Source organism: Janthinobacterium sp. FW305-128 (genome assembly GCF_020858135.1).
Classification (GTDB): domain Bacteria; phylum Pseudomonadota; class Gammaproteobacteria; order Burkholderiales; family Burkholderiaceae_D; genus Janthinobacterium.
This window is the reverse complement of record NZ_JACYMK010000014.1, coordinates 186,796-233,128: the sequence shown is the minus strand read 5'-3', so window position 1 is coordinate 233,128 and position 46,333 is coordinate 186,796. Positions and strand designations below refer to the sequence as shown.

At 59.8% G+C, this 46,333-nt stretch carries 56 protein-coding genes and 1 pseudogene (1 of these 57 cut by a window edge); 52 read left to right on the top strand and 5 right to left on the bottom strand.

All coding sequences use genetic code 11. From position 1 onward, the window contains the following. The 3 genes from IGS60_RS26105 to IGS60_RS26095 form a co-directional block, all read left to right on the top strand. A partial coding sequence (locus IGS60_RS26105; RefSeq protein ID WP_230506608.1) for an elongation factor Tu occupies nucleotides 1–357 on the top strand: 357 nt, incomplete at its 5' end. Nucleotides 358–536: 179 nt separating this feature from the next. Next, nucleotides 537–854, top strand: coding sequence for a 30S ribosomal protein S10 (rpsJ, locus tag IGS60_RS26100; protein WP_010394389.1), 318 nt, complete (start codon nucleotides 537–539; stop codon nucleotides 852–854). A 143-nt stretch (nucleotides 855–997) separates the two neighbouring features. Continuing rightward, entirely contained in the window at nucleotides 998–1,843 is an 846-nt protein-coding gene (locus IGS60_RS26095) for a DUF817 domain-containing protein (protein WP_070221709.1), read from the top strand. Between the two features lie 17 nt (nucleotides 1,844–1,860). Here IGS60_RS26095 and IGS60_RS26090 read toward each other — a convergent pair whose 3' ends face one another. Beyond that, entirely contained in the window at nucleotides 1,861–2,406 is a 546-nt protein-coding gene (locus tag IGS60_RS26090; protein WP_070221708.1) for a tetratricopeptide repeat protein, read from the bottom strand. Between the two features lie 164 nt (nucleotides 2,407–2,570). Here IGS60_RS26090 and creB point away from each other — a divergent pair, with 164 nt between their 5' ends. The 33 genes from creB (at nucleotide 2,571) to dsbD (ending at nucleotide 23,209) form a co-directional block, all read left to right on the top strand. Then, nucleotides 2,571–3,302 carry a two-component system response regulator CreB gene (gene creB, locus IGS60_RS26085; RefSeq protein ID WP_070221724.1) on the top strand — a complete coding sequence of 244 codons (732 nt, stop codon included), beginning with the start codon at nucleotides 2,571–2,573 and terminating at the stop codon, nucleotides 3,300–3,302. After that, nucleotides 3,299–4,720: a two-component system sensor histidine kinase CreC gene (gene creC, locus IGS60_RS26080; RefSeq protein WP_230506607.1), complete on the top strand. Its 1,422-nt coding sequence runs from the start codon at nucleotides 3,299–3,301 to the stop codon at nucleotides 4,718–4,720. Before creB ends, creC begins: the two co-directional genes overlap by 4 nt. A gap of 97 nt (nucleotides 4,721–4,817) precedes the next feature. Continuing rightward, nucleotides 4,818–6,209, top strand: a complete 1,392-nt coding sequence (gene creD, locus IGS60_RS26075) for a cell envelope integrity protein CreD (protein WP_070221706.1) — start codon at nucleotides 4,818–4,820, stop codon at nucleotides 6,207–6,209. 243 nt (nucleotides 6,210–6,452) lie between these two features. Beyond that, entirely contained in the window at nucleotides 6,453–6,641 is a 189-nt protein-coding gene (locus IGS60_RS26070; protein ID WP_230506606.1) for a hypothetical protein, read from the top strand. A 325-nt stretch (nucleotides 6,642–6,966) separates the two neighbouring features. Then, nucleotides 6,967–7,623 (top strand): 50S ribosomal protein L3, encoded by a 657-nt coding sequence (gene rplC / locus IGS60_RS26065; protein ID WP_010394393.1) that lies wholly within the window; start codon nucleotides 6,967–6,969, stop codon nucleotides 7,621–7,623. 3 nt (nucleotides 7,624–7,626) lie between these two features. Further along, nucleotides 7,627–8,247 (top strand): 50S ribosomal protein L4, encoded by a 621-nt coding sequence (gene rplD / locus IGS60_RS26060; protein WP_034753197.1) that lies wholly within the window; start codon nucleotides 7,627–7,629, stop codon nucleotides 8,245–8,247. Next, the gene (gene rplW / locus IGS60_RS26055; protein WP_010394398.1) at nucleotides 8,244–8,561 is read left to right on the top strand and encodes a 50S ribosomal protein L23; all 318 of its coding nucleotides are present in this window, start codon (nucleotides 8,244–8,246) and stop codon (nucleotides 8,559–8,561) included. Before rplD ends, rplW begins: the two co-directional genes overlap by 4 nt. Continuing rightward, the gene (gene rplB / locus IGS60_RS26050; RefSeq protein ID WP_034753198.1) at nucleotides 8,561–9,388 is read left to right on the top strand and encodes a 50S ribosomal protein L2; all 828 of its coding nucleotides are present in this window, start codon (nucleotides 8,561–8,563) and stop codon (nucleotides 9,386–9,388) included. The genes rplW and rplB overlap by 1 nt, the downstream gene beginning before the upstream one ends. Before the next feature lie 10 nt (nucleotides 9,389–9,398). Beyond that, nucleotides 9,399–9,674 carry a 30S ribosomal protein S19 gene (gene rpsS / locus IGS60_RS26045; protein ID WP_008444295.1) on the top strand — a complete coding sequence of 92 codons (276 nt, stop codon included), beginning with the start codon at nucleotides 9,399–9,401 and terminating at the stop codon, nucleotides 9,672–9,674. Next, nucleotides 9,671–10,003 carry a 50S ribosomal protein L22 gene (gene rplV, locus IGS60_RS26040; RefSeq protein WP_170840583.1) on the top strand — a complete coding sequence of 111 codons (333 nt, stop codon included), beginning with the start codon at nucleotides 9,671–9,673 and terminating at the stop codon, nucleotides 10,001–10,003. The genes rpsS and rplV overlap by 4 nt, the downstream gene beginning before the upstream one ends. Before the next feature lie 9 nt (nucleotides 10,004–10,012). Beyond that, nucleotides 10,013–10,837, top strand: coding sequence for a 30S ribosomal protein S3 (gene rpsC / locus IGS60_RS26035; protein WP_034753199.1), 825 nt, complete (start codon nucleotides 10,013–10,015; stop codon nucleotides 10,835–10,837). 2 nt (nucleotides 10,838–10,839) lie between these two features. Further along, on the top strand, nucleotides 10,840–11,259 hold the full coding sequence (gene rplP, locus IGS60_RS26030; RefSeq protein WP_034753201.1) for a 50S ribosomal protein L16: 420 nt from the start codon (nucleotides 10,840–10,842) through the stop codon (nucleotides 11,257–11,259). 12 nt (nucleotides 11,260–11,271) lie between these two features. Further along, nucleotides 11,272–11,463 (top strand): 50S ribosomal protein L29, encoded by a 192-nt coding sequence (rpmC, locus tag IGS60_RS26025; protein ID WP_010394412.1) that lies wholly within the window; start codon nucleotides 11,272–11,274, stop codon nucleotides 11,461–11,463. After that, a complete protein-coding gene (rpsQ, locus tag IGS60_RS26020; protein WP_010394415.1) occupies nucleotides 11,460–11,732 on the top strand; it encodes a 30S ribosomal protein S17 in 273 nt (90 codons plus the stop codon). Before rpmC ends, rpsQ begins: the two co-directional genes overlap by 4 nt. 253 nt (nucleotides 11,733–11,985) lie before the next feature. Then, the gene (gene rplN / locus IGS60_RS26015; protein ID WP_008444317.1) at nucleotides 11,986–12,354 is read left to right on the top strand and encodes a 50S ribosomal protein L14; all 369 of its coding nucleotides are present in this window, start codon (nucleotides 11,986–11,988) and stop codon (nucleotides 12,352–12,354) included. A gap of 9 nt (nucleotides 12,355–12,363) precedes the next feature. Next, the gene (gene rplX, locus IGS60_RS26010; RefSeq protein ID WP_034753204.1) at nucleotides 12,364–12,678 is read left to right on the top strand and encodes a 50S ribosomal protein L24; all 315 of its coding nucleotides are present in this window, start codon (nucleotides 12,364–12,366) and stop codon (nucleotides 12,676–12,678) included. 6 nt (nucleotides 12,679–12,684) lie between these two features. Beyond that, nucleotides 12,685–13,224: a 50S ribosomal protein L5 gene (gene rplE, locus IGS60_RS26005; RefSeq protein WP_010394421.1), complete on the top strand. Its 540-nt coding sequence runs from the start codon at nucleotides 12,685–12,687 to the stop codon at nucleotides 13,222–13,224. A 2-nt stretch (nucleotides 13,225–13,226) separates the two neighbouring features. Beyond that, a complete protein-coding gene (gene rpsN / locus IGS60_RS26000; RefSeq protein ID WP_010394423.1) occupies nucleotides 13,227–13,532 on the top strand; it encodes a 30S ribosomal protein S14 in 306 nt (101 codons plus the stop codon). Nucleotides 13,533–13,546: 14 nt separating this feature from the next. Continuing rightward, nucleotides 13,547–13,942 (top strand): 30S ribosomal protein S8, encoded by a 396-nt coding sequence (gene rpsH, locus IGS60_RS25995; RefSeq protein WP_034753208.1) that lies wholly within the window; start codon nucleotides 13,547–13,549, stop codon nucleotides 13,940–13,942. Nucleotides 13,943–13,952: 10 nt separating this feature from the next. Then, nucleotides 13,953–14,486 carry a 50S ribosomal protein L6 gene (rplF, locus tag IGS60_RS25990; RefSeq protein WP_065310145.1) on the top strand — a complete coding sequence of 178 codons (534 nt, stop codon included), beginning with the start codon at nucleotides 13,953–13,955 and terminating at the stop codon, nucleotides 14,484–14,486. 13 nt (nucleotides 14,487–14,499) lie between these two features. Continuing rightward, the gene (gene rplR, locus IGS60_RS25985) at nucleotides 14,500–14,862 is read left to right on the top strand and encodes a 50S ribosomal protein L18 (RefSeq protein ID WP_010394431.1); all 363 of its coding nucleotides are present in this window, start codon (nucleotides 14,500–14,502) and stop codon (nucleotides 14,860–14,862) included. A 9-nt stretch (nucleotides 14,863–14,871) separates the two neighbouring features. Continuing rightward, a complete protein-coding gene (rpsE, locus tag IGS60_RS25980) occupies nucleotides 14,872–15,390 on the top strand; it encodes a 30S ribosomal protein S5 (protein ID WP_010394433.1) in 519 nt (172 codons plus the stop codon). A 10-nt stretch (nucleotides 15,391–15,400) separates the two neighbouring features. Next, nucleotides 15,401–15,580, top strand: coding sequence for a 50S ribosomal protein L30 (gene rpmD / locus IGS60_RS25975; protein WP_010394435.1), 180 nt, complete (start codon nucleotides 15,401–15,403; stop codon nucleotides 15,578–15,580). A gap of 30 nt (nucleotides 15,581–15,610) precedes the next feature. Beyond that, a complete protein-coding gene (gene rplO, locus IGS60_RS25970; RefSeq protein ID WP_034753211.1) occupies nucleotides 15,611–16,042 on the top strand; it encodes a 50S ribosomal protein L15 in 432 nt (143 codons plus the stop codon). Nucleotides 16,043–16,074: 32 nt separating this feature from the next. Next, nucleotides 16,075–17,409 (top strand): preprotein translocase subunit SecY, encoded by a 1,335-nt coding sequence (gene secY / locus IGS60_RS25965; protein WP_010394438.1) that lies wholly within the window; start codon nucleotides 16,075–16,077, stop codon nucleotides 17,407–17,409. An 18-nt stretch (nucleotides 17,410–17,427) separates the two neighbouring features. After that, entirely contained in the window at nucleotides 17,428–17,646 is a 219-nt protein-coding gene (infA, locus tag IGS60_RS25960) for a translation initiation factor IF-1 (protein ID WP_005663428.1), read from the top strand. A 42-nt stretch (nucleotides 17,647–17,688) separates the two neighbouring features. After that, a complete protein-coding gene (rpmJ, locus tag IGS60_RS25955) occupies nucleotides 17,689–17,802 on the top strand; it encodes a 50S ribosomal protein L36 (protein WP_010394471.1) in 114 nt (37 codons plus the stop codon). Nucleotides 17,803–17,816: 14 nt separating this feature from the next. Next, nucleotides 17,817–18,182, top strand: coding sequence for a 30S ribosomal protein S13 (rpsM, locus tag IGS60_RS25950; protein ID WP_046681666.1), 366 nt, complete (start codon nucleotides 17,817–17,819; stop codon nucleotides 18,180–18,182). Between the two features lie 17 nt (nucleotides 18,183–18,199). Then, nucleotides 18,200–18,604 carry a 30S ribosomal protein S11 gene (gene rpsK / locus IGS60_RS25945; RefSeq protein ID WP_010394475.1) on the top strand — a complete coding sequence of 135 codons (405 nt, stop codon included), beginning with the start codon at nucleotides 18,200–18,202 and terminating at the stop codon, nucleotides 18,602–18,604. Nucleotides 18,605–18,862: 258 nt separating this feature from the next. After that, entirely contained in the window at nucleotides 18,863–19,486 is a 624-nt protein-coding gene (gene rpsD, locus IGS60_RS25940) for a 30S ribosomal protein S4 (protein WP_010394478.1), read from the top strand. Nucleotides 19,487–19,597: 111 nt separating this feature from the next. After that, nucleotides 19,598–20,575 carry a DNA-directed RNA polymerase subunit alpha gene (gene rpoA / locus IGS60_RS25935; protein ID WP_008444343.1) on the top strand — a complete coding sequence of 326 codons (978 nt, stop codon included), beginning with the start codon at nucleotides 19,598–19,600 and terminating at the stop codon, nucleotides 20,573–20,575. 133 nt (nucleotides 20,576–20,708) lie between these two features. Continuing rightward, nucleotides 20,709–21,101, top strand: coding sequence for a 50S ribosomal protein L17 (rplQ, locus tag IGS60_RS25930; RefSeq protein ID WP_034753219.1), 393 nt, complete (start codon nucleotides 20,709–20,711; stop codon nucleotides 21,099–21,101). Nucleotides 21,102–21,259: 158 nt separating this feature from the next. Beyond that, nucleotides 21,260–23,209 (top strand): protein-disulfide reductase DsbD, encoded by a 1,950-nt coding sequence (gene dsbD, locus IGS60_RS25925; protein ID WP_268994203.1) that lies wholly within the window; start codon nucleotides 21,260–21,262, stop codon nucleotides 23,207–23,209. 112 nt (nucleotides 23,210–23,321) lie between these two features. Here the strand turns inward: dsbD and IGS60_RS25920 are convergent, their stop codons facing one another. After that, entirely contained in the window at nucleotides 23,322–23,855 is a 534-nt protein-coding gene (locus tag IGS60_RS25920; RefSeq protein WP_230506605.1) for a Spy/CpxP family protein refolding chaperone, read from the bottom strand. A gap of 186 nt (nucleotides 23,856–24,041) precedes the next feature. On the opposite strand from IGS60_RS25920, the gene IGS60_RS25915 reads away from it, so the two are divergent. The 5 genes from IGS60_RS25915 to IGS60_RS25895 all read left to right on the top strand — a co-directional run bounded on the left by IGS60_RS25915 (nucleotide 24,042) and on the right by IGS60_RS25895 (nucleotide 31,659). Beyond that, the gene (locus tag IGS60_RS25915) at nucleotides 24,042–24,770 is read left to right on the top strand and encodes a response regulator (RefSeq protein ID WP_034753223.1); all 729 of its coding nucleotides are present in this window, start codon (nucleotides 24,042–24,044) and stop codon (nucleotides 24,768–24,770) included. After that, on the top strand, nucleotides 24,767–26,125 hold the full coding sequence (locus IGS60_RS25910) for an ATP-binding protein (protein ID WP_070292329.1): 1,359 nt from the start codon (nucleotides 24,767–24,769) through the stop codon (nucleotides 26,123–26,125). Before IGS60_RS25915 ends, IGS60_RS25910 begins: the two co-directional genes overlap by 4 nt. A gap of 87 nt (nucleotides 26,126–26,212) precedes the next feature. Further along, a complete protein-coding gene (locus IGS60_RS25905; RefSeq protein WP_230506604.1) occupies nucleotides 26,213–27,385 on the top strand; it encodes an efflux RND transporter periplasmic adaptor subunit in 1,173 nt (390 codons plus the stop codon). Beyond that, nucleotides 27,382–30,492, top strand: a complete 3,111-nt coding sequence (locus IGS60_RS25900; protein WP_070292331.1) for an efflux RND transporter permease subunit — start codon at nucleotides 27,382–27,384, stop codon at nucleotides 30,490–30,492. Before IGS60_RS25905 ends, IGS60_RS25900 begins: the two co-directional genes overlap by 4 nt. Before the next feature lie 318 nt (nucleotides 30,493–30,810). After that, nucleotides 30,811–31,659 (top strand): hypothetical protein, encoded by an 849-nt coding sequence (locus IGS60_RS25895; protein WP_083287974.1) that lies wholly within the window; start codon nucleotides 30,811–30,813, stop codon nucleotides 31,657–31,659. A gap of 76 nt (nucleotides 31,660–31,735) precedes the next feature. On the opposite strand, the gene yihA is transcribed toward IGS60_RS25895, so the two are convergent. Next, nucleotides 31,736–32,473 carry a ribosome biogenesis GTP-binding protein YihA/YsxC gene (yihA, locus tag IGS60_RS25890; RefSeq protein WP_070221698.1) on the bottom strand — a complete coding sequence of 246 codons (738 nt, stop codon included), beginning with the start codon at nucleotides 32,471–32,473 and terminating at the stop codon, nucleotides 31,736–31,738. 186 nt (nucleotides 32,474–32,659) lie between these two features. On the opposite strand from yihA, the gene IGS60_RS25885 reads away from it, so the two are divergent. From IGS60_RS25885 to IGS60_RS25865, 5 genes are all read left to right on the top strand, one after another. After that, nucleotides 32,660–33,331, top strand: coding sequence for a cytochrome c (locus IGS60_RS25885; protein ID WP_230506603.1), 672 nt, complete (start codon nucleotides 32,660–32,662; stop codon nucleotides 33,329–33,331). Between the two features lie 185 nt (nucleotides 33,332–33,516). Further along, nucleotides 33,517–35,613 carry a cytochrome c biogenesis protein ResB gene (locus IGS60_RS25880; protein WP_070221696.1) on the top strand — a complete coding sequence of 699 codons (2,097 nt, stop codon included), beginning with the start codon at nucleotides 33,517–33,519 and terminating at the stop codon, nucleotides 35,611–35,613. Nucleotides 35,614–35,677: 64 nt separating this feature from the next. Further along, complete coding sequence (ccsB, locus tag IGS60_RS25875; RefSeq protein WP_230506609.1) at nucleotides 35,678–36,829, top strand: c-type cytochrome biogenesis protein CcsB; 1,152 nt, start codon at nucleotides 35,678–35,680, stop codon at nucleotides 36,827–36,829. 84 nt (nucleotides 36,830–36,913) lie between these two features. Next, entirely contained in the window at nucleotides 36,914–37,891 is a 978-nt protein-coding gene (gene msrP / locus IGS60_RS25870) for a protein-methionine-sulfoxide reductase catalytic subunit MsrP (RefSeq protein ID WP_070221694.1), read from the top strand. Between the two features lie 9 nt (nucleotides 37,892–37,900). Beyond that, nucleotides 37,901–38,554 (top strand): sulfite oxidase heme-binding subunit YedZ, encoded by a 654-nt coding sequence (locus IGS60_RS25865; RefSeq protein ID WP_121668329.1) that lies wholly within the window; start codon nucleotides 37,901–37,903, stop codon nucleotides 38,552–38,554. Here IGS60_RS25865 and IGS60_RS25860 read toward each other — a convergent pair. Then, entirely contained in the window at nucleotides 38,551–38,733 is a 183-nt protein-coding gene (locus IGS60_RS25860; protein ID WP_070221692.1) for a lipoprotein, read from the bottom strand. The genes IGS60_RS25865 and IGS60_RS25860 overlap by 4 nt on opposite strands. Nucleotides 38,734–38,773: 40 nt before the next feature. Here IGS60_RS25860 and cyaY point away from each other — a divergent pair, with 40 nt between their 5' ends. Further along, a complete protein-coding gene (gene cyaY, locus IGS60_RS25855; protein WP_070221691.1) occupies nucleotides 38,774–39,103 on the top strand; it encodes an iron donor protein CyaY in 330 nt (109 codons plus the stop codon). A 138-nt stretch (nucleotides 39,104–39,241) separates the two neighbouring features. On the opposite strand, the gene IGS60_RS25850 is transcribed toward cyaY, so the two are convergent. Further along, a complete protein-coding gene (locus IGS60_RS25850) occupies nucleotides 39,242–41,587 on the bottom strand; it encodes a penicillin-binding protein 1A (RefSeq protein ID WP_230506602.1) in 2,346 nt (781 codons plus the stop codon). A 300-nt stretch (nucleotides 41,588–41,887) separates the two neighbouring features. Between IGS60_RS25850 and pilM the strand changes: the two genes are divergently transcribed. From pilM to IGS60_RS25825, 5 genes and pseudogenes are all read left to right on the top strand, one after another. Then, a complete protein-coding gene (pilM, locus tag IGS60_RS25845; RefSeq protein ID WP_070292335.1) occupies nucleotides 41,888–42,520 on the top strand; it encodes a pilus assembly protein PilM in 633 nt (210 codons plus the stop codon). Further along, complete coding sequence (locus tag IGS60_RS25840; protein WP_230506601.1) at nucleotides 42,517–43,092, top strand: PilN domain-containing protein; 576 nt, start codon at nucleotides 42,517–42,519, stop codon at nucleotides 43,090–43,092. Before pilM ends, IGS60_RS25840 begins: the two co-directional genes overlap by 4 nt. A 150-nt stretch (nucleotides 43,093–43,242) precedes the next feature. Further along, nucleotides 43,243–44,256, top strand: a complete 1,014-nt coding sequence (locus IGS60_RS25835; RefSeq protein WP_230506600.1) for a pilus assembly protein PilP — start codon at nucleotides 43,243–43,245, stop codon at nucleotides 44,254–44,256. An 86-nt stretch (nucleotides 44,257–44,342) separates the two neighbouring features. Continuing rightward, nucleotides 44,343–45,674 (top strand): annotated as a pseudogene (locus tag IGS60_RS25830) (type IV pilus secretin PilQ); the annotation flags it as partial. A 112-nt stretch (nucleotides 45,675–45,786) separates the two neighbouring features. After that, a protein-coding gene (locus tag IGS60_RS25825) for a hypothetical protein (RefSeq protein WP_070312502.1) crosses the window boundary here: on the top strand, nucleotides 45,787–46,333 show its 5' portion. It continues 1,664 nt past the right edge of the window; only the first 547 of its 2,211 coding nucleotides appear in the window; it begins with the start codon at nucleotides 45,787–45,789; the stop codon falls past the right edge of the window.

Below are 46,333 nucleotides of genomic sequence, written 5' to 3'. Positions count from 1 at the left end.
CTGCTGCTGCGCGGCACCAAGCGTGAAGACGTGCAACGTGGTCAAGTGCTGGCCAAGCCAGGCTCGATCAAGCCGCACGCCCACTTCACCGGCGAGATCTATGTTCTGTCGAAAGACGAAGGCGGCCGTCATACGCCATTCTTCAACAACTATCGTCCACAGTTCTACTTCCGCACGACGGACGTAACCGGTTCGATCGAGTTGCCAGCAGACAAAGAAATGGTCATGCCAGGCGATAACGTGTCGATCACCGTCAAGCTGATCAACCCGATCGCGATGGAAGAAGGTCTGCGCTTCGCTATCCGCGAAGGCGGCCGTACCGTCGGCGCTGGTGTTGTTGCAAAAATCATCGCTTAATTATTAAGCGAATATAAAAGAAGACGCGTCGTCGCCCGGCGCCCTTCTTTTTATTCAACTGCCGGGGTTGGCAAGCATTTTGGTGCTATCATGTCGACCCTGACGGTTGTTGCGTCAGAAATTCCCGTATGACCTCATTGCCGTGCAAACCGCGCGGTTCGTTCTTTTAAGGAAATATCATGTCGGCACCAAACCAAAAAATCCGTATCCGCCTGAAGGCTTTCGATTACAAGCTGATCGACCAGTCCGCTCTGGAAATCGTTGAGACCGCGAAGCGCACCGGCGCTGTCGTCAAAGGCCCAGTACCACTGCCTACCCGTATTCAGCGTTTCGATGTGCTGCGTTCCCCGCACGTCAACAAAACTTCGCGCGATCAGTTCGAGATCCGTACGCACCAACGCCTGATGGACATCGTTGACCCAACGGACAAAACCGTTGACGCGCTGATGAAGCTGGACCTGCCAGCTGGTGTTGATGTCGAAATCAAACTGCAATAATCGTTTTTAAGAAGGCCGGCGGGGTATCCCGCCGCCTGAGATGGGGCCGGGCCTGCTCACGATCGTGAGTGCGCCCGGCCCCATTGCTTTTGTGCCGTGCAAAACCACTTTACAGTGCCGCGCCCGCCCGATAAAGTTGCCGCATGCTCAACGCCCTCGATACCCACCTGCTCAATGCAACTCCCCGTCAGCGCCTGCGCGGCTGGCCGCGCTTCCTGACCGAATTTTTGTATTTCGGCATCAAGGAAGCGAGGTCATGCCTGTTTGTGGGACTGTTTTTTGCTGCCGTGTTCCTGGTGCCGCGCGCCGGCCTGTTCGGCCTGCCGCGCTATGACGTGCTGCTGCTGGTAGCGCTGGCGATCCAGGGCGCGATGGTCTGGAGCGGGCTGGAAACGTGGGATGAATTGAAAGCCATCTGCCTGTTTCATGCGGTCGGCTTCGCGCTGGAGGTGTTCAAGGTGTCGGGGACGATACAGTCGTGGAGCTATCCCGACTTTGCCTACACCAAGGTGTTTGGCGTTCCCCTGTTTTCCGGTTTCATGTATGCGGCCGTGGGCAGCTACATCATCCAGACCTGGCGCCTGCTCGACATGCGGATCCGCCACCATCCGCCGTACTGGATGGCGGTGCTGATCGCGCTGCTGATCTACGCTAACTTCTTTACCCACCACTACATCGGCGACTATCGCTGGTACCTGGCCGCCTGTGCGCTGGGCTTGTATGCGCGCACCACCGTGGTGTTCCGCCCGCTCGACCGCGACCGCAGCATGCCCCTGCTGCTCGGTTTCGTGCTGGTCGGCTTCTTCATCTGGCTGGCCGAAAACATCAGCACCTTCTGGGGCGTGTGGCGCTATCCGAACCAGCTTGGCGCGTGGTCGGTGGTGCACGTCAGCAAATGGAGCTCATGGTCGCTGCTGGTGGTGATGACGTTCACCATCGTGGCCCACCTCAAGCACATCAAGGCCAGCATCCACGTGGCCCAGCCTTAGGCGCAGGCAGTCGCTTATTACAGGCTGGCCGCCACCGCCTCGAAGCGCGCGCCCAGCGCTGCTTGCGGGCCGCCCTGCAGCTGTTTGGCGTACTGGCGCAGCACTTCCGCCGAATACGTGCGCGAGCCGGGCGACAGCTTCGGCAGCAGCGGCAGCACGCGTTCCAGATAGCCCGTGCCTTCCTGCCATTTGCCTTGCGCGGCCAGGGCCGACGCCAGTTCCACCATGCGGCGGCCGACGCGCGCATCGCTGCGCGGCTGCGCCGTCTCCTCCGTGTCCAGGGCTTGCCGGTACAGTTGCTCCGCTTCGGCATTCTTGCCCTGCAAGCGCTTGATGCGGCCCAGGTTGGACTGGCGCTGCGAGACGATGTCCGCGCCGGCCCCGGCCTGCTCGGCGCTGCGCAGCGCCTGTACGCAAGCCAGTTCCGCTTCGCCAAACTGGCCCTTGCGTTCGGCCGCGTTACAGGCATCTTGTTGTGCGTTGGAGGTGGCGAGTGTCGCTGGCGCCGTGCAGGCGGCCAGCAGGCTGACAGCGCATAGCAGGCTGATGGTATGGGTCTTCATAGTCTCCTCGGACGGGTGTCAAACACGGTGTATCGGCGGAGTCATGCCGTAATAAATATACTCCAAGTTTTTTGGGGCGGGTGGCTTTTCGCCGGCCGCGCGATTGACGCAGCTTGCATGCTTCAGGGATACTCCGGGCTTGTCCACTAATGCGTGCCGCCGCCATGTCCAAGACTGTCCTGATCGTGGAAGATGAACAGGCGATTGCCGACAGCATCGCCTATGCCCTGCGCACGGACGGCTTTACGCCGCGCCATGTGATGTTGGGCGAGCACGCCCTGGCCGCGCTGCGCCCCATGTCCGGCGAAGACGCTCAGACGCCTGTTCTCGTGGTGCTCGACGTGGGCTTGCCTGACATGAGCGGGCTGGAAGTATGCCGCCGGCTGCGCCAGTTTTCCGAGGTGCCGGTGATCTTCCTGACGGCCCGCAGCGACGAGATCGACCGTATCGTCGGCCTGGAAATCGGCGCCGACGATTACGTCACCAAACCGTTTTCGCCGCGCGAACTGGTGGCGCGCATCCGCGTCATCCTGCGCCGCGCAGGCGTCGCCCAGGCGCCGCGCGAGGCGGGCATGACGATAGCTGCGCCTGCCGTCGCGACCGCGCCGGCGCGCTTCGAGTTGCGCGCGCTCGAGGCGCGGGTACTGTTTCACGGCCAGCCGCTGGACCTGACCCGCTATGAATACCTGTTGCTGAAAACCCTGCTCGAGCATCCGGGTCACGTGCTGTCGCGCGCGCAGCTGATGGAGCGCGTGTGGAGCGGGGCGCCCGACACGCTCGAGCGCACGGTCGATGCGCATGTCAAATCGCTGCGCGCCAAGCTGCGCGCCGTCGATGCGCAGGCCGATCCCATCCACACCCACCGTGGCCTCGGCTACAGCCTGGCCGGCGCATGAAGATCGGCCTGCGCATTCTGCTCGGCTACTTCCTGATCGTCGGACTGGCCGCGTGGTTCCTGCTGAATGTCTTCATGGAGCAGGTCAAGCCGGGCGTGCGCTCGACCCTGGAAGACACCCTGGTCGACACCTCGCAGCTGCTGGCCAGCCTGGTGGCGCCCGACGTGAAGGCGGGCACGCTGGCGCAGTCGCCCGTGGCCGCGCGCATGCAGGATTACGCGCGCCATGGCGTGGACGTCAATATCAATGGCGTGCGCAAGCGCACGCTCGATTACCGCATCACCATCACGGACCGGCACGGCATTGTGCTGTTCGATTCCAGCGGGCGCGACGTGGGGCGCGACTATTCGCGCTGGAATGACGTGTATCTGACCTTGCAGGGCAAGTATGGCGCGCGCAGCACGCGCAGCCGGCCCGACGACGAGATGTCGACCGTGATGCACGTGGCCGCGCCGATTCGCGACGGCAATGAGGTGATCGGCGTGCTGACGGTGGCCAAGCCGAACGCCAGCGTGCAAGCGTTTGTCGAGCGCAGCCAGCGCAAGATCCTGCAGCGCGGCGCCGTGCTGTTGCTGCTGTCGCTGCTGATCGGCCTGGCGTTCGCGTGGTGGCTGCACCATGCGCTGGGCAAGCTGATGACCTATATCGGCGATGTGGAAGCGGGGCGCAAGGTAGCGCTGCCGGCGCTGGGTACGAACGAGATCGGCACCCTGGGACGGGCGCTGGAGGCGATGCGCACGCGTCTGGAAGGCAAGGAATACGTGGAGCAGCTGATGCATACGCTGACGCATGAATTGAGAAGCCCGATCGCCGCCATCCAGGCCTCGGCCGAGCTGCTGCAGGAAGACATGCCGCCGGCCGAGCGGCGCCAGTTCCTTGCCAGTATCCTCGAGCAGAACGCGCGCCAGCGGCAATTGATCGACAAGCTGCTGGCCCTCGTGCGCGTGGAGAAGCAGCAGCGCCTCGACCACCCCGAGCGCATCGCGCTGGGGCCCCTGCTCGCGCAAGTGGCGCAGGATGCGGCCGCCACGCTGGCGGCGCGCGGCGTGCGCCTGCAGCTTCAGGCGGACGAGGCGATTGTGGCCGGGGACGCACTGCTGCTGCGCCAGGCGTTGGGCAATCTGCTCGACAACGCGGCCGGCTTTGCGCCGCCGGGCAGCTGCATCGATGTGACGGCGCATCGCCAGGGCACGCACGTGGAAATCGCCGTGCGCGACCGCGGCGCAGGCATCCCCGCGTATGCGCTGGAGCGCGTCTTCGAGCGTTTTTACTCCCTGCCGCGCCCGAGCGCCGGCAAGAGCACGGGCCTGGGCCTGCCCTTCGTGCGCGAGGTCGCTTCCTTGCATGGCAGCACGGTCGAGGTGCTCAATCATGCGGACGGTGGCGCCTGCGCGCGCCTGTGCCTGCCGCTGGCTTAGCACACTCTTAGCGCACTTTATTTGCCCGCTTCACACGGACTGCATCGTCAGCGCATACAGTTTTTTTACACTGGCCGCCTTACTTCAAGGATGCGCCATGCAAAAAACTCTGTTAGTCAAAGCGTTGATCGTGTTCGGCCTGATGCTGATAATCGGCCTGCCTTTGCTGATGATTCAGGAAACGATCAAGGAGCGGATGGAATTCCGCCAGGAAGCCGTCAACAGCATCGCCGCCGATTCGGTGCGCGAACAAACCATCATCGGCCCCATCCTGGTGATTCCCTACACGGAGCAGTATGAAGAGCGCGTGGAGGTGGCCAAGGGCGATGACAAGGAAGCGAAATCGGCGGTGCGCTCGGAGTTGTTGCGCCGCACGGTGCAGCGCCGTCTGCTTGTCTACCCGAACAATTTACTGCTCAACGGTAACATCGACACGGACCGCCGCTACCGCGGCATCCACCAGGTGCTGGTCTACAGCGGCCAGCACGCGTTCAAGGGCGACTTCACGGTGCCGGCCGGCAGCCAGCTGCCGCGCAAGTCGCCGGATTCGCGCGTGACCCTGGGTGCGCCGTTCGTGGCCCTGTCCATCGAGGACGTGCGCGGTATCCGTAATATTCCGAAAATCGACTGGGGCGGCCAGAAGATCGAGTTCGAGCAGGGCACCGACCTGTTTGCCTTCCGCAGCGGCCTGCATGCGCCGCTGGGCGCCATGCCTTTGACGGCACCGCAGCAGGTGCACTTCAGTTTTGATCTGGGCCTCGACGGCATCGAACGCCAGCACTTCGTGCCAGTGGCGAAAAACAGTCAGATCAGCATCAAGTCGAACTGGCCGCATCCGCAGTTTGGCGGGCGCTTCCTGCCGTCGCCGAAATTCCGCCAGATCAACGCCGATGGCTTTCAGGTCGAGTGGAGCATCTCCTCGCTGGCCACCAATGCGCAAACGCAGCTGAGCACGATCGAGGGCGAGTTCAAGGTGCCCGACAGTGCGCCGCTGGGCCAGATCGACCGCTTCAGCGTGGGCTTCATCGAGCCGGTGAACGTGTATTCGCAATCGGACCGGGCCACCAAATATGGCTTGCTGTTCGTGGCGCTGACCTTTGCCGCCTTCTTCATCTTTGAAATCCTGAAAAGCCTGCCGATCCACCCGGTGCAATATCTGCTGGTGGGCCTGTCGCTGGTGATCTTTTTCCTGCTGCTGGTGGGCCTGGCGGAGCACATCGCCTTCCTGACCGCCTATCTGATCGCCAGCGCCGCCTGTATCGTGCTGACCAGCTTTTATCTGGTGCACGTGCTGCACAACGCCTGGCGCGGGATCGGCTTCGGCGTGGGGCTGACCATGCTGTATGGCGCCCTGTATGGCTTGCTGAGCTCGGAAAACAATGCGCTGGTGATGGGCAGCATCCTGCTGTTTGCCGTGCTGGCCGCCATCATGGTGGCGACGCGCAAGGTGGACTGGTATCAGATTGGCAAAGGAGCGCCGCAAGAGTAAGACTTACCTGGGCGCCATGCGCCACCTTGCAGCCAGCCCGGACAGTGATATGCCCGGGTTGGCTTTTGCATTTTGCGCGGGGAAAGAACTGCAGCATTAATTGGTAGTTGGTTGGTATTGTTTACGGTATGCTATTGGCATTGCTTTTTAGGTAATGGCGGGCGCCGTGGCGTCTGCCCGGGGCGGTGCGAGGATGGCGTGGCGTCCTGGTTGTTTGTCCATCCGATAAAACGGAGATGCAATATGATCAAGAAGACGATGGTTTTTCTGTTTGCGTTGGGCCTGAGCGCCTCGTACGCGTTTGCCGCCGGCGACGTCACGCAGTGCTATAGCGAGTGCGGGCAAAAAGTGGCGAATTGCCGGGCGCACCTCGGCGGCAGCCCGATCTGCGTGGACCTGTACGAACATTGCCTGATCAACTGCCAGCAATAAGCTTTTCCGGGCGCCACGCCCAGGATGAGTGGAGCAGGGCGCGCATGCCATGGCGCGCCCTGTGTCTTTCTGCCATCGCCCGCAAGGGCGCATGTCGCCGTGCTTTGCGCCTGTTTAATTGCCTTGCGGCAGCGTTTTTCAGGGGCGCCGACAACTCCCGCAGGGGCGTCGCGCAACACTTTGACATACCTCGTGTTAACTTGTTGCGTCAAGGGTTTTTGTGCTATATACTAGCCGGCTTCGGTATGGATTCGTCTTTTTTGAGTCCTACGTTACTTTGTAGTTAAACAAGCCCCGCCCAATCGCAGGTGGGAATGGAGAAAAAATGAGCCTAGGCCTTCTCGGTCGCAAGGTTGGTATGATGCGCATTTTCACGGATGAAGGGGATTCGATCCCGGTCACCGTGTTGGACGTATCGAACAACCGTGTTGCGCAAATCAAAACCCCTGAAACAGATGGCTACTCCGCTGTTCAGGTCGCATTCGGTCAACGTCGCGCTTCCCGCGTGACCAAAGCTGTTGCTGGTCATCACGCTAAAGCTGGCGTTGAAGCCGGTACTCTGTTGAAAGAGTTCCGTGTCGACGCTGCCAAAGCCGCTGAACTGAAAGCTGGCGATGTTGTCGCTGCTTCCCTGTTCGAAGTCGGTCAAAAGATCGACGTGCAAGGCGTTACCATCGGTAAAGGCTATGCAGGCGTTATCAAACGTTACCACTTCGCTTCTGGCCGTGCAACGCACGGTAACTCGCGTTCGCACAACGTTCCAGGTTCCATCGGTATGGCACAAGATCCAGGTCGCGTTTTCCCTGGTAAGCGCATGACCGGTCATCTGGGTGACGTTAACCGTACGATCCAGAACCTCGTGATCGCCCGTATCGATGCCGACCGTCAGCTGCTGCTGGTCAAAGGCGCGATTCCAGGTGCGAAAAATGGCCAGGTAGTTGTCTCGCCAGCCATCAAAACCAAAGCCAAGAAGGGAGCTTAAACGATGGAACTCAAGCTTCTGAATGCGCAAGGTCAAGCCGCCTCGAACGTTGCTGCAGCCGATACGATTTTCGGCCGTGACTACAATGAAGCGCTGATCCACCAAGTCGTCATCGCTTATCAAGCGAATGCACGTAGTGGTAACCGCAAGCAAAAAGACCGTGAAGAAGTTCACCACACGACGAAAAAGCCATGGCGCCAAAAAGGTACCGGCCGCGCTCGTGCTGGTATGTCGTCGTCGCCACTGTGGCGCGGCGGTGGTCGGATTTTCCCGAACTCGCCTGACGAAAACTTCACCCACAAAGTGAACAAAAAGATGTATCGCGCAGGTATCTGCTCGATCCTGTCGCAGCTGGCTCGCGAAGAGCGCCTGATCGTCATCGACGATCTGACGATCGACGCGCCAAAAACCAAGCTGCTGTCGCAAAAATTGAACGGCCTGGGCTTTGATTCGGTTCTGATCATCACCGACGTTCTGAACGAAAACCTGGAACTGGCATCGCGCAACCTGCCTAACGTACTCGTCGTTGAGCCACGTCACGCAGACCCGATGTCCCTGGTGTTCTACAAGAAGATCCTGGTCACCAAAGCTGCATTGGCCAAGATTGAGGAGATGCTGGCATGAGCGCGATTTTGAAACATAGCGAAGAACGCTTGATGAAGGTGCTGTTGGCGCCCGTGATTTCCGAAAAGGCCACCATGGTCGCGGAAAAGAACGAGCAAATTGTATTCCGCGTACTGCCGGATGCAACCAAGCCTGAAATCAAGGCAGCGGTCGAACTGCTGTTCAAGGTTGAAGTTCTGTCCGTGCAAACTGCAAACCGCGAAGGTAAGCAAAAGCGCACCGGCAAGTTCAACGGTCGTCGTAACCATACCAAGCGTGCTTTCGTGTGCCTGAAGCCTGGCCAGGAAATCAACTTCTCCGAGGAGGCTGCATAATGGCACTCGTTAAGATGAAACCAACCTCGCCAGGCCGTCGCGGCATGGTGAAGGTGGTGAATGCCGACCTGTACAAAGGTCGTCCGTTCGCTGCCCTGGTTGAAAAGAAATCCAAGACCGCTGGTCGTAACAACAACGGTCACATCACCACCCGTCATATCGGTGGTGGTCATAAGCAACACTACCGCTTGATCGACTTCAAGCGCACCAAAGATGGTATTCCAGCGAAAGTGGAACGTATCGAATACGATCCAAACCGCACCGCGAATATCGCTCTGTTGTGCTACGCCGACGGCGAACGTCACTACATCATCGCAACCAAAGGCATGGCCGTTGGCGACAGCGTGATGAACGGTTCGGAAGCACCGATCAAATCGGGTAACTGCTTGCCAATCCGTAACATCCCAGTCGGTACCGTGATGCATTGCGTTGAAATGCTGCCAGGTAAAGGTGCCCAAATGGCACGTACCGCCGGCGCTGGCGTTGTGCTGATGGCACGTGAAGGTACCTACGCTCAAGTGCGTCTGCGCTCGGGTGAAGTACGTCGCGTGCACATCGAGTGCCGTGCAACGGTTGGTGAAGTCGGCAATGCCGAGCATAGCCTGCGTAAAATCGGTAAAGCTGGTGCGATGCGCTGGCGCGGTGTTCGTCCTACCGTTCGCGGTGTGGTCATGAACCCGGTCGATCACCCGCACGGTGGTGGTGAAGGTAAAACAGCAGCTGGTCGTCATCCAGTTTCGCCATGGGGCCAACAGACCAAGGGTAAGAAGACACGCAGCAACAAGCGTACTACTTCCATGATCGTCTCGCGCCGCGGCAAGAAATAAGGGGTAGCACATGACACGTTCATTGAAAAAAGGGCCGTTCTGTGACGCCCACCTGGTGAAAAAAGTTGAAGCCGCACAAGCAGCCAAAGACAAAAAGCCAATCAAAACCTGGTCGCGTCGTTCGACAATCATGCCTGACTTCATCGGCCTGACGATCGCGGTGCATAACGGCAAGCTGCACGTGCCGGTTTATGTTTCCGAAAACATGGTTGGTCACAAGCTCGGCGAATTCGCACTGACCCGTACGTTCAAGGGCCATGCAGCTGACAAAAAGGCTAAGAAATAATGGAAACTAAAGCTATCCTCAAAGGTGTGCGCCTGTCGGACCAAAAGGGCCGCCTGGTTGCTGACCTGATCCGTGGCAAGAAAGTTGACGCTGCACTCAACATCTTGCAATTCAGCCCGAAAAAAGGTGCTGCGATCATCAAACGCGTTCTGGAATCCGCTATTGCGAATGCCGAGCACAATGATGGCGCGGACATCGACGAATTGTTCGTGAAAACGATCTACGTCGAAAAGGGCCCGGTCCTGAAGCGCTTCACCGCGCGTGCAAAAGGCCGTGGCGACCGTATTTCGAAACAATCCTGTCACGTTTACGTGACTGTCGGTAACTAAGGAGCCACGATGGGTCAGAAAATTCATCCAACCGGTTTCCGTCTGGCGGTCACCCGTAACTGGGCTTCGCGCTGGTATGCAGGCAACGGTAATTTCGCTGCCATGCTGAACGAAGACTTGAAAGCACGTGCTTACCTGAAAAAGAAACTGAAGAACGCTTCCGTTGGCCGCATCGTTATCGAGCGCCCAGCCAAGAACGCGCGCTTCACGATCTACAGCTCGCGTCCAGGCGTGGTCATTGGTAAAAAAGGCGAAGACATCGAAGTACTGAAGTCCGCGCTGACCAAGATCATGGGCGTGCCTGTTCACGTGAACATCGAAGAAATTCGCAAGCCAGAAATCGACTCGCAACTGATCGCCGATTCGATCGCTCAGCAGCTGGAAAAACGGATCATGTTCCGCCGCGCCATGAAGCGTGCAATGCAAAATGCAATGCGCCTGGGTGCTCTCGGTATCAAGATCATGTCGTCCGGCCGTCTGAACGGTATCGAAATCGCGCGTAAAGAGTGGTACCGCGAAGGCCGCGTGCCTCTGCATACCCTGCGCGCCGATATCGACTACGGTACCAGCGAAGCGTCGACCACCTACGGCATCATCGGTGTCAAGGTGTGGGTATACAAAGGTGACCGCGCGCCTAACGGCGATGCACCAGTCATCGATACCCCAGCTGACGAGAAGAAAAGCCGCGGCCCACGCCGTGACGATGGCAAGCCAGCTGGCCGTCCACGTCCAGCCGGTGCCGGTGCGAAACCATCCACAGCACCAGGTGCACGTGTGCGTACCGCCGCTAAACCGGCCGCCGCAGCAGCACCAGCTGAGAAAGCAGGAGAATAATCATGCTGCAACCAGCACGCAGAAAGTATCGTAAAGAGCAGAAAGGCCGTAACACCGGTATTTCGCACAGCCGCGGCACCGCCGTGTCGTTTGGCGAATTCGGTCTGAAGGCAGTTGCGCGCGGTCGTATCACTGCGCGTCAAATTGAAGCGGCGCGTCGTGCAATGACGCGTCACATCAAGCGCGGTGGCCGTATCTGGATCCGTATTTTCCCGGACAAACCGATTTCGAACAAACCGGCTGAAGTCCGTATGGGTAACGGTAAAGGTAATCCTGAGTACTACGTCGCTGAAATTCAGCCAGGCAAAGTACTGTACGAAATGGATGGCGTTGATGAAGCGCTGGCACGGGAAGCATTCCGTCTTGCCGCCGCTAAACTGCCACTGGCGACGACGTTTGTCATCCGCCAAGTCGGCCAATAATTGGAGTTGTATATGAAAGCATCTGAACTCCGCGGCAAGGACCAGCCAGCTCTGCAAAAAGAGCTGAATGACCTGTTGAAGGCACAGTTCGGCCTGCGCATGCAAATCGCTACGCAGCAGCTGAGCAACACTTCGCAGCTCAAGAAGGTACGCCGCGATATCGCGCGTGTGAAGACGGTAATGAATCTGAAGGAAGCCAAATGAACGAACCAGTGAAACAGTCGCTCAAGCGCACGCTGATCGGTAAAGTGGTTTCGGACAAGATGGACAAGACCGTTACCGTTCTGATCGAGCGCCACGTAAAACATCCTTTGTATGGCAAGATCATCATGCGCTCGAACAAGTATCACGCGCATGACGAGACCAACCAAGTCAAGGCCGGTGACACGGTCGAGATCCAGGAAGGTCGCCCGATCTCCAAAACGAAGGCATGGACGGTGACACGTGTGGTTCAAGCCGCACCAACCGTTTAAATAAAAACCACCGTTTCGGCGGTGGCTTTTAATTAGTACTTGCAGGCCCGCAAATTGTATGTAATACTTGCGGGCTTCGTTCATGTAACGCCGCAAAGTGTCTGGCCACAGACAGTAGCATTCGCGGTCAGTTGATGTATGAAGGTCATGCACCCAAACAGTGAAGCCCAGCAGGGCGGCTCTGGCGGGACCAAGACTGACCGTGGGTCTACATTGTGTGGATTCTTCGGCTTAAGTTGGGAAAGAGAATACTATGATTCAAACTGAAAGCCGGCTCGAAGTGGCTGACAATACCGGTGCCAAAGAAGTAATGTGCATCAAGGTATTGGGCGGCTCCAAGCGCCGTTATGCTGGCATTGGCGATGTGATCAAGGTAACCGTTAAGGTTGCTGCGCCACGTGGCCGTGTCAAAAAAGGTGAAATTTATAACGCCGTGGTTGTGCGCACCGCTAAAGGTGTTCGCCGCCAAGACGGTTCCCTGGTGAAGTTCGACGGCAATGCCGCCGTTCTGTTGAACGCCAAGCTGGAACCGATCGGTACCCGTATTTTTGGACCTGTCACGCGCGAACTGCGCACTGAGAAGTTCATGAAAATCGTGTCCCTGGCACCGGAAGTCCTGTAAGGAGTCGTAATGGATAAGATTCGTAAAAACGACGAAGTCATCGTTCTGACCGGGAAAGACAAGGGCAAACGTGGTGTGGTACAGCAGCGTATCGATGCTGAACATATCGTGGTTGACGGCATTAACATCGCTAAAAAAGCGACTAAGCCAAACCCGATGACTGGCGTAACTGGTGGTATCGTCGATAAGACCATGCCAATTCACGTGTCCAACGTTGCATTGTTTAATGCAGCGACTGGCAAGGCAGATCGCGTGGGTTTCAAAGAAGTGGACGGCAAGAAAGTTCGCATCTTTAAATCCTCCGGCGAAGTAGTGAAGGCTTAAGAAATCATGGCACGTCTCCAAGAATTCTATAAAGAAAAAGTCGTTGCCGACCTGACCAGCAAGTTTGGTTACAAGTCGGTAATGGAAGTTCCACGCCTGACCAAGATCACCCTGAACATGGGTGTTGGTGAGGCTATCGCGGATAAAAAAGTTCTCGAGCACGCAGTTGCTGACTTGACCAAGATCGCCGGCCAGAAGCCAGTGACCACCAAGTCCCGCAAAGCGATCGCAGGCTTCAAAATCCGTGAAGGTTACCCGATCGGTACGATGGTCACCCTGCGCGGCGCTCGCATGTACGAGTTCCTGGATCGCTTCATTACCGTGGCTCTGCCGCGCGTACGCGATTTCCGTGGTGTGAACGGCCGTGCATTTGATGGTCGTGGCAACTACAACATCGGTGTCAAGGAACAGATCATTTTCCCTGAAATCGAATACGACAAGATTGACGCGTTGCGCGGTATGAATATCAGCATCACGACAACCGCTAAGACCGATGACGAAGCCAAAGCTTTGCTCGCCGCCTTTAAATTCCCTTTCAGGAACTGATCATGGCCAAACTGTCACTGATTAATCGTGAGATCAAGCGTGCTGACCTGGTGGCGAAATTCGCCCCTAAGCGCGAAGCTCTCAAGGCCATCGTCGATGACCAATCGAAATCGGAAGAAGAGCGCTACGAAGCTCGCCTGAAATTGCAGGCGCTGCCACGTAACTCGAACCCGACGCGTCAACGTAACCGTTGCGCCATCACTGGTCGTCCGCGCGGCACATTCCGTAAATTCGGTCTGGGTCGTATCAAGCTCCGTGAATTCGCCATGCGTGGTGAAATTCCGGGTATGACAAAAGCAAGCTGGTAATAGGAGAATATGCAATGAGTATGAGCGATCCTATCGCCGATATGCTGACCCGCATTCGCAATGCACAAGGCGTGCAAAAGACGACCGTGGCCATGCCATCGTCGAAAGTCAAAATTGCGATTGCCAGCGTCCTGAAGGACGAGGGTTACATTGAAGATTTCGCTGTTGCCGAAGCTGGTGGCAAAGCGGAACTGAAAATCGGTTTGAAGTATTATGTTGGCCGTCCCGTCATTGAGCGCTTGGAGCGCGTGTCCCGTCCGGGTCTGCGCGTCTACAAGGGTAAAGACGAGATCCCTGTTGTGATGAATGGCTTGGGTGTGGCGATCGTGTCGACTCCGCAAGGCGTCATGACTGACCGCAAAGCACGCGCTACCGGTGTCGGCGGCGAAGTTATTTGCTACGTGGCTTAAGGAGTTACACATGTCTCGAGTAGCTAAAATGCCTATCGTAGTGCCAGCTGGCGCCGAAGTCGCCATCTCCGCACAAGCGATCACCGTAAAAGGCCCGCTGGGCGTACTTTCCCAGGCCCTCACCGGCCAGGTCAAAGTGGAAAACAATGCAGGAACCCTGAGTTTCGACGTGGCGAACGACAGCCGCGAAGCCAATGCCATGTCCGGCACGCTGCGCGCACTGGTCAACAACATGGTTGTTGGCGTCACCAAGGGTTTCGAGAAAAAGCTGAACCTGGTAGGCGTGGGTTACAAGGCGCAAGCTCAAGGCGACAAGTTGAATCTGTCCCTGGGTTTCTCGCACCCTGTAGTGCATGACATGCCAGCTGGCGTTACCTGCGCAACACCAACCCCGACCGAGATCCTGATTAAAGGTATCGACCGTCAACAGGTTGGCCAGGTAGCCGCTGAAGTTCGTGCTTACCGCTCCCCTGAGCCTTACAAGGGCAAGGGCGTTCGCTATGCGGACGAAGTGGTTAAGCTTAAAGAAACCAAGAAGAAGTAATTAGGGGCTGACGATGGATAAGAAAGAATCACGGCTTCGCCGCGGACGCCAAACCCGCATCAAGATTGCGGAATTGAAAGTAAATCGCTTGTCGGTGCACCGCACCAACCTGCACATTTACGCCAACCTGATCAGCCCGGACGCTAAAGTCCTGGTTTCGGCCTCGACGGCTGAAGCGGAAGTTCGCGCTGAACTGGCAGGCCAATCCGGCAAAGGCGGCAATGCCGCTGCTGCAGCCTTGATCGGCAAGCGCGTCGCTGAAAAAGCGTTGAAAGCAGGGATTACCGAAGTTGCGTTTGACCGCTCCGGTTTCCGTTACCACGGCCGTGTGAAAGCGTTGGCAGAAGCCGCACGCGAAGCCGGTCTGAAGTTCTAAGGATCAATCATGGCAAAAATGCAAGCAAAAATGCAAAGCGACAAGCCGGATGATGGCATGCGCGAAAAAATGATCGCGATCAACCGCGTGACCAAAGTGGTCAAGGGTGGTCGTATCATGGGTTTCGCCGCGCTGACCGTAGTTGGTGATGGCGATGGCCGCGTCGGCATGGGCAAGGGCAAATCGAAAGAAGTGCCAGTTGGCGTGCAGAAGGCGATGGAAGAAGCCCGTCGCAACCTGATCAAAGTACCGCTCAAAAACGGCACCTTGCATCACACGGTTGTTGGTCGTCACGGCGCCTCCAAGGTCCTGATGAACCCGGCTAAGCCTGGTACTGGCGTTATCGCTGGTGGCGCAATGCGCGCTATCTTCGAAGTGATGGGCGTGACGGACGTGGTGGCGAAATCCACCGGTTCGAACAACCCATACAACCTGGTACGCGCTACGCTGGACGGCCTGTCGAAAATGAGCACTGCTTCCGATATCGCTGCCAAACGCGGCAAGTCGGTCGAAGACATTCTGGCTTAAGGTGGACAAAATGACAAACACAGTCAAAGTGCAATTGGTCAAGGGCTTGATCGGTACGCGCGAATCGCATCGCGCTACCGTGCGCGGTCTGGGTCTGCGTCGTGTAAATTCGGTTTCCGAATTGCAAGACACCCCATCCGTACGCGGCATGATCAATAAAGTATCGTATCTCGTTAAAGTTGTCGGGTAAGCCTTCGGGCTTACACGAACGGAGCAAATCATGGAATTGAATACTATTGCACCAGCCGAAGGCGCTAAGCACTACAAGCGTCGCGTCGGTCGCGGTATCGGCTCCGGCCTGGGTAAAACCTCGGGTCGTGGTCACAAAGGTCAGAAATCGCGTTCGGGCGGCTTTCATAAAGTCGGTTTCGAAGGCGGTCAGATGCCTCTGCAACGCCGTCTGCCTAAGCGCGGTTTCAAATCGATGCACGCAACCTTCAAAGCTGAAGTGCGCCTGTCCGATCTGAACAACCTGGCTGTTGGCGATGTCGACATTCTGGTCTTGAAGCAAGCTGGCGTTCTGGGCGTGTTGGCCCGTGACGTGCGCGTGATCTTGTCCGGCGAAATCACCAAAGCGGTGAATTTGAAGGGCTTGAAAGTGTCCGCTGGCGCGAAAGCCGCCATCGAAGCAGCCGGCGGCTCGGTAGCCTGAGTTGACCGCTAACAGCTTGATCGGAGCGAAAATTGGCGACTAATCCACAACTTGCTAAAAGTGCAGCGGCCGGTTTCCCTTGGGGACGGCTCTGGTTTTTGCTTGGCGCATTGGTGGTTTATCGTATCGGTGCTCACGTCCCGGTTCCCGGGATTGACCCGACACAATTAGCCTCGCTGTTCAAGGAGCACGAAGGCGGCGTCCTGGGCATGTTCAACATGTTCTCGGGCGGTGCCTTGTCTCGTTTTACAGTGTTTGCGCTGGGTATCATGCCTTATATCTCGGCCTCGATCATCATGCAATTGCTGTCGATCGTGTCACCGCAGATGGAAGCGTTGAAAAAAGAAGGCGAAGCAGGTCGTCGCAAGATCACCCAGTACACCCGGTATTTCACGGTTGCCCTGGCACTGTTCCAAGCGTTAGGCATTGCAGTCGCACTGGAGTCGCAAGCTGGTCTGGTGTTGGAACCTGGTCTTGCATTCCGCTTCGTGACGGTCGTCACTTTGTTGACCGGAACAATGTTTTTGATGTGGTTGGGTGAGCAAATTACCGAGCGTGGCTTGGGGAATGGCATCTCGATCATCATTTTTGCCGGGATTGCAGCAGGTCTGCCGTCGGCGTTGGGTGGCTTGTTCACTCAGGTGTCGAATGGTTCGATCGGCAGCTTCAGCGCGATTTTCATCGTGATTCTGGTAGCACTGGTAACGTACTTCGTTGTATTCGTCGAACGTGGTCAGCGCAAAATATTGGTCAATTACGCGAAGCGCCAGGTAGGCAACAAGATTTATGGCGGTCAAACCAGCCATTTGCCGTTGAAGCTGAACATGGCCGGCGTGATCCCGCCGATCTTTGCTTCTTCGATCATCTTGTTCCCGGCCACTATCGTGGACTGGTTTTCAAAGGGCGCCGACAACGCTAACCCTGCGGTGCGGTTCTTGAAAGATTTGGCAGCATCGATGGGGCCTGGTGAGCCTATCCATGCGCTGTTGTACGCAGTGGCGATCGTGTTTTTCTGTTTCTTCTATACAGCGCTGGTATTTAACAGCAAGGAAACAGCGGATAACTTGAAGAAAAGCGGTGCGTTCATTCCCGGGATCCGTCCAGGCGAGCAGACAGCCCGTTACATCGACAAGATCCTGACACGCTTGACACTTGCCGGCGCAGTCTACATCACCCTGGTGTGTTTATTGCCGGAATTTATGCAAGCCCAGTGGAAAGTACCATTCTATTTCGGCGGTACTTCTTTATTGATTATTGTAGTTGTCACCATGGATTTCATGGCGCAAGTACAGAACTACGTGATGTCGCAGCAATATGATTCGCTGCTGCGCAAAGCAAATTTCAAGGGCGGAATTCCGACGCGTTAAGCGCGGTAAACATACCGAATGGCAAAAGACGACGTCATACAGATGCAGGGCGAGATTCTTGAGAATCTCCCAAATGCAACATTTCGAGTGAAGCTGGAGAACGGACACGTGGTGCTCGGGCATATTTCAGGTAAAATGCGGATGAACTATATTCGCATTCTCCCTGGAGACAAGGTGACGGTGGAGTTAACGCCGTACGACCTGAGCCGAGCCCGCATTGTGTTCCGTACCAAGTAACACACTGAATCAAACCAAAGAAGCGAAAGAAAGAGCCCCAAAATGAAAGTTCTCGCATCAGTCAAGCGGATCTGCCGCAACTGCAAGATCATCAAGCGCAAAGGCGTAGTCCGCGTAATCTGCGTGGAACCACGTCACAAGCAGCGTCAAGGTTAATCGAGGAATAACAAATGGCACGTATTGCAGGGGTTAATATCCCAAATCATCAGCATACCGTTATCGGCCTGACGGCCATCTACGGTGTGGGCCGTCCACGCGCAGAGAAAATCTGTGCATCGACCGGTGTAGCAACCAACAAAAAGATCAAAGATCTGGATGACAGCGAACTGGAAAAGCTGCGCGATGAAGTAGGTAAATTCATCGTCGAAGGCGATCTGCGTCGTGAACTGTCCATGAACATCAAGCGTTTGATGGATCTGGGTTGCTACCGCGGCATGCGTCATCGTAAGGGTCTGCCTTGCCGTGGCCAGCGTACGCGTACGAACGCACGTACCCGCAAGGGACCGCGTAAAGCCGCTCAATCGCTGAAAAAATAATCCGCTAGGGAATAATTATGGCTAAGTCGCAAAATAACGCCGCATCAGCACGCGTGCGTAAAAAAGTTAAAAAGAACGTCGCTGAAGGCATCGCACATGTCCACGCATCGTTCAATAACACCATCATTACCATCACCGATCGTCAAGGCAATGCCTTGTCGTGGGCTACCTCCGGCGGTGCAGGCTTCAAGGGTTCGCGTAAATCGACCCCGTTCGCAGCGCAGGTCGCGGCGGAAGCCGCTGGTAAAGTGGCTGTTGAGTGTGGCGTCAAGAACCTGGAAGTACGTATCAAGGGCCCAGGTCCTGGTCGTGAATCCGCCGTTCGCGCGCTGAACAACCTGGGCATCAAGATCACCGAGATCCAGGACGTGACGCCGGTACCGCACAACGGTTGCCGTCCACCGAAACGTCGTCGTATCTAAGATAGTGTTGCAGAGGGCGCTTCGGCGCCAGCTGCTTTGCTGTCTGTTGTAACTCAGTACAGTTGTGTGAAAACGCTGGAGCAGGGAGCCGGAAACGGTTATACTGCCCGGCTGTTCTTGCCTGTCAAATTCTGTTTGACGGGTTTTTCGTTTTCAGCCACCGTCTGATTGAAACCAAATCAGACTAGCGCCTAACCGCATCAGTGTGTTTGATCATGCATGTGGCTGGGGCGTTATCATTTAAAAAAAGGAAGTATCGTGGCACGTTATATCGGACCTAAAGCAAAACTTTCCCGCCGTGAAGGTACAGACCTGTTCCTGAAGAGCGCCCGTCGCTCGCTGGACAGCAAGTGCAAACTGGACGTCAAGCCAGGCCAGCACGGTGTCAAATCCGGCGCCCGCACCTCGGACTACGGTAACCAACTGCGCGAAAAGCAAAAAGTCAAGCGCATGTACGGCGTGCTGGAACGTCAATTCCGCCGCTACTTCGCTGAAGCAGACCGTCGTAAAGGCAACACCGGCGAAACGCTGTTGAAGTTGCTGGAAACGCGTCTGGACAACGTTTGCTACCGCATGGGCTTTGGCTCGACCCGCGCTGAAGCGCGTCAATTGGTCAGCCACAAAGCGTTCACCGTGAACGGTATCGTTGTGAACATCGCTTCGTACGCAGTCAAAGTTGGCGACATCGTTGCTGTTCGTGAAAAATCGAAAAAGCAAGTGCGTATCGTTGAAGCACTGTCGCTGGCTGAACAAGTTGGTATGCCTAGCTGGGTTTCGGTTGATGCCAAGAAAATGGAAGGTACCTTCAAGTCCCTGCCAGAGCGTAACGAAATCGCTAACGACGTCAACGAATCGCTGATCGTCGAGCTGTACTCGCGTTAATAGTAGTCAGTAGCAAGATCTCCGCCCACTTTGCTTTTGTAAAGTGGGCGTTTCACTAATGCCATCAGCCTTATCGGTGTAATGAGCCGAGGGTATTGAAAAGGACATTTCATGCAAAACAGTTTGTTGAAGCCACGTATTATCGATGTTGAAGCTCTCGGTGCAGGTCACGCCAAGGTCGTGATGGAACCGTTCGAGCGCGGCTATGGCCACACATTGGGTAACGCGTTGCGCCGCGTTCTGCTGTCGTCGATGGTGGGCTACGCGCCGACCGAAGTGACGATCGCTGGCGTCGTCCACGAATATTCCTCCCTCGATGGCGTGCAAGAAGACGTCGTCGATCTGTTGCTGAACTTGAAGGGTGTGGTTTTCAAAGTCCACAACCGCGATTCGGTAACCCTGACCCTGAAAAAAGAAGGCGAAGGCGCGATCCTGGCCTCCGACATCGACCTGCCGCATGACGTCGAACTGATCAACCCTGACCACGTGATCGCCCACCTGACCGCTGGTGGCAAGCTGGACATGCAGATCAAGGTTGAAAAAGGCCGCGGCTACGTTCCTGGTAACGTGCGTCGCCTGTCGGAAGACACGAACAAGACCATCGGCCGCATCATTCTCGATGCATCGTTCTCGCCAGTGCGCCGCGTATCGTACTTCGTTGAATCGGCCCGCGTTGAACAGCGTACCGACCTGGACAAGCTGATCATCAACATCGAAACCAACGGCGTGATCTCGCCGGAAGAAGCGATCCGCCAGTCGGCCCGCGTCCTGGTGGACCAGTTGAATGTGTTCGCTGCCCTGGAAGGCACGGAAGCTGCCGCCGAAGCGCCATCGCGCGCTCCGCTGGTCGATCCTATCCTGTTGCGTCCAGTCGACGACCTGGAGTTGACCGTGCGTTCGGCAAACTGCCTGAAAGCGGAAAACATCTACTACATCGGCGACCTGATCCAACGTTCGGAAAACGAACTGCTGAAAACGCCAAATCTGGGCCGCAAGTCCCTGAACGAAATCAAGGAAGTGCTGGCATCGCGCGGCTTGACCTTGGGCATGAAGCTGGAAAACTGGCCGCCTGCCGGCCTGGAAAAGTAATTCGTAGTTGTAGCAAACTGCCTGGGACAGGTGTCCCAGGCTTTTATTTTGTAGTACCAAACCGGCCCGCGATGAAGCTTCTGCCTCATTGATCGAAGAGCTGGAATTTAAACACTCACCGAAAGGATTTATCATGCGTCACGGTCACGGCCTCCGTAAACTGAATCGTACCTCGTCCCACCGTCTGGCAATGCTGCGCAACATGACAGTATCGCTGCTGCGTCACGAAGCGATCAAAACCACCCTGCCAAAAGCAAAAGAACTGCGCCGCGTTGTCGAGCCAATTCTGACCCTGGGCAAAACCGACTCCCTGGCAAACAAGCGTCTGGCCTTCAACCGCCTGCGCGACCGTGAAATGGTCGTCAAACTGTTCGCTGAACTGGGCCCACGTTTCGCCAACCGTAACGGTGGTTATGTGCGTATCCTGAAAATGGGTTTCCGCGTCGGCGATAACGCTCCTATGGCGTTCGTTGAACTGATGGATCGTCCAGATACGACCGAAGCAGTTGAAGTTGCTGGCGAGTAATCCCAGTAATTGCATCTGAGAAAGCCAGGCCTAGCCTGGCTTTTTTGTTTTCTGCTGCAGCTATCCTTTCAGCGGTGTACTATTCTTCTTTCGCGCCGGCCCGGCACAAGCGCTGCCTGCTCCGCGCGTCCTCTGTCGAATGGTCGAAAAGGTAGTTCATGTCCCGTTTCCCCTCCAGCGCCTCCGCGCGCGCCGCTCCATTACATCAATTGCTGATCTGGCTTGCCGCCTGTTTACTGCTGGCCATGGCCGTCTTCGGCGCCAGTCATGCCCGCGCTGACGATGAGTTCCTCGATCCGGTACTGGCGTTCAAGTTTTCCGCCCGCATGCAGGATCCGTCCACCATCGCCGTCACCTACGTGATCGCCGACGGCTACTATATGTACCACGAGCGCTTCAAGTTCGAGGCCGTGGGCGCCAAGCTGGGCACGCCCGTGTATCCGGCTGGCAAGGTCAAGTTTGACGACACCTTCCAGAAGAATGTGGAAACCTTCCGCAAGACCCTGACCATCACCATTCCCGTTGCGGCGGCCGGGGCGTTCACCCTGAAGGCGACGGGACAGGGCTGCTCCGACAAGGGCCTGTGCTATGCGCCGCAGGATGCGACAGCCCAGCTGGTGGGCGGGGGCGGCGGCCAGAGCGTGGCGCCCGGCGCCGGCCTGCCGTCGAAATTCGCGTTGCCCGCCGCGCCCGCAGTCGACACGGCGGCCGTCAACGGTCCGCAGGCGCAGGCGTCGCCCGGCGTGTCCGTGCTGAGCATTCCCCAGGCCGATATTATCAGCACGCCAGAGCCGGTAGCGGCGGCGCCCGTGGCGGCAAGCGCCGCGCCCGCGCAAAGCGAGATGGGCAAGATCGAGGCGGCCCTGAAGGGCGGCAAGCTGCTCGTCATCGTGCCCCTGTTCATGCTGCTGGGCCTGGGGCTGGCGTTTACGCCGTGCGTGCTGCCGATGGTGCCGATTTTGTCGTCGATCATCATCGGCGATGGCGCCAAGGTCAGCCGCTCACGCGGCTTGCTGCTGTCGCTGACCTACGCGCTGGGCATGGCCATCGTCTACACGGCGCTGGGCGTGGCGGCTGGCCTGGCGGGTGAAGGCCTGGCGGCGCAACTGCAAAACCCGTGGGTGCTGGGCTTCTTTGCCTTGCTGATGGCGGGCCTGGCCTTGTCGATGTTCGGTTTTTATGAGCTGCAAGTGCCGGCTTTCCTGCAAGGCAAGCTGACGAGCGTATCGAACCAGCAATCGTCGGGCCGCCTGGCGGGCGTGTTCGTCATGGGCGCCATTTCCGCGCTGATCGTGGGGCCCTGCGTGGCCGCGCCGCTGGCCGGCGCCTTGCTGTACATCAGCCAGACGCGCGACGTCGTCATCGGCGGCAGCGCCCTGTTTGCCATGGCCGTGGGCATGAGCGTGCCGCTGCTGCTGGTGGGTGTGTCGGCCGGCACCTTGCTGCCGCGCGCCGGCGCGTGGATGGATGCCGTCAAACGCTTCTTTGGCGTGCTGCAGCTGGGCGTGGCCTGGTGGCTGGTCTCGCCCGTGCTGCCGGGTGCCGTGCAAATGCTGGGATGGACGGTCTTGTTCGTCGGCTACGGCATGTATCTGCTGGTGGGCAAGAGCGGCGCGCAACACGCCTGGGTGGCCAAGGCCTTCGGCCTCGTGTTTGCCGTGCTGGGCGCGATGCAGCTGGTCGGCGTGGCCAGCGGTGGCCGCGATCCGCTGGCGCCGCTGGCACACCTCGGCGGTGGCCAGGTGCACGCACAACCGTTTACGCGGGTAAAGACCGTGGCGCAGCTCGATGCGGCACTGGCGCAGCTGGGTGGCAAGCCGGCCTTGCTGGACTTTTATGCGGACTGGTGCGTGTCGTGCATCGAGATGGAAAAGCTGACCTTCGTCGACCCCGCCGTGCGCGCGAAGATGGGGCAAGCCGTGCTGCTGCAGGTGGACGTGACGGCCAATGACGCGGACGACAAGGCCATGCTGAAACGTTTTCAGCTGTTCGGCCCGCCGGGCATCATCATGTTCAACCCGCAGGGGCAGGAAATCGCCCAGTCGCGCGTGATCGGCTTCCAGAACGCTGCCACCTTCCTGACTTCGTTGCGCAAGCTCGAGCAGTAGGAGGGGCAGGTCGGGTAGGTCGGGTTAGCCCGTCAGGGCGTAACCCGACGCCACCGCATACGTCAACCATGTTGTCGGATGACGCGGCGTTGCCGCTAATCCGACCTACGATTTACCCTGCTTTCGGATGCTGCTGCATGCCATGATGACCACCGCGATGGCCACCATGCTTGCCGCCAGGCACGCTGTCATCAAACACTTTCTTTTGCTCCGGCGTCAGCACGGCATAAAAGGTTTTCAACGAGGCCAGGCGGCTTTCCTGGTCTGCGATGCGTTCCTTCGACATGGCGATCCATTGTTCCATGCGCTCCGGCGCCGACAGCTTGGCCATCGCTTCGTGCCTGGCTTTCCAGTCGCCCATCGGCTTTTTCGGCGCATTGGCGGCCGTGAAGGTGGCCCAGGCCGGTTCCTGCGCGGCCGTCAGCTTCAGCTTGTCATGCAGGCGGGCCTGGTACTTGGCCATGCGTTCGGCCGGGTTGCCGTCGCGGTGCTGGCCGCGCTGGCCTTCATGTTGCATCTTGGTGCTGGCCGCAGGCGCGCTGGCGGCCGCTTCCTGGGCGTGGACGGTCAGCGATGCCGCACCCATGCCGAGTACGCTCATGGCGATGATCAAATTCTTGCGCAAGGTTGTCATTGAGGCGTTCATCTGGATTCCTTTGTAAAAGTGAGGGATGTACATGTTGCTGCACATGAAGCCATGTTGGACGCGCCATGTTTCCCCGAAGTGTCCGCTGCCAGACAGTTTGTATCTATATGTTTCTTCGGGTCTTCTATATACAAGACGATACAAATGCGTTGTGCAAGGGCGGGGGAAGTGGGGATAATTCGTACCATGGAACCCACTTCTACAATTCTCATCGTTGACGACGACCGCGATATCCGCAGCTTGCTGGCGGACTACCTGGAAACGAACGCCTACCGCACCCTGGGCGCGGCGGATGGCACGGCCATGTGGAAAATCCTCGATGAAACGCGGCCCGATCTGATCGTGCTCGACTTGAACCTGCCCGGCGACGACGGCCTGACCCTGTGCCGCAAGCTGCGCGCCCAATCGACGGTGCCGGTGATCATGTTGACGGCGCGCAATGAGCCGCTGGACCGTATCCTGGGCCTGGAGATGGGCGCCGACGATTATTTGCCGAAACCGTTCGAGCCGCGCGAATTGCTGGCGCGCATACGCAGTGTCTTGCGCCGCAGCCATGCCATGCCGTCGAACGTCCCGTCGGACAAGGCGCAGCAAATCCGCTTTTCCGGCTGGACCCTCGACTTGACGGCGCGCCACCTGCTCAATCCCAGCGGCCTGGTGATCATGCTGTCGGGCGCGGAATTTCGCTTGCTGCGCGTGTTCCTCGAGCACCCGAACCGCGTGCTCAACCGCGACCAGCTGCTGAACCTGACGCAGGGGCGCGACGCGGACCCGTTCGACCGCTCGATCGATATCCAGATCAGCCGCCTGCGGCAAAAGCTCGGTGAAGATGCCCGCTTGCCGCAAATCATCAAGACCGTGCGCAACGGCGGCTACGTGCTGGCCGGCCAGGTCAATGTGGAGCCGCACGCGTGAAGGCCTTCCTGGGATCGATGACGGGCCGTGTCTTTATGTTTTTGCTGATCGGCATCGTCGCTTCGGCCGCGCTGACGCAGTGGCTGGCCGTGGGCGAACGCCAGCGCGCCATCGAGCAATACCGCGACTACCACGCCGTCGAGCGGGCCGAGCAGCTGGTGATGGCGGCCGACGTGGTGCCGCTGGCCTCGCGCGCCGCGTACCTGAAGGTGGCCAACAAGGGCAGCGTACGCCTGGAATTGCGTCCCGACGTCGAGCATGTGCCGGGCAAGCCGACGGAATTTTCCTCCGCCCTGCAAGCCAAATTGGGCGAAGGCTTCAAGGTCAGCGCGCTGGCCGAACGCCCGGAAGCCTGTGTCAAGCCGCGCCAGTCGCCGGGCATGTTTTCCGCCAAGCCATGGGGCGGTACCTGCGAAAACCTCGACGTGCGCATGCAGGATGGCCACGTGTTGCGCCTGATGGTCTTGCCGCCGCGCCAGCAGCCGCCGTTCAATGAACATAACGACTGGATGACCCTGCTGCCTTTCCTGATCAGCATCGCCATCCTCGCCTACCTGGTCACGCGCATGACCATGCGCCCGCTCAAGCAACTGGCGCAGGCGGCAAAAGACCTCGGTAACGACATCAACCATCCGCCGCTGACCCTGTCGGGCGCCAGCGAGATCCGCCAGGCCAGCGCCGCTTTCAATGCCATGCAGGCGCGTATCCGTCAGCATATTTCCCAGCGTACACAGATGCTCGCTGCCATCACGCACGACTTGCAGACGCCGCTGACGCGCTTGCGCCTGCGCCTGGAAAAAGTGGCCGATACGGAATTGTATGACCGCCTGGTGGGCGACCTGTCGGCCATGCAGAGCATGGTCAAGGAGGGGCTGGACCTGGCCCGTTCGATGGATAGCACGGAAGCGATGCAGGCGCTCGATCTCGATTCGCTGTTGGATAGCGTTTGCTCCGACGCGGCCGATGCGGGCCAGAATGTGACCCTGGCCGGGCAGGCCGGCATGGCCTTGATGGCGCGCCCGATCGCCATGCGGCGCTGCCTGGTGAACCTGATCGACAATGCCGTCAAATATGGCCAGTACGCGCAGGTGACCGTCGAGCGCATCGCCGGCGCGGCGCGCATCCGCATCCGCGATGGCGGGCCGGGGATTGCGCCAGATCAGCTGGCCAAGGTGTTCGAACCGTTTTATCGCATCGAGACCTCGCGTTCGCGCGAATCGGGCGGTACGGGCCTGGGCCTGACCATCGCGCGCAATATCGCCGAGCAGCACGGCGCCACCGTTTTGCTGGCCAATCACGTCGACGGTGGACTGGAAGTCACCCTCATCGTGCCAGAGTATTACGCAGGAAAGTGAGCATTTCCGTGCGACAATATTGTGCTTTAGGCTCCCTGGCACCTACATTCAACCTGCAGCCCCGCGCTGCGACAGCATGACAGAACAATGAAAAAGACTAGTCTGGCAATCCTCGTGGGTGCGGCCCTGTGTATCGGTGGCGGCATCTGGTATTTCAATCATCAGCCAGGCAAAGCGGCCGCTGGGCAGGATGGCAAAGGGGGCAAGGGCGGGCAGGCGCCGACGACGGTGAGCGTGGTCGCGCCGGTGCGCCAGGATGTGCCGATGCTGCTGCAAGCCAATGGCAGCGTGACGCCGATCAGCAGCGTCGATTTGCATCCGCAGACGACCAGCACGATTACCAAGGTGCACATCCGCGAAGGCCAGTTCGTCAAGCAGGGCGAGCTGATGTTTACGCTGGACGCGCGCAGCGAGCATGCGAACGTCGACAAGGCGCAGGCGCAGGTCTTGCGCGACCGCGCCTCGGTAGCCGATCTCGAACGCCAGCTCAAGCGCAACCAGGATTTGTTGAGCAAGAATTTCATCGCCCAGGGCGCCGTGGACACGCTGCAAAGCCAGCTCGACGCGGCACGCGCCTTGCTGGCCGCCGACCAGGCCGCCTTGCGCGCCGCCCAGGTCGATTCCAGCTACACGGTCCTGCGCGCGCCGCAGGCGGGCCGGGTGGGCGCCATCAATGTCTACGCGGGCAGCCTGGTGCAGCCGGCCACATCGCTCACCAGTATCACCCAGCTCGACCCGATCGACGTGGTCTTCACCTTGCCGGAAAGCAGCCTGTCGGGCTTGCTGGCGGCGCAAAAGGCGGGCGAGGTACCCGTCACGGCCCTGTTGTCGGACGCGGGCGGCAAGCAGCTCGATGGCAAACTGAACTTTATCGACAATGCCGTCGACCCCGCCACGGGCGTCATCAAGGTCAAGGCGCGCTTCAACAATGGCGGCACCGACCTGTGGCCTGGCCAGTACGTGAATACGCAGCTGACCGTGCGCACGCTCAAGGATGCGCTGGTGATCCCGCAAAACGCCATCATCACGAGTACCGCCGGCACCTTCGTGTACTCGATGGAAGCGGACAACACGGCCAAGATGCGCAAGATTACCCGCGTGTATGCATTCGGACCGAGCGCCGTCGTCACCGGCCTGGCGGGCGATGAAAAAGTCATCGTCGACGGCAAGCAGAACTTGCGCCCGGGTAGCAAGGTGCGCCTGGCGGAAAAACACAAGGCTGCCGACGGCGCCGCCGCAGCGCAGGGCAAGCCAGCATGAACCTGTCCGAACTGAGCATCCGCCGCCCCGTCATGGTGGTGTTGCTATCCCTCTCCATCATCCTGGCCGGCGTGCTGGCCTACCTGCAAATTCCCGTGGCGGCCTTGCCGAGCTACAACACGCCCGTCATCAACGTCAGCGCCGACCTGGCCGGCGCCAGCCCGGAAACCATGGCCTCGTCGGTGGCCTTGCCGCTGGAAAAACAGTTTTCCACCATTTCAGGCCTCAGTCTGATCACGTCCACGAGCACGCTGGGCAATACCTCGCTGACCCTGGAGTTTGACGCCAGCATCAATGTCAACGAGGCGGCCGTCGACGTGCAGGCGGCCCTGCTGCGCGCACAGCGCCAGTTGCCGACGGAAATGACGGACTTGCCGTCTTACCGCAAGGTCAATCCGGCCGATGCGCCGGTGCTGTTCATCCAGATGACGTCGCCATCGCTGAACTTGTCGGACCTTAACGATTACGCGGAAAACCTGATCGCGCCCAGCCTGTCGACCCTGCCTGGCGTCGCCCAGGTCATCGTCAATGGCCAGAAACGCTTCGCCGTGCGCGTGCGCGCCCGTGCCGACCTGATGAATGCGCGCAACCTGACGATGGACGAGCTGGCTGTTGCCTTGCGCACCTCGAACACGAATTCCCCGCTGGGCATCCTTGACGGTCCGAGCCAGACCCTGACTATCCAGGGTAATCCGCAAATGATGAAAGCGGCTGATTTTGCCGAACTGATCATCGCCAGCCGCAACGGCCAGCCCGTGCGCCTGAAAGACGTGGCCGAGGTGGAAGACAGCTTTCAATCGATCAAGTCCGTCGGCAGTTTCAACGGCGAGCGCTCGATCAGCCTGATGGTGCAGCGCCAGCCGGACGCCAACACCGTGCAAGTGGTCGATGGCGTGCGCCGTTTGCTGCCGGGCTTCAAGGAGCAATTGCCGCAGTCGATACAAATCAGCCTGGTCAACGACCGTTCGCTGTCGATCCGCGAAGCCATCCACGACGTCAATCTGACCCTGGCGCTGACGGTGGTGCTGGTGGTGCTGGTGATCTTTTTGTTCCTGCACCGCGCGGCCGCGACCTTCATTCCGGCCGTCACCATGCCGATCTCGCTGCTCGGTGCGCTGGCCCTGCTGTACTGGCTCGGCTACAGCCTCGACAACGTGTCCCTGCTGGGCATTACCCTGGCCGTGGGTCTCGTCGTCGACGATGCCATCGTGGTGCTGGAAAACATCGTGCGCCATATCGAGATGGGCAAGAAACCGATACGCGCGGCCCTGGAAGGGGCGAAAGAGATGGGCTTTACCATCATCTCGATTTCCGTCTCGCTGGTGGCCGTGTTCATCCCCATCTTCTTCATGCCGGGCGTGATCGGTTTGCTGTTCCACGAGTTCGCCGTCGTCGTTTCGCTGGCCGTGCTGGTGTCCGCCGTCGTGTCGCTGACCCTGGTGCCGATGCTGGCCAGCCGCTTCCTGCCGGCCGACTCGCGCGAGCACAATGACAGCGACCCCAGTCATGGCGAGAAAACCTTTATCGGCCGCCATTTCGAAGCCGGCTTTACGAAATTGCGCAACGGCTATGTGCATCTGCTCGACAAGGCTCTGGCGCACCGCAATGTGGTGCTGTTCGTTGCCGTGTGCACCTTTGCGCTGACGGTGCTGCTGTACGCGACCATTCCCAAAGGTTTCTTCCCCGAGGAAGATCTGGGCCAGATCCAGGTGAATACGGAAGCGTCGGAAGATATTTCGTCCGCGGCATTGCAGGACTTGCAAGCCCGCGTGGCGGCCGTGCTCAAGGCGGACCCAAGCGTGCAGGACGTGACATCGTTCGTCGGCGGCGGCAACACGGGCCGCATGTTCATGGTCTTGAAACCGCGCAGCGAGCGCCCGAAAATGCCCGTGGTGCTGGAAAACCTGCGCCGCGCGGCGGGCACCGTGCCCGGCATGGCCGTGTATTTCCGGCCCGTGCAAAACTTGCAGCTGGGCGGGCGCCAGAGCAAGAGCCGCTACCAGTACACCTTGCAAAGCGTCAGTCCCGACGCCCTGAATGACTGGGCGGAAAAGTTCATTGCAGGCATGCGCACCGATCCCGCCTTCCGCGACGTCACCAGCGATTCGCAGATCAAGGGCTTGCAGGCATCGCTCCGGATCGACCGCGACAAGGCCAACCTGCTGGGCGTGCAGATGTCCGATATCCGCACGGCACTGTACAGCGCCTTTGGCGAGCGGCAAGTGTCGACCATCTATTCGTCGGCGGCCAGTTATTACGTGATCCTGGAAGCGGCCACGGCGGACCGCCAGTATGACGATGCGCTCACGCGCGTGTCCGTGCGCAGCAAGTCGGGCGAACTGGTGAAATTGTCGAGCATTGCCTACGTGGAACGCACGATCGGCCCCACCTCCGTCAACCACCAGGGGCAGTTGCAGGCCGTCACCATCGCCTTCAATCTGGCGCCGGACGTGCCGCTGGGGATCGCCACGGGCAAGATCGACGCAATGGCCAAGGACATGAGCTTGCCGGCCTCCATCATCACGCGCTACGGCGGCGACGCGGCCGTGTTCCAGAGCTCGCAATCGAGTCAGATCATCCTCATCATTGCCGCGCTGGGCGTGATCTATGTGCTGCTCGGCGTGCTGTATGAAAGCTATATCCACCCGCTCACCATCCTGGCCGGCTTGCCGTCGGCGGCCGTGGGCGCGCTGTTGACCTTGCGCCTGTTCGGCATGGACCTGACCATGATCGCCATCATCGGCATTTTGATGCTGATCGGTATCGTCAAGAAAAACGCCATCATGATGATCGACTTCGCCCTGCATGCGCAGCGCAACGAGGGGCTGGCGCCGGCAGAGGCCATCCGCCAGGCCTGCATCCTGCGTTTTCGTCCCATCATGATGACGACGGCGGCGGCCCTGATGGGCGCCTTGCCGATCGCTCTGGGCCTGGGCGCCGGCGCCGAGCTGCGCCAGCCGCTGGGGCTGGCCGTGGTCGGCGGATTGCTGTTTTCACAAGTGATTACTCTGTTCATCACCCCCGTCATCTATTTATTCCTGGACAAGTACAGCGGCACGGGGCCGATGACGGACGAGCAACTGGTGGCGCTCGACAACAAGGCTTGAGCGCATGTGTGACTGATGACCCGTGACCGGCGTCCCATTTCTGCGTGAATGGGGCGCCGGTTTTGTATGGGCAGTGATACATACGGTAACAACCGTCAAGGGATGGCTCGGGTACTCTGGTCAGCGCTGCAAGGAATGTCGCTATCCTGTACGCTGCGGGTTGGAAAGGCCGAGGAAGTGTTCCCAAAAGCAAGGGACTCTGGCACTATGGCTGCCCTGTAATGTTATTTCTTCGCTACACAGAAAGCACGATTCATTTTGCATGACACGACCCATTTGTTGGCTGCCGATTCCGATGTTTGCCCCACCTGCGGGCAAGTGATCCAGCCACCTCCGGCCTACGGGTCCAAGACCAGCACCACGCGCAAGGTTGCGCTTGGCGTGTCCGTCTTGCTGCACGTGCTGCTGGCGGCCTATGTCCTGTTGCGCAGCGACACCATCGAAAAGATTCCGCCGCCGAAGAAGGAAAGCGCGATGGTCTACATCGCGCCGCTGAAGGACAAGCCGCAACCGAAGCCGCAGCCCAAGCCCACGCCCAAGCCGAAGGACACGAAAGTGGCCAAGGTGAAACCGCCGCCGGCGCCGAGCAAGCGCGTGGTCACAAAAGACGTGCCGCGCGATAAACCGAAACTGGAAACCTACACGCCGCCGCTGGTATCGAAAGTGCCGTTGCCGCCGCCGCCCGCTGAAGACATGAGTTCGATGATCGAGCAGCGCCGCAAGCAGCGCGAGGCGCAGAACCCCGCGCCGCCGGCCGAGGAAAGCGAAAACGACCGCGCCATGCGCGTGGCCAAGGCGAATATCGCCGGTGCGCAGGGACGCAATTCCGGCAGCGACCGCGAGGATTCGGGCGGCGTGTTTTCCATCGTCAACCAGACCTCGTTCAGCGCCGAAGTCAAGTTCAAGGGCTGGAACGGCAACTTCAAGCGCAACTGGCTGAAGCAGGAAAAAGTGGAACTGGGCAATGAGCCCGATATCGAAACGGCCATCATCAAGAAGATGATCCAGCTGATCCGTGCCGAAAAGCCCGGCGATTTCGTCTGGGAATCGCGGCGCCTGGGGCGCAACGTCAACCTCAGCGCCCGCGTGGAAGATACGGCCGAGCTGAGCGCCTTCCTGCGCCAGGAATTCTTTTCCGAGAAGCGGCCTGGGCCGGGACGGCGCTAGGCGCCCGGCGCCCGCGCAATAAAAAAGGCTGCACCGTGTGAACGGGCAGCCTTTTTTTACGCAGCGTTGATGTCGATCAAGCCGGCTTGTCCGACTCCGGCTCGACGTCGTCTTCCATGTCGATCAGGTCGACCATCTGGGCCGCGCCGTCTTCGCTGATGCCGGCCAGTTCCATGATCTTGTCGTTGGCTTCGTCGATGCCGACTCTTTTCAGGGCCGAGAACAGTTGCACGGTGAACGGGAAGCCGACGCCGTCTTCATCCACGTAGCTGTCTAGCTTGGCTTTCGCCTGGCGCAAGGCATTCACCGATTCATTGCGGTTCAGTTTATCGACTTTCGTCAGGATGCAGTGAATCGGTTTGCCCGTCGGGGCGAACCATTCCAGCATCTGGATGTCCAGGTCGGTGAACGGGCGGCGCGAATCCATGATCAGGATCAAACCGGCCAATTGTTCGCGGCGCTGCACGTAGTCGCCCAGCAGGCGCTGCCAGTGCAATTTCGCCGAGCCCGATACTTCCGCGTAGCCGTAGCCCGGCAAGTCGACCAGCAGGCATTCGATCTCTTCGACGATGGTGGCATCCTTGCGGTGCTGCGCCACGTGGGCGCCGCCGATGGAGAAGTAGTTGATGTGCTGGGTACGGCCAGGTGTCTTGGAGGCGAACGCCAAGCCTTTCTGATTACACAAGATGTTGATGGCGGTCGATTTACCGGCATTGGAGCGGCCGGCAAAGGCGATTTCCGGCACCGTGGTATCGGGCAGGTCACGCAATTGGTTGACGGTCGTAAAGAAGCGGGCTTGCCAGAGTTTTGACATGGGAGTAGTAAAGCAACAAAAGGGAGCGATAAGGGAGCGATAACGCCAAGAAGCTATTGTACAATAAGGGGTTGTTTATTGTTGCCGGCGTAGCAGCGATGCGGCTTGCGGCCCTGAAAATAAAGCAAAAATCCACAGGGCGCGGCAATGTCCACCACTAATTTCTCACTGTCTCAGGGTGCCTGAATGAATCGTGCGTTTTCACCGTTGTTCAAATCCATGCTGCTCGCTTTGCTGGCTGTATCGGCAACTGCCTCCGCGGTCGAAGCACCAAAACCGGCCGTCAAGGCCGACGCTGCCAAGGGCGCTACCCTGTACGCCGATGGCGATGCGGCGCGCGGCTTGCCTGCCTGCGTCTCCTGCCATGGCGCGGCCGGCAATTCGACCATCACGGTCAATCCGAAGCTGGCCGGCCAGCACGAAAGCTATATCTACAAGCAACTGGTCGACTTCACCACGCCGGAACGCAACCAGCCCGTCATGACGACGTACGCGAAGATGCTCAGCGACGCCGACAAGAAGAATATCGCCGCCTACCTGGGCGCGCAGCTGTCCAAGCCGGGTGCCGCGAAAAACAAGGATACTATCGACCTGGGCAAGAGAATCTACCGTGGTGGCATTGCTTCCAAGCAAGTTGCCGCCTGCGCCAGCTGTCATGGCGCGACGGGCAATGGCATTCCCGTCCAGTATCCGCGCATCGCCGGCCAGCACCAGGATTACACGGTGGCCCAGCTGACGATGTTCCGCAGCACCAAGGCGGACGCCCGCAAGAACAGCGCGCAAATGCACACCATCGCCGCCCGCATGTCGGATGACGAAATCGCCGCCGTGGCCGATTATATCGCCGGCCTGAAGTAAGTTTTCATAGTGGCAAGAGATTGCCAGGCGCAGCAGCGCGCGTGAACAAGGGCGGCCGTTTCCACAGGCTGCCCTTTTTCATGGCAGGGGCCAAACAGGAGTATGCTGCCGCCTTGCGCGGAGAAACACTCTGCTCCATGCCTACATTTCCTTGAAGATTGCATATCCCGTATGAGTATCCACGTATGAGCACAGGCACGACCGGAATCGAGTTAAAGACCCAACGCCGCAGCCTGGCTGAATTCGTCGAGCTGGTCTCGTCGATGCGCTTTGCCATCAGCTTGCTGACCCTGATCGCCGTCGCCTCCATCATCGGCACCGTGCTCAAGCAAAACGAGCCCATGCCCAATTATGTGAACCAGTTCGGTCCGTTCTGGTTTGCCGTCTTCGACAAGCTGAGCCTGTATTCCGTGTATTCGGCCTGGTGGTTCCTCGTCATCATGGGTTTTCTGGTCGCCTCGACCTCGCTGTGCATCGTGCGCAATGCGCCGAAGATGCTCAAGGACATGCGCAGCTGGCGCGAAACCGTGCGCGAGCAATCCTTGCGCAATTTCCACCACAAGCTGGAATGGCAGGCGCCGTTGCCGCGCGCCGTGCTGGCGCAGCAGATGGTCATGCGCCTGAAAGACGCCGGCTACGGGGCCAAGGTGGTCGAGAAGGATAACGCCACCCTGGTGGCGGCCAAGCGGGGCGCGGCGAATAAATGGGGCTATATCTTTGCCCATGGCGCCATCGTCATCATCTGCGTGGGCGGCTTGCTCGATTCGGAAATGCCGATACGCGTACAGCAATGGTTCTTTGGCAAGACGCCGTTTTCCGGCAGTGGCGTGATCGCCGACATTCCCGCCCAGCACCGCTTGAGCCTGTCGAATCCTACTTTCCGCGGCAACACCATGATCCCGGAAGGCTCGTCGAGCAACACGGCCATCATTCCGCAGGCCGATGGCGTGCTGATCCAGGATCTGCCCATCACCATCCTGCTGAAGAAATTCCACATCGATTTTTACAGCACGGGCATGCCCAAGCTGTTCGCCAGCGATGTCGTCATCACCGACCATGCAACGGGAGAAAGTTTTCCTGCAACCATCAAGGTCAACCAGCCGCTGCTGTACAAGGGCCTGGCCCTGTACCAGTCCAGCTTTGAGGATGGCGGCAGCAAGCTCAAGTTGACCGGTTTTCCCATGACGGGCAAGACGACGAAACGCTTCGATATCGGCGGCGAAGTGGGCGGCAGCACGCCGCTCGAGCGCAGCGACGGCAATTCCTACACGGTGGAATGGTCAGGTTTCCGTCCCTTCAACGTGGAAAACCTCAGCGCCGGCCAGGACGTGCGCGCCGTCAACAAGGCGGAAAGCTTTAACGATAAATTCGCCGTCGGCCTCGATAAGCGCCTCGGGTCGGCCGCGAAAAACGCCAACAACAAGGATCTCAAGAACGTGGGGCCGTCGGTGCAATACAAATTGCGCGACAAGACGGGCCAAGCGCGCGAGTACCAGAACTATATGCAGCCCGTCACGGTCGATGGCACGACGGTGTTCCTGGCCGGCATGCGCGTCAACCCCAGCGACCCGTTCAGCTATCTGCGCATTCCCGCCGACGACAATGTCAGCGTGAATGAGTGGATGCGTTTGCGTGCCGCGCTGCAAGATCCAGCGCTGCGCCAGCAGGCCGCCGCCCGCTATGCGGCGCGCGCCATGCCGCAGGCGAACGCGGAAGCCTTGCGCGGCCAGTTGCAGGAATCGGCGGCGAAAAGCCTGGGCATTTTTGCCGGCAACGGGCAAGAGGGCGGTTTCCTCGCCATTTCTCGTTTCCTGGAGAAAATCCCTGCCGCCGAGCAAGAAAAAGCGGCCGATATCTTCATGAAAATCCTCAATGGCAGCCTGTGGGACTTGTGGCAGGCGGCACGCGCCCAGGATGGCTTGAAAGCCGTCGAGGCCGATGACAAGCACGGCCGCTTCCTGCAGCTGGCCACGAATGCGCTGTCCGACAGCTTCTTCTATGGCGCGCCCGTGTACCTGCAACTCGACGACTTTACGGAAATCAAGGCCTCCGTGCTGCAGGTGACGCGTTCGCCGGGCAAGAGCGTGGTCTACCTCGGTTGCCTGTTCCTCGTGATCGGCGTATTTTCCATGTTTTATATCCGCGAGCGCCGCCTGTGGGTGTGGATCAAGGATGGCGAGGGCGGCAGCGAGGCCCTGATGGCCATGAGCACGCAACGCAAGACGCTGGATTTTGAAAAAGAATTTGAGAACTTGAAGGCAAAGCTGCCGCAATCGGCGTAAGCTGCGCTGAGTTGGATTGGCTGAGTTTCGGGACGCTTGCGCGTCGCCGGGAATGGAGAAAATGATGGAATTGGCAAACAAGCAAATATATACGCAGGAAGCAGGATTTTTCAAGCGCCTGAGCCTGATCGATTGGCTGTACGGCGCCGGCTTGCTGGCGGCTTCACTGTTCGGCCTGATGCGCTTTGGCGCCTTCATGGATATCTATGAAAAGGCCATCCTGCTGGCCGCGGCACCCACGTTCGCGTGGCTGGGCTGGTACTGGAAGCCCGTGCGCTGGCTGATCCCGCTGGCTGCCGTGCTGTCGCTGTTCGCCATCGAACTGTATAGCGGCCACCTGGAGATGGCGAACCAGAAATTCTTCCTGAAATACATCTTGTCGAGCCAATCGGCCATCTTGTGGATGGGCACCCTGTTCGTGCTGTCGACCCTGTTCTACTGGATCGGCCTGGTGGCGCGTTCGGAATTCGGTTCGTCCGTCGGCTCCCTGCTGTGCTGGGTCGGCGTGGTGCTGGGTCTGACGGGCATGCTGGTGCGCTGGTACGAGTCTTACCTGATCGGCGCCGACGTGGGCCACATTCCCGTGTCGAACCTGTATGAAGTGTTCATCCTGTTTTCCCTGATCACGGCCATGTTCTACCTGTATTACGAGCAGCATTATGCGACGCGCCAGCTGGGCGCCTTCGTCATGCTCGTCATTTCGGCGGCCGTCGTGTTCCTGATGTGGTACACGGTCACGCGCGACGCGGCGGAAATCCAGCCGCTGGTGCCGGCCCTGCAAAGCTGGTGGATGAAGATCCACGTACCGGCCAACTTCATCGGCTACGGCACGTTTGCCCTGTCGGCCATGGTGGCGGCGGCCTACCTGCTCAAGTCGAGCGGCTACCTGGTCGACCGGCTGCCGTCGCTGGAAGTGCTCGACGACGTCATGTACAAGGCCATTTCCGTCGGCTTCGCTTTCTTCACGGTAGCGACCATCCTGGGCGCCCTGTGGGCGGCCGAAGCGTGGGGCGGCTACTGGTCGTGGGACCCGAAGGAAACGTGGGCGCTGATCGTCTGGCTCAACTATGCAGCCTGGCTGCACATGCGATTGATGACGGGCTTGCGCGGCCGCGTCGCCTCGTGGTGGGCGCTGGTGGGCTTGCTGGTGACCACGTTTGCCTTCCTGGGCGTGAATATGTTCCTTTCAGGTTTGCACTCTTACGGCAAGCTGTAATTCATTTTTGCATGACAGAAGCGTCATGAACGGCCCGGAAAAACTGGTGTAAGGTATATCCAATCACCTTTTTCCGGAGCCGCCATGTTGATCAAGCGCAGTCCCAACGGCATTGAGTTGCCGTACTCTTCCGAAATCACGCCGCGCGCCGTGTTTGAATCGCGCCGCAGCTTCATTAAGCAAGTGGCGCTGGGCTCGATGTCCAGCGCGGCCTTGCTGGAAATGGCCAGCCGCGAAGCGTTCGCGCAAGGCACGAATCCCAAGCTGGCAGCGAAGCTCAATCCCGCCTATTCGGCGCTGGACAAGCAGACGGCCTATAAAGACGCCACCAGCTACAACAATTTCTACGAATTCGGCACGGACAAGAGCGACCCTGCGCAAAACGCGGGCACCCTGCGCACGCGGCCGTGGACGGTCAGCATCGAAGGCGAAGTGAAAAAGCCGATGACCCTGGACCTCGATGCGCTGCTCAAGCTGGCGCCGCTGGAAGAGCGCGTCTACCGGCTGCGCTGCGTGGAAGGCTGGTCGATGGTGATTCCGTGGGTCGGTTATTCCTTTTCGGAAATCATCAAGAAGGTCGAGCCGACGGGCAATGCCAAGTACGTGGAATTCATCACCCTGGCCGACAAGAAGCAGATGCCGGGCGTGGGCAGCCGCGTGCTGCAGTGGCCCTATACGGAAGGCTTGCGCATTGACGAAGCGAACCATCCGCTGGCGCTGCTGACCCTGGGCATGTACGGCGAAACCTTGCCGAACCAGAACGGCGCGCCCGTGCGCATGGTCTTGCCGTGGAAATATGGCTTTAAATCGGCCAAATCCATCGTCAAGATCCGTTTCGTCAAGGAACAGCCGCGCACGTCCTGGAACCTGTCGGCGCCGTCCGAATACGGTTTTTATTCGAACGTGAACCCGAACGTCGATCATCCGCGCTGGTCGCAGGCGTCCGAACGGCGCATCGGCGAAGACGGTTTTCTTGCGCGCAAGCGCAAGACCCTGATGTTCAATGGCTACAACGATGTTGCTTCCTTGTACGCGGGCATGGATCTGAAGAAGTTCTTTTAAGGAAAGACCATGGCCCTCAATCCCTCGACCAGGCAGTTGTCGCTGCTGAAAAGCCTGATCTTTTTGCTGGCGCTGCTGCCGTTCGCACGCATGGTCTGGCTGACGTACACGGGGCAACTGGTGGAGCCGCTGGAATTCATCACGCGCGGCACGGGCGACTGGACCCTGTATTTCCTGTGCATCAGCCTGGCGGTGACGCCCTTGCGGCGCCTCACCCAATGGAATTGGCTGATCAAGCTGCGGCGCATGCTGGGCCTGTTTGCGTTTTTCTACGCGGCGCTGCACTTCACCACGTTTTTATGGTTCGATCACTTTTTCGATCTGCAGGAAATGTGGAAGGATGTGCTCAAGCGGCCGTTCATCACGGTGGGCTTTATTGCCTTTGTGTTGCTGATTCCGCTGGCCGTGACGAGCACGAACGGCATGGTCAAGCGCCTGGGCGGCAAGCGCTGGCAGTGGCTGCACCGGTTGATCTATGTGATCGCGCCGCTCGGCATCCTGCACTTCTGGTGGATGAAGGCGGGCAAGCACAATTTCGCGCAACCGATCCTGTTCGGCAGCATCGTCGCGCTACTGCTGTTAATTCGCGTGGTTTTCGCCTGGAGCAAGCGCGTCAAGAACGCCAGGGCGGCGCATGCCGCCGCCCCGGTGCGCTCCGTTTAGGTCGCCGGCACGATGACGGGCGGCGGCGGCACGGGGGCCGGTTCGACGGGGCCTTTGGCCGGTGCGCCCTTGGCCGCTGGCGGCTTGGGCAGATACAGGGGGCCGGGCTGGCCGCAGCCGGCCAGGACGCTAGAAACCACAATGGCGATGCCGATATAAAACGCTGAGGATGACTTCACGATTAGAATCACGGTTTGATTAAGATCTTTGGAGTGTAGCATGAGCGAATCGGAATTCCTGGCCCTGGCCGAAGCCACCCTGACCCAGATCGAGGCGGCATTGGACCGGCTGAACGATGAAGACGTGCTCGACGTCGAATGCAGCCGCAGCGGCAATGTGCTGGAAATCGAATTCATCGACAACGGCACGAAAATCATCGTCAACAGCCAGGCTCCCATGCGCGAAATGTGGGTGGCCGCCCGTTCCGGCGGTTTCCACTACAAGCGCGTGGGCGACGAGTGGATCAACACGCGCGACGGCTCGGAACTGTTTGCGGCCTTGTCCGGCATGGCCAGCGAGCAGGCGGGCGCACCGGTGGTATTGAAGTAATTGTTTTAGCCGCGCGCAATAAAAAAGGGCAGCCTGCATGGGCTGCCCTTTTTGCTTGCGTAATCCGACAACATCTGGCGCCGGCGTGGTGTCGGGTGACGGCCTGCGGCCTAACCCGACCTACTCCATGCGCTGCCGTCAGAACAACTCGTTCTTCACGGCTTCTTTCGCCTTTTCTTCTTCCGGCGTACCGCGCGCCGCGCCTTCCAGGCTGCCGACGCCCGTGCCCGGCGGATTTTCCGCATAGTAGTACTCATCGCCCACGCGGATCAGGCCTTCCGGCACGGCGCGCTCCTCGACGGGAATGCTTTTCAGGGCTTTCGCCATGTAGCTGATCCAGATCGGCAAGGCCAGGCCGCCGCCCGTTTCGCGGTTGCCCAGGTTGCGCGGCTGGTCGTAGCCGATCCAGGCGATGCCCACCAGCTTGGCCTGGTAGCCGGCGAACCACGCGTCGATGGAATCGTTGGTCGTACCCGTCTTGCCGGCCAGGTCAGGGCGTTTCAGGGCCATGGCCTTGTTTGCCGTGCCGAAGCGCACGACGTCGTTGAGCATGCTGTTCATCATGAAGGCATTGCGCTCGTCGATAACGCGGTTGGCTTCCTCGCCCGCCAGGTCCGGCTTGGCTTGCGACAGGACATTGCCGTCGCTGTCGGTCACCTTGGCGATCAGGTACGGGTTGATCTTGTAGCCGCCGTTGGCGAACACGGCGTAGGCGCCGGCCATCTGCAGGGGCGTCACGTTGCCGGCGCCCAGTGCCAGGGTCAGGTACGGCGGGTTCTTGTCCGCGTCAAAGCCGAAGCGCGTCGCGTATTCCTGGCCATACTTGGCGCCGATCTTGTGCAGGATGCGGATGGAAATCATGTTCTTCGATTTCATCAAGCCCTTGCGCATGGTCATCGGGCCATCGTATTTGCTGTCGTAGTTCTTCGGTTCCCACGCCTGGCCGCCCGTCTGGCCCGCGTCGAACGAGATCGGCGCATCGTTGATGATGGTGGCCGGCGACAGGCCCCGTTCCAGCGAAGCGGAATAGATGAAAGGCTTGAAGGCCGAACCGGGCTGGCGCCACGCCTGCGTGACGTGGTTGAACTTGTTGCGGTTGTAATCGAAGCCGCCCACCATGGCGCGGATGGCGCCGTCCGTGGTGCTGGCCGAGATGAACGCCGATTGCACTTCCGGCATCTGCGTCAAGACCCAGGCGTTGTTTTCCTGCATGACACGGATCACGGCGCCACGCTTGATGCGGCGGTTCGGTGCCGCTTTTTCCGACAGCCAGGCCGCACCGAAGGTCAGGCCGGGGCCGGTAATGGTGATTTCCTCGCCGGCCGAGGTGACAGCCTGGATGGACTTGGGCGAAGCTTGCAGCACCATGGCGGCGATGATGTCGTCGCTGTCCGGGTGGTCGGCCAGCTCCGTCTCGATCGCGTCATCGGCTTCGGCCTTGGTCTTCGGAATCTCGATATACGCTTCCGGGCCGCGGTAGCCGTGGCGTTTTTCGTAATCCATGACGCCCTTGCGCAAGGCGATGTAGGCGGCGTCCTGGTCGGCCTTGGTGATGGTGGTGTAGACGTTCAGGCCGCGCGTATAGGTGTCTTCCTTGAATTGCTCGTAGACCAGCTGGCGCGCCATTTCCGACACATATTCCGCGTGTACGCCGAAGGCGCTGCTGTCGGTTTTCACTTTCAGCTCTTCATTTTTCGCTTCTTCGTACTGCGCCGGCGTGATGTAGCCCAGTTGCGCCATGCGCTGCAGAATGTATTGCTGGCGCATGCGCGCGCGTTTCGGATTGACGACGGGATTGTAGGCCGACGGCGCTTTCGGCAAGCCGGCCAGCATGGCCGCTTCGGCCACGGTGAGGTCCTGGATATTCTTGCCGAAATAGATTTGCGCGGCCGAGGCGAAGCCGTAGGCACGCTGTCCCAGATAAATCTGGTTCATATACACTTCGAGGATCTGGTCCTTGCTGAGGTTTTTCTCGATCTTCCATGCCAGCAAGACTTCATACGCCTTGCGTTTCAAGGTCTGTTCGCTGGACAGGAAGAAATTGCGCGCCACCTGCTGCGTGATGGTCGAGGCGCCTTGCTTGGCGCCGCCCGTCAGGTTGTGCAGGGCCGCACGGGTGATGCCCAGGTAATCGACGCCGCCATGCTCATAAAAGCGGTCATCTTCGATGGCCAGCACGGCTTTCTTCATGACATCGGGAATATCCTTGATGTGCACCATGTTGCGCCGTTCCTCGCCGAACTCGCCGATCAGCACACTGTCGGACGTGAACACGCGCAGCGGCATCTTGGGCTTGTAATCGGTCAAGGTATCGAGCGCCGGCAGGTTCGGATAGGCCATGGCCAGGCCGAAGACCACCAGCAACACGCCGACGATGCCCAGGCCCAGCAGCGATGCCAGGGCCATCAGCAGGAAACGTTTGGGTTTGCTGCCCTTGGTGGGCGGCTTCGAGCCAGCGGGGCCAGCGGATTTTGAAGATGTCATGCGTCGTATGTCTTTCGGTTAATTATGCCGGCCAATTATAAGCGAGCTTGCCGGGGTGGCAGCGCGCCGTGGCGCTTGCCGGGGGAGTGTTGAAACTTGCCGATACTCTATATAAGCGTGTATTGGCCCGCTGGCAACCAGGATTTGGTAACAATTATCCTGCGCCAGATCACGGCCCCGCCAGATAGGCGCCGCGCGCCGCAGACACCAGCGTGAAATCCGTTTACAAGCCAGCGCTGCCGGGACTAGGCTTGCGGATGGCAGGACTTCCTTCCACGCTGACGTTTCTCTATGAAAAACATGTCCATCAGCAGTCTTCTTGGCACCGGCTTGCTGGGCGTCGACATCGCGGACGACGCCGTGCGCGTGGTCGAGTTGATACGCCGGCGGGGAACACTGGCGTGCCGGCATTGCGGCAGCGCCGCGCTGGCGGCAGGAGTAATGCGTGAAGGCATGATCGAAGATCTGCAGGGCCTGGCTGCCGCCGTGCGCCTGGCATGCCGCGACAGTGGCAGCGGCTGCACGCGCGTGGCGCTGGCCATGCCGGCCACGGCCCTGATCACGCATGCGATCCGCCTGCCTGCCGGATTGCCGGAGGAACAACTGGAAATCCTCGTGGAACTGGAAGCGGGACAATACATGCCGTTTGCGCTGGAAGACGCCAACCTGGATTTTTTCATTCTCGGCCCTGCGCCGCCGCTTGCCGGCCAGACCGGCAGCGAGATCGACGTGCTGCTGGTGGCGGCGCGGCGCGCCAGCGTGCAGCGCCGTCTCGATGCGGCCAAGGCGGCCGGCTTGACGCCCGTCATTATGGATAGCGAGGCGCTTGCCTTGCAGGCGGCGCTCGCGCAGGGCGGCTGGCAAGCCTTGCCCGGCGGCGGCCTGAACTATCAACTGGCCTGGGGCCTGGCCATGCACCGGTACGCCCGATGAAGGCCGTGGCGGAAGTGCCATGCATCAATCTTTTGCCGTATCGCCAGGCGGCACGCCGCAGGCGTATTCAGCGGCTGCTGTGGCAACTGGCCGGTGGGGCGCTGTTGGGATTGCTGACGGCCTTGGCGGCGGGCGCCTGGCTGCAGCACCAGCTCGACGTGCAGTTGCACCGCCAGGAGGGCTGGCGCCATGCAATGCAGCAAGTCAATACGGTCCTTGTCACAGGCAAGCGCGTGCAGGGCGAGACGGCGGCCCTGCTGCTGCGCCAGCAAGCCATTGCTAGTCTGCAAGCGCAGCGCAACGTCTGGGTACGCATGCTGGCGGTTCTGGCCCAAGCGATGCCGGCTGGCGTCGCCCTGCACAGTGTGCGCCAGGAAACGGCGATGGTGCGCCTGCAAGGGCAGGCCGTTTCGCAGGAAAAGGTCGCGGCACTATTATTGGCGCTGGAGCAGGCCGCGCCCTGGTCCCGGCCGGAAGTGATGGAAGTGCGCGGCGCGGCAGATGGCGCCGTGGAATGGACGATACGGCTGGCTTTGGCACCCGCTGGACAATCTTGGAGCCTATCCCAGTAGGGAGCGTCTTTTGCAGGCAGCACATCAGGAGCGCGGACAAGGCCCGAGGAGGACGCGTGGCGAGCCATGCGACGACTCCCCGCTTCTGAGGGGCGCTTGCAAGAGATGTATTCATCTACTGGGATAGGCTCTTAGTCGTGGAGGTTGATCATGCTGAGCTTGAAGACCGCGTCACTGTGGCCGCTGCCGGCGCGCCTTGCTTGCGCTGCGCTGGCCGGCATGCTGGTGACTGCCCTGCTGCATGCCACATGGCTCGATGGACTGATGGCTGCAGTGCGATTGGCGCACAGTGAGGAAGCCCGCTTGCGCGCCGATTATCTGGCGGCGCAGGCCAGGGCAAAGCAGTTGCCGCAGTGGCGTGCAGAGCAACGTCAGGCCGGCGCCGAGCTGGCCCTGCTGGAACAGCAACTGCCTGACCAGCAGGCGATGGCGGCGCTGTTGACGGACATTAATGCCGCCGGCCAGTCGCGCGGGCTGCAATTTTCACTGTTCAAGCCGGGCGCGGCGCGGCCGCAAGCGCCGTATGTCGCCTTGCCGATCACGATACAGTTGCGTGGCGGCTACCACGCCATGGGCGCGCTGCTGGCAGACCTGGCGCGCCTGCCGCGCATCGTCACGGTGCATGCGCTGGCCTTGACCCTTGGCAAGGATCGCTTGCTGACCCTGGATGCCGTGTTGCAGGCGTATCGTTTGCCCGAAGCGGGGGAGCTGGCGGCGCAAGCGGCATTACCTTCAAAGGGCAGTGCGTCGGCATGGCGCCCGCTTGCCGCTGTCGCGCCGCATCCCTACGAGGCGGCGGCCCTGGCCGATCCATTTAATGCCTTGCCGCCCGCGCCCGGACAGCGTGGGGGCGTGGCGGGGCCGGACCCGCGCCGCGTGCGCGAGCCGCTGGAAAGCGTGGCCTTGCCTGCCATCACCATGGTCGGCAGCGTGCAACAGGACGGGCGCCTGAACGCGCTGCTGCTGGCGGGCCAGCGCGTGTACCGTGTGGCCGTGGGCCAGTATCTGGGGCAAGACCACGGTGTGGTGACGGGCATCAGTGAACAGGCCGTGCAGTACCGTGAATTGCTGCGCGAGGCGGATGGCCCCTGGCGCGAGCGGCGCGGCAGCCTGGCCTTGCAGGTGGCAGGGGCGAAGGCCAGCCTGCCCGAGGCGGCGCCATGAGGCCGCTCCGCATGCTCGTGGCCGCCATGCTGTGTCTGCATGCCGGTGTCCTTGCCCAGGAGGCGGTGGTGCAGGTGACGGCGCCGCGTCTGTATGCGGGCGATAAAATCTCCGTCGATTTCCAGAACGTGGGCGTGCGCGCGGCCTTGCACATCCTGGCCGATGCGTCCGGGCAAAACATCATCGCCAGCGATAGCGTGGCGGGCAATGTAACCCTGCGCCTGCGCGACTTGCCGTGGGACCAGGCGCTCGACGTGCTGCTGCAGGCCAAGGGCCTGGACATGCGGCGCAATGGCAACGTGCTGTGGATCGCGCCGCGTGAGGAAATCCTCGCGCGCGAAAAACTGGAGCTCGAAACGCGCGCGCAGATCGCGGAACTCGAACCCTTGCAATCGGCCATCTTCCAGCTCAATTACCAGAAGGCCGAAGCGTTCCGCGCCGTGTTCGGCCTGGACGCGGGGGAAGGGCGCAGCCGGCTGCTGTCGCGCCGTGGCAGCGTGCTGATCGAGCCGCGCACGAATCAGCTGTTCGTCACCGACGTGCCGGCGCGCCTGGAGCAGATCCGTCAGCTGATCGCCAAGACGGATATTCCAACCCGACAAGTCATGATCGAGGCGCGCATCGTCGAGGCGAACGACAGTTTCAGCCGCAACCTGGGCGCGCGCCTCGGTTTTACGGACCAGCGGCTGGCGGCGGGCCAGGTGCCCGGTTTTTCGCTGGGCGGCAGCGGACGCCGCGCGGCCATCGGCGGCACGTATCAGGGCGTGGGCGAGGCGACGGGGCAAACGGTGGCGGGCAGCGGCGCCTTCGTGCCGAACACGCAATTCGTCAACTTGCCGGCCGCCAGCATCAACGGCTTGCAGCCGGCCAGCTTCGCCCTGAGCCTGTTTTCGGCGGCCGCCAACCGCTTTCTGAACCTGGAGTTGTCCGCGCTGGAAGCGGACGGCAGGGGCAAGATCATTTCCAGCCCCCGCGTGGTGACGGCCGACAAGGTGCTGGCGCTGATCGAGCAGGGCATCGAACTGCCGTACCAGGTGGCCACCAGCAGCGGCGCCACGTCGATCACGTTTCGCAAGGCGAACCTGCGTCTGGAAGTGACGCCGCAAATCACGCCCGACGGCAACGTGGTGCTGGAAGTGGACGTCAACAAGGACAGCGTGGGGCAGGAAACCCGCTCCGGTTTCGCCATCGACACCAAGCACGTGCGCACGCAAGTGATGGTGGAAGATGGCGGCACGGTGGTGCTGGGCGGTATTTATCAGCAATCGGAGCGGGGCACGGACAGCAAGGTGCCGCTGCTGGGCGACATCCCCGTGTTTGGTGTTTTTTTCCGCAGCACGGGCCGCAGTCAAGAAAAAACGGAACTGATGGTGTTTATTACGCCGAAAATAGTGGCAGATCGGCCAGCAACACGTTAATGTCACATCTTTACGTTTAAGTAACAATGCAAACGAAAGCGGACTGATGGCGACTATGCGGAATTTTTCTTTTGGCAATACTTCTTGGAGTAGGGTATCGAATTGGCTGGTCATGCTGGCGCTGGGCTCCCTGCTGGCCGCCTGCGGCGGCGGCGGCGGTGATCCGACCCTCGATGGCGGCAGCAGCGGCGGCACGACGGGCGGCGTGGCCGCGACGGTCATGGTGAGCCTGTTGAACGCCGCTGGCCAGCCTAGCAATGCATTGAGCAGCACGACGCCGCTGACGGCCAAGGCGCTCGTCAACGATAAAAATGGCGTTCCTATCAGCAATGCCGTGGTCACGTTTTCGGCCGACCCCGCGCTGGTAACGTTGTCATCGACCAACGGCACGGCGCTGACCGACGCCAAGGGCTATGCCAGTATCACCGTCTCGGCCTTGAATGCGACGGTCACCGGTGCCGGCAAGCTGACGGCCACTGTCGCGGCAGGCACCGCTATGGTCACCGGCGACGCCAGTTATGAAATCAAAACGGCCCAGGCATCGGGCGCCAAAATGACACTGGCGCTGCTCAATGGCGGCAGCGCCAGTAACGCGCTGTCGAGCGCCATGCCGCTGACGGCCAAGGCGTTGGTGACCGATTTGAACGGAAAACCGATCA

What these genes read in the sequence shown, in the direction of transcription:
- ccsB (WP_230506609.1), top strand. Translation starts at nt 35,678, where the DNA reads ATGGAATTGGCAAACAAGCAAATATATACGCAGGAAGCAGGATTTTTC.
- rpsQ (WP_010394415.1), top strand. Translation starts at nt 11,460, where the DNA reads ATGAACGAACCAGTGAAACAGTCGCTCAAGCGCACGCTGATCGGTAAA.
- creC (WP_230506607.1), top strand. Translation starts at nt 3,299, where the DNA reads ATGAAGATCGGCCTGCGCATTCTGCTCGGCTACTTCCTGATCGTCGGA.
- rplP (WP_034753201.1), top strand. Translation starts at nt 10,840, where the DNA reads ATGCTGCAACCAGCACGCAGAAAGTATCGTAAAGAGCAGAAAGGCCGT.
- IGS60_RS25920 (WP_230506605.1), bottom strand. Translation starts at nt 23,855, where the DNA reads ATGAACGCCTCAATGACAACCTTGCGCAAGAATTTGATCATCGCCATG.
- creD (WP_070221706.1), top strand. Translation starts at nt 4,818, where the DNA reads ATGCAAAAAACTCTGTTAGTCAAAGCGTTGATCGTGTTCGGCCTGATG.
- IGS60_RS25865 (WP_121668329.1), top strand. Translation starts at nt 37,901, where the DNA reads ATGGCCCTCAATCCCTCGACCAGGCAGTTGTCGCTGCTGAAAAGCCTG.
- IGS60_RS25905 (WP_230506604.1), top strand. Translation starts at nt 26,213, where the DNA reads ATGAAAAAGACTAGTCTGGCAATCCTCGTGGGTGCGGCCCTGTGTATC.
- rplE (WP_010394421.1), top strand. Translation starts at nt 12,685, where the DNA reads ATGGCACGTCTCCAAGAATTCTATAAAGAAAAAGTCGTTGCCGACCTG.
- rplW (WP_010394398.1), top strand. Translation starts at nt 8,244, where the DNA reads ATGAGCGCGATTTTGAAACATAGCGAAGAACGCTTGATGAAGGTGCTG.
- IGS60_RS25880 (WP_070221696.1), top strand. Translation starts at nt 33,517, where the DNA reads ATGAGCACAGGCACGACCGGAATCGAGTTAAAGACCCAACGCCGCAGC.
- rpsC (WP_034753199.1), top strand. Translation starts at nt 10,013, where the DNA reads ATGGGTCAGAAAATTCATCCAACCGGTTTCCGTCTGGCGGTCACCCGT.
- rplX (WP_034753204.1), top strand. Translation starts at nt 12,364, where the DNA reads ATGGATAAGATTCGTAAAAACGACGAAGTCATCGTTCTGACCGGGAAA.
- rpsS (WP_008444295.1), top strand. Translation starts at nt 9,399, where the DNA reads ATGACACGTTCATTGAAAAAAGGGCCGTTCTGTGACGCCCACCTGGTG.
- rplR (WP_010394431.1), top strand. Translation starts at nt 14,500, where the DNA reads ATGGATAAGAAAGAATCACGGCTTCGCCGCGGACGCCAAACCCGCATC.
- rpsH (WP_034753208.1), top strand. Translation starts at nt 13,547, where the DNA reads ATGAGTATGAGCGATCCTATCGCCGATATGCTGACCCGCATTCGCAAT.
- IGS60_RS25835 (WP_230506600.1), top strand. Translation starts at nt 43,243, where the DNA reads ATGCTGAGCTTGAAGACCGCGTCACTGTGGCCGCTGCCGGCGCGCCTT.
- rplB (WP_034753198.1), top strand. Translation starts at nt 8,561, where the DNA reads ATGGCACTCGTTAAGATGAAACCAACCTCGCCAGGCCGTCGCGGCATG.
- rplC (WP_010394393.1), top strand. Translation starts at nt 6,967, where the DNA reads ATGAGCCTAGGCCTTCTCGGTCGCAAGGTTGGTATGATGCGCATTTTC.
- IGS60_RS26090 (WP_070221708.1), bottom strand. Translation starts at nt 2,406, where the DNA reads ATGAAGACCCATACCATCAGCCTGCTATGCGCTGTCAGCCTGCTGGCC.
- rpsK (WP_010394475.1), top strand. Translation starts at nt 18,200, where the DNA reads ATGGCTAAGTCGCAAAATAACGCCGCATCAGCACGCGTGCGTAAAAAA.
- infA (WP_005663428.1), top strand. Translation starts at nt 17,428, where the DNA reads ATGGCAAAAGACGACGTCATACAGATGCAGGGCGAGATTCTTGAGAAT.
- rpsM (WP_046681666.1), top strand. Translation starts at nt 17,817, where the DNA reads ATGGCACGTATTGCAGGGGTTAATATCCCAAATCATCAGCATACCGTT.
- rpmC (WP_010394412.1), top strand. Translation starts at nt 11,272, where the DNA reads ATGAAAGCATCTGAACTCCGCGGCAAGGACCAGCCAGCTCTGCAAAAA.
- IGS60_RS25900 (WP_070292331.1), top strand. Translation starts at nt 27,382, where the DNA reads ATGAACCTGTCCGAACTGAGCATCCGCCGCCCCGTCATGGTGGTGTTG.
- rpoA (WP_008444343.1), top strand. Translation starts at nt 19,598, where the DNA reads ATGCAAAACAGTTTGTTGAAGCCACGTATTATCGATGTTGAAGCTCTC.
- IGS60_RS25840 (WP_230506601.1), top strand. Translation starts at nt 42,517, where the DNA reads ATGAAGGCCGTGGCGGAAGTGCCATGCATCAATCTTTTGCCGTATCGC.
- rplQ (WP_034753219.1), top strand. Translation starts at nt 20,709, where the DNA reads ATGCGTCACGGTCACGGCCTCCGTAAACTGAATCGTACCTCGTCCCAC.
- rplF (WP_065310145.1), top strand. Translation starts at nt 13,953, where the DNA reads ATGTCTCGAGTAGCTAAAATGCCTATCGTAGTGCCAGCTGGCGCCGAA.
- rplO (WP_034753211.1), top strand. Translation starts at nt 15,611, where the DNA reads ATGGAATTGAATACTATTGCACCAGCCGAAGGCGCTAAGCACTACAAG.
- IGS60_RS25850 (WP_230506602.1), bottom strand. Translation starts at nt 41,587, where the DNA reads ATGACATCTTCAAAATCCGCTGGCCCCGCTGGCTCGAAGCCGCCCACC.
- rpsE (WP_010394433.1), top strand. Translation starts at nt 14,872, where the DNA reads ATGGCAAAAATGCAAGCAAAAATGCAAAGCGACAAGCCGGATGATGGC.
- msrP (WP_070221694.1), top strand. Translation starts at nt 36,914, where the DNA reads ATGTTGATCAAGCGCAGTCCCAACGGCATTGAGTTGCCGTACTCTTCC.
- rpsJ (WP_010394389.1), top strand. Translation starts at nt 537, where the DNA reads ATGTCGGCACCAAACCAAAAAATCCGTATCCGCCTGAAGGCTTTCGAT.
- rplD (WP_034753197.1), top strand. Translation starts at nt 7,627, where the DNA reads ATGGAACTCAAGCTTCTGAATGCGCAAGGTCAAGCCGCCTCGAACGTT.
- creB (WP_070221724.1), top strand. Translation starts at nt 2,571, where the DNA reads ATGTCCAAGACTGTCCTGATCGTGGAAGATGAACAGGCGATTGCCGAC.
- IGS60_RS25915 (WP_034753223.1), top strand. Translation starts at nt 24,042, where the DNA reads ATGGAACCCACTTCTACAATTCTCATCGTTGACGACGACCGCGATATC.
- dsbD (WP_268994203.1), top strand. Translation starts at nt 21,260, where the DNA reads ATGTCCCGTTTCCCCTCCAGCGCCTCCGCGCGCGCCGCTCCATTACAT.
- rpsN (WP_010394423.1), top strand. Translation starts at nt 13,227, where the DNA reads ATGGCCAAACTGTCACTGATTAATCGTGAGATCAAGCGTGCTGACCTG.
- pilM (WP_070292335.1), top strand. Translation starts at nt 41,888, where the DNA reads ATGTCCATCAGCAGTCTTCTTGGCACCGGCTTGCTGGGCGTCGACATC.
- IGS60_RS26070 (WP_230506606.1), top strand. Translation starts at nt 6,453, where the DNA reads ATGATCAAGAAGACGATGGTTTTTCTGTTTGCGTTGGGCCTGAGCGCC.
- IGS60_RS25885 (WP_230506603.1), top strand. Translation starts at nt 32,660, where the DNA reads ATGAATCGTGCGTTTTCACCGTTGTTCAAATCCATGCTGCTCGCTTTG.
- cyaY (WP_070221691.1), top strand. Translation starts at nt 38,774, where the DNA reads ATGAGCGAATCGGAATTCCTGGCCCTGGCCGAAGCCACCCTGACCCAG.
- rplN (WP_008444317.1), top strand. Translation starts at nt 11,986, where the DNA reads ATGATTCAAACTGAAAGCCGGCTCGAAGTGGCTGACAATACCGGTGCC.
- rpmD (WP_010394435.1), top strand. Translation starts at nt 15,401, where the DNA reads ATGACAAACACAGTCAAAGTGCAATTGGTCAAGGGCTTGATCGGTACG.
- IGS60_RS26095 (WP_070221709.1), top strand. Translation starts at nt 998, where the DNA reads ATGCTCAACGCCCTCGATACCCACCTGCTCAATGCAACTCCCCGTCAG.
- yihA (WP_070221698.1), bottom strand. Translation starts at nt 32,473, where the DNA reads ATGTCAAAACTCTGGCAAGCCCGCTTCTTTACGACCGTCAACCAATTG.
- rpmJ (WP_010394471.1), top strand. Translation starts at nt 17,689, where the DNA reads ATGAAAGTTCTCGCATCAGTCAAGCGGATCTGCCGCAACTGCAAGATC.